At 58.6% G+C, this 47,756-nt stretch carries 50 protein-coding genes, 1 pseudogene and 1 riboswitch; of the genes and pseudogenes, 46 read left to right on the top strand and 5 right to left on the bottom strand.

The window, feature by feature from the left end:
- On the bottom strand, window positions 1–1,646 hold a 1,646-nt coding region (locus RWM61_RS10700; protein ID WP_314000477.1), incomplete at its 3' end, for a HAMP domain-containing protein.
- A 275-nt stretch (window positions 1,647–1,921) separates the two neighbouring features.
- Here RWM61_RS10700 and RWM61_RS10695 point away from each other — a divergent pair.
- The 19 genes from RWM61_RS10695 to RWM61_RS10605 all read left to right on the top strand — a co-directional run bounded on the left by RWM61_RS10695 (window position 1,922) and on the right by RWM61_RS10605 (window position 19,236).
- The gene (locus RWM61_RS10695; RefSeq protein ID WP_314000474.1) at window positions 1,922–2,914 is read left to right on the top strand and encodes an aldose 1-epimerase; all 993 of its coding nucleotides are present in this window, start codon (window positions 1,922–1,924) and stop codon (window positions 2,912–2,914) included.
- Window positions 2,915–3,108: 194 nt separating this feature from the next.
- A complete protein-coding gene (locus RWM61_RS10690; protein ID WP_314000472.1) occupies window positions 3,109–3,666 on the top strand; it encodes a GNAT family protein in 558 nt (185 codons plus the stop codon).
- A gap of 207 nt (window positions 3,667–3,873) precedes the next feature.
- Window positions 3,874–4,293: a stalk domain-containing protein gene (locus RWM61_RS10685; protein ID WP_314000471.1), complete on the top strand. Its 420-nt coding sequence runs from the start codon at window positions 3,874–3,876 to the stop codon at window positions 4,291–4,293.
- Window positions 4,294–4,295: 2 nt separating this feature from the next.
- Window positions 4,296–5,222, top strand: a complete 927-nt coding sequence (locus tag RWM61_RS10680) for a PstS family phosphate ABC transporter substrate-binding protein (RefSeq protein ID WP_314000469.1) — start codon at window positions 4,296–4,298, stop codon at window positions 5,220–5,222.
- A 241-nt stretch (window positions 5,223–5,463) separates the two neighbouring features.
- A complete protein-coding gene (locus RWM61_RS10675; RefSeq protein ID WP_399538386.1) occupies window positions 5,464–6,468 on the top strand; it encodes a PstS family phosphate ABC transporter substrate-binding protein in 1,005 nt (334 codons plus the stop codon).
- Between the two features lie 263 nt (window positions 6,469–6,731).
- Window positions 6,732–7,697 carry a PstS family phosphate ABC transporter substrate-binding protein gene (locus RWM61_RS10670; RefSeq protein WP_314000467.1) on the top strand — a complete coding sequence of 322 codons (966 nt, stop codon included), beginning with the start codon at window positions 6,732–6,734 and terminating at the stop codon, window positions 7,695–7,697.
- 198 nt (window positions 7,698–7,895) lie between these two features.
- Entirely contained in the window at window positions 7,896–8,747 is an 852-nt protein-coding gene (pstC, locus tag RWM61_RS10665; RefSeq protein ID WP_314000486.1) for a phosphate ABC transporter permease subunit PstC, read from the top strand.
- Between the two features lie 2 nt (window positions 8,748–8,749).
- Window positions 8,750–9,625 carry a phosphate ABC transporter permease PstA gene (gene pstA, locus RWM61_RS10660; protein WP_314000465.1) on the top strand — a complete coding sequence of 292 codons (876 nt, stop codon included), beginning with the start codon at window positions 8,750–8,752 and terminating at the stop codon, window positions 9,623–9,625.
- 22 nt (window positions 9,626–9,647) lie between these two features.
- Window positions 9,648–10,403, top strand: a complete 756-nt coding sequence (pstB, locus tag RWM61_RS10655) for a phosphate ABC transporter ATP-binding protein PstB (protein WP_314000463.1) — start codon at window positions 9,648–9,650, stop codon at window positions 10,401–10,403.
- Window positions 10,404–10,439: 36 nt separating this feature from the next.
- Entirely contained in the window at window positions 10,440–11,099 is a 660-nt protein-coding gene (gene phoU / locus RWM61_RS10650; protein ID WP_314000461.1) for a phosphate signaling complex protein PhoU, read from the top strand.
- Window positions 11,100–11,283: 184 nt separating this feature from the next.
- A complete protein-coding gene (locus RWM61_RS10645) occupies window positions 11,284–11,616 on the top strand; it encodes a metalloregulator ArsR/SmtB family transcription factor (protein ID WP_314000459.1) in 333 nt (110 codons plus the stop codon).
- Entirely contained in the window at window positions 11,613–13,025 is a 1,413-nt protein-coding gene (locus RWM61_RS10640) for an arsenic transporter (protein WP_314000457.1), read from the top strand. Before RWM61_RS10645 ends, RWM61_RS10640 begins: the two co-directional genes overlap by 4 nt.
- Before the next feature lie 57 nt (window positions 13,026–13,082).
- The gene (arsC, locus tag RWM61_RS10635) at window positions 13,083–13,508 is read left to right on the top strand and encodes an arsenate reductase (thioredoxin) (protein WP_314000455.1); all 426 of its coding nucleotides are present in this window, start codon (window positions 13,083–13,085) and stop codon (window positions 13,506–13,508) included.
- A 357-nt stretch (window positions 13,509–13,865) separates the two neighbouring features.
- On the top strand, window positions 13,866–15,029 hold the full coding sequence (locus RWM61_RS10630) for a methyl-accepting chemotaxis protein (protein WP_314000453.1): 1,164 nt from the start codon (window positions 13,866–13,868) through the stop codon (window positions 15,027–15,029).
- A gap of 73 nt (window positions 15,030–15,102) precedes the next feature.
- Window positions 15,103–15,216, top strand: a riboswitch (TPP riboswitch).
- 120 nt (window positions 15,217–15,336) lie between these two features.
- On the top strand, window positions 15,337–16,452 hold the full coding sequence (locus RWM61_RS10625; protein WP_314000450.1) for an ABC transporter substrate-binding protein: 1,116 nt from the start codon (window positions 15,337–15,339) through the stop codon (window positions 16,450–16,452).
- Window positions 16,453–16,490: 38 nt separating this feature from the next.
- Window positions 16,491–16,793 (top strand): MTH1187 family thiamine-binding protein, encoded by a 303-nt coding sequence (locus tag RWM61_RS10620; protein WP_314000448.1) that lies wholly within the window; start codon window positions 16,491–16,493, stop codon window positions 16,791–16,793.
- Window positions 16,783–17,559: an ABC transporter permease gene (locus tag RWM61_RS10615; RefSeq protein WP_314000446.1), complete on the top strand. Its 777-nt coding sequence runs from the start codon at window positions 16,783–16,785 to the stop codon at window positions 17,557–17,559. The genes RWM61_RS10620 and RWM61_RS10615 overlap by 11 nt, the downstream gene beginning before the upstream one ends.
- Window positions 17,559–18,320 (top strand): ABC transporter ATP-binding protein, encoded by a 762-nt coding sequence (locus tag RWM61_RS10610; RefSeq protein ID WP_314000444.1) that lies wholly within the window; start codon window positions 17,559–17,561, stop codon window positions 18,318–18,320. Before RWM61_RS10615 ends, RWM61_RS10610 begins: the two co-directional genes overlap by 1 nt.
- A gap of 73 nt (window positions 18,321–18,393) precedes the next feature.
- Complete coding sequence (locus tag RWM61_RS10605; protein WP_314000442.1) at window positions 18,394–19,236, top strand: TatD family hydrolase; 843 nt, start codon at window positions 18,394–18,396, stop codon at window positions 19,234–19,236.
- Here the strand turns inward: RWM61_RS10605 and RWM61_RS10600 are convergent.
- Window positions 19,226–19,447, bottom strand: coding sequence for a DUF2905 domain-containing protein (locus tag RWM61_RS10600; RefSeq protein WP_314000440.1), 222 nt, complete (start codon window positions 19,445–19,447; stop codon window positions 19,226–19,228). The two genes, RWM61_RS10605 and RWM61_RS10600, sit on opposite strands and share 11 nt — an antisense overlap.
- A 170-nt stretch (window positions 19,448–19,617) precedes the next feature.
- Between RWM61_RS10600 and RWM61_RS10595 the strand changes: the two genes are divergently transcribed.
- A complete protein-coding gene (locus tag RWM61_RS10595) occupies window positions 19,618–19,860 on the top strand; it encodes a hypothetical protein (RefSeq protein ID WP_314000438.1) in 243 nt (80 codons plus the stop codon).
- Between the two features lie 93 nt (window positions 19,861–19,953).
- On the opposite strand, the gene RWM61_RS10590 is transcribed toward RWM61_RS10595, so the two are convergent.
- Window positions 19,954–20,745: an APH(3') family aminoglycoside O-phosphotransferase gene (locus tag RWM61_RS10590; RefSeq protein ID WP_314000436.1), complete on the bottom strand. Its 792-nt coding sequence runs from the start codon at window positions 20,743–20,745 to the stop codon at window positions 19,954–19,956.
- A 566-nt stretch (window positions 20,746–21,311) separates the two neighbouring features.
- On the opposite strand from RWM61_RS10590, the gene rsmD reads away from it, so the two are divergent.
- Complete coding sequence (gene rsmD, locus RWM61_RS10585; protein ID WP_314000433.1) at window positions 21,312–21,902, top strand: 16S rRNA (guanine(966)-N(2))-methyltransferase RsmD; 591 nt, start codon at window positions 21,312–21,314, stop codon at window positions 21,900–21,902.
- On the top strand, window positions 21,892–22,398 hold the full coding sequence (gene coaD, locus RWM61_RS10580) for a pantetheine-phosphate adenylyltransferase (protein ID WP_314000431.1): 507 nt from the start codon (window positions 21,892–21,894) through the stop codon (window positions 22,396–22,398). Before rsmD ends, coaD begins: the two co-directional genes overlap by 11 nt.
- A 308-nt stretch (window positions 22,399–22,706) precedes the next feature.
- On the opposite strand, the gene RWM61_RS10575 is transcribed toward coaD, so the two are convergent.
- Complete coding sequence (locus tag RWM61_RS10575; RefSeq protein ID WP_314000429.1) at window positions 22,707–23,915, bottom strand: nucleoside recognition domain-containing protein; 1,209 nt, start codon at window positions 23,913–23,915, stop codon at window positions 22,707–22,709.
- A 116-nt stretch (window positions 23,916–24,031) separates the two neighbouring features.
- Between RWM61_RS10575 and RWM61_RS10570 the strand changes: the two genes are divergently transcribed.
- A complete protein-coding gene (locus RWM61_RS10570) occupies window positions 24,032–25,078 on the top strand; it encodes a S16 family serine protease (protein WP_314000427.1) in 1,047 nt (348 codons plus the stop codon).
- A gap of 9 nt (window positions 25,079–25,087) precedes the next feature.
- Here the strand turns inward: RWM61_RS10570 and RWM61_RS10565 are convergent, their stop codons facing one another.
- The gene (locus RWM61_RS10565) at window positions 25,088–26,329 is read right to left on the bottom strand and encodes a nucleotidyltransferase (RefSeq protein ID WP_314000425.1); all 1,242 of its coding nucleotides are present in this window, start codon (window positions 26,327–26,329) and stop codon (window positions 25,088–25,090) included.
- Window positions 26,330–26,445: 116 nt separating this feature from the next.
- Between RWM61_RS10565 and RWM61_RS10560 the strand changes: the two genes are divergently transcribed.
- The 23 genes and pseudogenes from RWM61_RS10560 to RWM61_RS10450 all read left to right on the top strand — a co-directional run.
- On the top strand, window positions 26,446–26,958 hold the full coding sequence (locus RWM61_RS10560; protein WP_314000422.1) for a DUF177 domain-containing protein: 513 nt from the start codon (window positions 26,446–26,448) through the stop codon (window positions 26,956–26,958).
- 62 nt (window positions 26,959–27,020) lie between these two features.
- Window positions 27,021–27,194, top strand: coding sequence for a 50S ribosomal protein L32 (gene rpmF, locus RWM61_RS10555; protein WP_036583869.1), 174 nt, complete (start codon window positions 27,021–27,023; stop codon window positions 27,192–27,194).
- 340 nt (window positions 27,195–27,534) lie between these two features.
- On the top strand, window positions 27,535–28,125 hold the full coding sequence (gene fapR, locus RWM61_RS10550; RefSeq protein WP_314000485.1) for a transcription factor FapR: 591 nt from the start codon (window positions 27,535–27,537) through the stop codon (window positions 28,123–28,125).
- A complete protein-coding gene (gene plsX, locus RWM61_RS10545) occupies window positions 28,109–29,113 on the top strand; it encodes a phosphate acyltransferase PlsX (RefSeq protein ID WP_314000418.1) in 1,005 nt (334 codons plus the stop codon). Before fapR ends, plsX begins: the two co-directional genes overlap by 17 nt.
- Window positions 29,106–30,092 (top strand): beta-ketoacyl-ACP synthase III, encoded by a 987-nt coding sequence (locus RWM61_RS10540; RefSeq protein ID WP_314000416.1) that lies wholly within the window; start codon window positions 29,106–29,108, stop codon window positions 30,090–30,092. Before plsX ends, RWM61_RS10540 begins: the two co-directional genes overlap by 8 nt.
- A gap of 23 nt (window positions 30,093–30,115) precedes the next feature.
- Complete coding sequence (gene fabD, locus RWM61_RS10535; protein ID WP_314000414.1) at window positions 30,116–31,051, top strand: ACP S-malonyltransferase; 936 nt, start codon at window positions 30,116–30,118, stop codon at window positions 31,049–31,051.
- A gap of 61 nt (window positions 31,052–31,112) precedes the next feature.
- Window positions 31,113–31,865: a 3-oxoacyl-[acyl-carrier-protein] reductase gene (gene fabG / locus RWM61_RS10530; protein ID WP_314000413.1), complete on the top strand. Its 753-nt coding sequence runs from the start codon at window positions 31,113–31,115 to the stop codon at window positions 31,863–31,865.
- A gap of 98 nt (window positions 31,866–31,963) precedes the next feature.
- Window positions 31,964–32,197: an acyl carrier protein gene (gene acpP, locus RWM61_RS10525; RefSeq protein ID WP_036583884.1), complete on the top strand. Its 234-nt coding sequence runs from the start codon at window positions 31,964–31,966 to the stop codon at window positions 32,195–32,197.
- 192 nt (window positions 32,198–32,389) lie between these two features.
- Window positions 32,390–33,628 (top strand): beta-ketoacyl-ACP synthase II, encoded by a 1,239-nt coding sequence (fabF, locus tag RWM61_RS10520; RefSeq protein WP_314000407.1) that lies wholly within the window; start codon window positions 32,390–32,392, stop codon window positions 33,626–33,628.
- The gene (gene rnc, locus RWM61_RS10515) at window positions 33,618–34,328 is read left to right on the top strand and encodes a ribonuclease III (protein ID WP_314000405.1); all 711 of its coding nucleotides are present in this window, start codon (window positions 33,618–33,620) and stop codon (window positions 34,326–34,328) included. Before fabF ends, rnc begins: the two co-directional genes overlap by 11 nt.
- Window positions 34,329–34,851: 523 nt before the next feature.
- On the top strand, window positions 34,852–38,433 hold the full coding sequence (smc, locus tag RWM61_RS10510) for a chromosome segregation protein SMC (protein WP_314000403.1): 3,582 nt from the start codon (window positions 34,852–34,854) through the stop codon (window positions 38,431–38,433).
- Between the two features lie 356 nt (window positions 38,434–38,789).
- Complete coding sequence (ftsY, locus tag RWM61_RS10505) at window positions 38,790–39,788, top strand: signal recognition particle-docking protein FtsY (protein WP_314000401.1); 999 nt, start codon at window positions 38,790–38,792, stop codon at window positions 39,786–39,788.
- Window positions 39,789–40,038: 250 nt separating this feature from the next.
- Window positions 40,039–40,404: a YlxM family DNA-binding protein gene (gene ylxM / locus RWM61_RS10500; protein WP_314000483.1), complete on the top strand. Its 366-nt coding sequence runs from the start codon at window positions 40,039–40,041 to the stop codon at window positions 40,402–40,404.
- 61 nt (window positions 40,405–40,465) lie between these two features.
- On the top strand, window positions 40,466–41,851 hold the full coding sequence (gene ffh / locus RWM61_RS10495; RefSeq protein ID WP_314000399.1) for a signal recognition particle protein: 1,386 nt from the start codon (window positions 40,466–40,468) through the stop codon (window positions 41,849–41,851).
- Window positions 41,852–41,920: 69 nt separating this feature from the next.
- Window positions 41,921–42,193, top strand: coding sequence for a 30S ribosomal protein S16 (gene rpsP / locus RWM61_RS10490; protein WP_314000397.1), 273 nt, complete (start codon window positions 41,921–41,923; stop codon window positions 42,191–42,193).
- Window positions 42,194–42,218: 25 nt separating this feature from the next.
- On the top strand, window positions 42,219–42,449 hold the full coding sequence (locus RWM61_RS10485) for a KH domain-containing protein (protein ID WP_314000395.1): 231 nt from the start codon (window positions 42,219–42,221) through the stop codon (window positions 42,447–42,449).
- 150 nt (window positions 42,450–42,599) lie between these two features.
- Window positions 42,600–43,118, top strand: a complete 519-nt coding sequence (gene rimM / locus RWM61_RS10480) for a ribosome maturation factor RimM (protein ID WP_314000393.1) — start codon at window positions 42,600–42,602, stop codon at window positions 43,116–43,118.
- A 3-nt stretch (window positions 43,119–43,121) separates the two neighbouring features.
- On the top strand, window positions 43,122–43,865 hold the full coding sequence (gene trmD, locus RWM61_RS10475; protein ID WP_314000391.1) for a tRNA (guanosine(37)-N1)-methyltransferase TrmD: 744 nt from the start codon (window positions 43,122–43,124) through the stop codon (window positions 43,863–43,865).
- 289 nt (window positions 43,866–44,154) lie between these two features.
- Window positions 44,155–44,496 (top strand): 50S ribosomal protein L19, encoded by a 342-nt coding sequence (gene rplS / locus RWM61_RS10470; protein WP_314000389.1) that lies wholly within the window; start codon window positions 44,155–44,157, stop codon window positions 44,494–44,496.
- A 114-nt stretch (window positions 44,497–44,610) separates the two neighbouring features.
- Window positions 44,611–45,336 carry a signal peptidase I gene (lepB, locus tag RWM61_RS10465; RefSeq protein ID WP_399538368.1) on the top strand — a complete coding sequence of 242 codons (726 nt, stop codon included), beginning with the start codon at window positions 44,611–44,613 and terminating at the stop codon, window positions 45,334–45,336.
- Between the two features lie 46 nt (window positions 45,337–45,382).
- Window positions 45,383–46,258 (top strand): ribosome biogenesis GTPase YlqF, encoded by an 876-nt coding sequence (gene ylqF, locus RWM61_RS10460; RefSeq protein WP_314000387.1) that lies wholly within the window; start codon window positions 45,383–45,385, stop codon window positions 46,256–46,258.
- 67 nt (window positions 46,259–46,325) lie between these two features.
- The gene (locus RWM61_RS10455) at window positions 46,326–47,054 is read left to right on the top strand and encodes a ribonuclease HII (RefSeq protein ID WP_314000479.1); all 729 of its coding nucleotides are present in this window, start codon (window positions 46,326–46,328) and stop codon (window positions 47,052–47,054) included.
- Window positions 47,055–47,247: 193 nt separating this feature from the next.
- A pseudogene (locus tag RWM61_RS10450) lies at window positions 47,248–47,756 on the top strand (DNA ligase); the annotation flags it as partial.

Raw genomic sequence — 47,756 nt, 5'->3', positions numbered from 1 at the left:
ACTTGCGCCTGCCCGCCCAGTATGCCCGCCGTGCCGACCTCGAGCGCGACCCTGGTGACCTCGGAGGCGAATGTGGACAGCTGCTCCACCATCGCGTTGATCGTGTTTTTGAGCTCGAGAATTTCACCCTTCGCGTTGACGGTAATCTGCTTCGACAGGTCGCCCTTCGCAACGGCAGTCGTCACCTCGGCGATGTTCCGCACCTGGTCGGTGAGCGTCCCCGCCATGAAGTTAACGCTGTCGGTCAAATCCTTCCAAGTACCCGAAACGTCCTGAACGTCGGCCTGGCCGCCGAGCTTGCCTTCCGTCGATACCTCGCGTGCGACGCGGGTAACCTCGGAAGCGAAGTTGCTGAGCTGGTCGACCATCGTATTAATCGTGCTCGACAGCTGCAGGATTTCGCCCTTGGCGTCGACGGTGATTTTTTTGGACAGATCGCCTTTGGCGACCGCCGTCGTCACCTCGGCGATGTTGCGCACCTGGTTCGTCAGGTTGGAGGCCATGTAGTTAACGGACTCGGTCAAATCGCGCCATGTGCCGGCGACGCCGGTTACTTCCGCCTGGCCGCCGAGCTTGCCTTCCGTGCCGACCTCCAGCGCCACCCTGGTAACCTCGGAGGCGAAGGTGGAGAGCTGGTCGACCATCGTATTGATCGTATTTTTCAGTTCGAGAATTTCTCCCTGGAATTCCGCCGTAATTTTCTTGGAGAGGTCGCCGTTCGCCACGGCGGTCGTCACGACGGCGATGTTCCGGACCTGGTTCGTCAGGTTGGACGCCATCGAGTTGACGCTTTCCGTCAAGTCGCGCCACGTGCCGGACACGCCTTTGACGTCGGCCTGGCCGCCGAGCTTGCCCTCCGTGCCGACCTCCCGCGCGACGCGCGTAACCTCGGACGAGAAGGTGGAGAGCTGGTCGACCATCGTGTTGATCGTATTTTTGAGCTCGAGAATTTCGCCCTTCGCGTTAACGGTAATTTGCTTGGACAGGTCGCCCTTGGCGACGGCCGTCGTCACCGCGGCGATGTTGCGCACCTGATCGGTCAGGTTGCTCGCCATGTTGTTCACGCTGTCGGTCAGGTCCTTCCACGTGCCGGACACCCCCTTGACGTCGGCCTGGCCGCCGAGGATGCCCTCGGTGCCGACCTCGCGCGCGACGCGCGTGACCTCGGAAGCGAACGTGCTGAGCTGATTCACCATCATGTTGATATTGTTCGCCGAGCGCTGGAATTCGCCCGTCAGGGCGCGGCCTTCGAATTCAAGCTCCACCTTCTGGGACAGGTCGCCTTGCGCGACCGCGTTGATAACGCGGACCATCTCGCTCGTCGGTTGAATGAGGTCGACGACAAGCCCGTTCAGCGACTCGATCGTCGTTTCCCACGCGCCGCCCATATTTTTGTGGACGAATCTGCGGGAAAGCATGCCTTCCTTGCCCACGACGCGGGCAACGGTTTGCACCTCGTTCACGAACGCTTCCTGGATGTCCATGATCTCGTTGAATGTGTCCGCAACCTTCCCCGCGACGCCGGTATAATCATAAGACATCCGGTGCGAGAAGTTTCCTTTCTTAAGCGCCATCAACGCGTTGAGCAATTCGCCCGTATCGAGTTGATCCTTGCCCGCTTCCTGCTTGCGATCCTGCTCCGACATGGCAACTATCCTCTCTCACGTAATTAGTAAGATCCACTCTGCTGTAGAAAAAGATCGAATCGCGGTCGTAGTCGGACCGGCGACGCCGTTTAAATAGAATCCAATGGGTTATATACCCGATTGATCGATTTTTGAAACAGGGAAGTGTCGAATCTATACGAAATTAACGAAATGAATCGGGACGGCGCACGGATAGGCGCATGAGCGACGGGAATGTGGTATTCTAGTCGTAGTTATTCAAGCTTAGATGATCAAGAAAGGGGAACGATGGCGCAATGGCTTTCTATGAAGCGTTCGAAGGCATTTATCAAGGGGAAAAAGCGGTCTGGCTGAAGGCGGGCCGCTTCGAGGCGGCGCTGCTTCCGGAAATCGGCGGCAACCTGATTGCGTTCAGGGATAACGAGACGGGAAGCCGTTTTCTGCATGAGCCGGAGCCGGACGAGATGGAAGCGTTCAAGGCGAATCCCGGCATTTACGGCATCCCCGTTCTTTTTCCGCCCAACCGGTATGAAGACGGCAAATTCGCATGGAACGGGAAGACGTATCAGTTCCCCGTGAACGAAGCGAGCACCGGCAATCATTTGCACGGCTATGCCCACTTGTCGGAGTGGGAGCTGATCCACTTCGGTTCGAACGAACGGGAGAGCTATGCCGAGGTTTCGCTCAAGGTGACGGAAACGCATAGGATGTATGAGTTTTTGCCTTTTGCCTTTACCATTGCGCTGCGGTACGGACTTAGCGAGCTGGGCTTGTCCCAGCAGGTCTTGATTCGCAACGAGGGCAGCGAGACGATGCCTTGCCTGCTTGCGTTCCATACCGCGGTTAACGCGCCTTTCGCGCCGGAAGGGAATGCGAAGGATTACCGGCTGAAGCTGACGCTCGGCAACCGTTGGGAGCTTGACGAGCGGATGCTGCCGACCGGCCAATTCCAGAAGCTGACGCCGGAAGAGGAGCAGATGCGCGGCGAAGGCGTTTATCCGTTTTTCGCGGAGATGGACAACCATTATACGGCGGCGCCGCAGAACGGACGCAACCGGATGGAGCTGACGGACACGAAGCTCGGTTTGACGCTCGTCTACGACGTCGGCACCTCCTACAAGCAGTGGATGATCTGGAACAACTTCGCGACTGAAGGCTTCTTCTGTCCGGAGCCGCAAATCAACCTCGTCAATGCGCCGAACGTGGCGCTGCCCGCTGAGGAAATCGGTTTGTTCGGCCTGGAGCCGGGCGCGATATGGGAAGAGAGGGCCCGGCTGTACTTGAAATAACCGCTCTGCGTCAGCGCGCGGCGACGAAAAGCGAAACCCCCGGGAAGCGGGGGTTTTTGCCGTGGCGGGAATGGATTGCGGGCGGCCGGGAAACGGTAGTATAATCATCGGAAAAACACGACGCACCGCAATCGGCGATTCGCAACGGATGAGTGAAGGACGGGTCCTGCGGTGGAAAAAGGGGATGGCTGCGCATGGCGCGTTTGTACGGAAAGCGGATCATGCTCCGCGAATACCGCAGGGACGATTTTGCCGCGATGCGGCGATGGGTGAACGACCCTGAAGTCACGAACCTGCTGTCGGATGTTTTCTTATATGCCCATTCGGAGCCGGCCACTACGGCGTTTCTTGAGGGAGCGATGGCCGGCGGATCCGACCATAAAGGCTTCGTCATCGCCGATCTGCAGTCGGAAAGCTATATCGGCCAGATCGATCTTTTTCGCCTGGATTGGAAAAACCGTTCGGCCGAGCTCGGACTCGTGATCGGAGTGAAGGAACTGTTCGGGCAAGGCTATGGAACGGAGGCGATCCGTTTGATGCGGAGCTTCGTTTTTTACCGGATGAACCTGCGCCGGCTTTATTTGCAGGTGTACGATTATAATACGCGGGCCTATCGATGCTATCTGAAATGCGGCTTCAGGGAGGAGGGACGGCTCCGGGAGGCGCATTACTATAACGGCCGCTACCACGATATTATTCTGATGAGCGTGCTGAGGAACGACGTCATGCAGGGCGAGGGGATCGGCTTTTAGGAATTTCCGATGATTCAAATGATTCGCAAGCAGCAAAAAAACAGTTCGTCGACTTCTTGTTTTATACCGATTTACAAAATCTTAACTGCTATTTTACAGCAAGGAAACAATGGAATGCGCATAATTTAACAAATTTATCCTAAGATCGAATGGAGTCAATCAGTACCTATGTTTGGAACACCACAAAATCATGAAAGTAGGATGTAGATGAAGAGAAAACTGTCAATCCTTCTTGGCACTGCTGTTATGCTCACTTCCGTAAGCATGTCTGCAGCTGCGGCGGAATCCGATTCACCTGCAGTAACCGCTCAACAGCAAAGCGCTGCGGGGAACCTGGTTCAGGCCAGAAAAGTTTTGAATGATCTGGGGGCCGCAATCGAATGGGATCATGAAACAAAATCCGCAATTATCGAACTGGAAGATCTGAGTATTATCATCGATGCAGTGGAAAAATCCGCGTTGTATAATGGCAAGCAATTTTTCTTCGAGGAAGGCATGCTTACTTTTGCGGATGGACGGCTCTATGTTTCCGCGGCATTTATCGAGACCGTTTTCGGGGGCATGTTAGTGGAAGTGTCCGGCACTTATTCAATCGTAAAAGAAAAAAATGAAACTAGGAGTGCATGACAATGTTTAAAAAATGGATCAGCAAACCGGTCTTGATTATGGCCGCTATCGGTCTGTTGTTTACAACGACAGCCCAGGCGGCGCCTGCAAAATTGACGGGGTCGATCGATGTCGACGGGTCCAGTACGGTATTTCCGTTAACGGAAGCGGTAGCTGAAGAATTCGGCAAGATACATAAAGGTGTTCGTGTTCCGGTGGGCGTTTCGGGTACCGGCGGCGGCTTCAAACGTTTTTGCGAGGGAGAAACGGCAATCAGCAATGCATCCCGTCCGATTAAAGATTCCGAGAAAAAAGCGTGCAAGGAAAAAGGAATACAATACCTTGAATTAACGGTGGCTTATGACGGTTTGTCCGTTATTGTAAGTAAGGAAAACAAATTTGTCGACAAGTTGACGGTTGAAGAATTAAATGCGATTTTCAAACCGGAAAGTACAGTTAAGACCTGGAAGGATGTAAGAACAAACTGGCCGGACGAGACGATTAAGATTTTCTCCCCCGGATCGGACTCCGGTACATTCGACTATTTCACGGAAGCGATCAACGGCAAGGCGCAATCCAGCCGGAACGACAAGCAAATGTCTTTCAGCGAAGACGACAACACTCTCGTATCGGGTATAGCCAACGACAGATATGCGATCGGTTATTTCGGATATTCGTATTACGAAGAAAATAAATCCAAGCTGAAGGTCGTGGCGATCGATGCAGGTAAAGGCGCAATCGCTCCATCCCCTAAAACGATTGCAAATGGTACGTATGCTCCGTTATCGAGGCCGCTTTTCATTTATGTTAATAAAAAAGCATTGACTCGTCCCGAAGTAAAGGAGTTTACGCAATTCTACTTGCAGAACGCGGGCAAATTGTCCAAAGAAATAGGTTTCGTGGCTTTGTCCGACAATTGGTACAAAACCCAACTGAAACGCATCAAATAACGAACGCGTATCGTGAAAGAGTCCGAGATTCTCTTGTAGAATTTTGGACTCTTTTCGTTTTGGTTGCTTGGTGGAGAGGGATGGCACAATCGCGAGTTGTATTCAATCTTTCGACAAAACCTGTACCGGACTCGAATTTTAACATGAAATTTACAAAATACGCGTATTGGATTTACAAACACTAGGTAAGATGTTTTTTGTAAGGTTTGACACAAAAAACAGAACTTAAGGAGTGGTCTGGTTGTTTAACCGTAACAAACGTATGGGGCTCTTGATGCTGTTCATGGTGATGGTGCTGATTGTGGCTGCTTGCGGCAAAGCGGCGAACGGCAACGGCGGGGCAGCGGGCGGCGAAGGACAAGCGGCCGAAAACAAAACAAACGCAGGCGGCCAAGCGGACAACGTGGCGTTGTCCGGCACGATCGCAATCGACGGTTCGAGTACGGTTTTCCCGCTGACGGAAGCGGCGGCTGAAGAGTTCGGCAGAGAAAACGGCGATGTCCGTGTAACGGTGGGCGTCTCCGGTACCGGCGGCGGCTTCAAGCAGTTCTGCAACGGCGAAATTGCCATCGCGGACGCTTCCCGTCCGATCAAAGACGAAGAAGCTGCCGCATGCAAGGATAAAGGCATTGAATACACGGAATTGAGCGTGGCTTATGACGGATTGTCGGTTGTCGTAAGCAAGGAGAATGATTTCATCGACAAGCTGACGGTAGAAGAACTGAACAAAATGTTTGCAACGGGCAGCACGGTGAAAACCTGGGCGGACGTGCGCTCCGGCTGGCCGGCCGAGGAAATCAAAATGTTCTCGCCGGGCGCGGACTCCGGCACGTACGATTACTTCAACGAAGCGATTCTGGATAAAAAAGGCATCCGCAACGACGCGCAAATCAGCTTCAGCGAAGACGACAACACGCTCGTACAAGGCGTGAGCGGCAACAAGAACGGCATCGGGTACTTTGGCTTCGCTTATTACGAGGAAAACCAGGACAAGCTGAAAGTCGTTCCGATCGACGGCGGCAAGGGCCCGATCGAACCGACCATGGAAACGATCAAAGACGGCTCGTACGCCCCGCTTTCCCGTCCGCTGTTCATCTACGTGAACAAGAAAGAAATGGAACGACCGGAAGTGAAAACCTTCGTACAGTATTATATTGAGAATATCGGCAACATGGCGGGCGAAGTCGGTTATATCCCGCTGCCGGACGAGAAGTACCAGGAAGAAGCGGCAAAGCTCGAAGCATAAGCCGCGTTTGACAGAAAACAAAAAAAAGCGATGTCTCTCGAATTGGAGGCATCGCTTTTTTCTGCCGTTCTGCTTCATAGCGTGACCAACGCTATGAATAAAACTCCCTTTTTGTGCAAAAAATGAAGTGAATTCATCGTAATGGCCCGCCATTTTACACAGCGTTAACAAAACGTGTGTTTAAAGTTTACAAAAATTTTGTATGATCATTTTTATGGTGTATCCCAAACATATCAGAAGGGCAATAAAAAGGAGTGGTCTGGTTGTACAACCGTAACAAACGTAAGGGGCTCTTGATGCTGTTCATGGTGATGGCGCTGATTGTGGCTGCTTGCGGCAAAGCGGCGAACGGCGACGGCGGGGCAGCGGGCGGGCAGAACGAAGCCGCGGCTTTGTCCGGCACGATCGCAATCGACGGTTCGAGTACGGTTTTCCCGCTGACGGAAGCGGCGGCTGAAGAGTTCGGCAGAGAAAACGGCGATGTCCGTGTAACGGTGGGCGTCTCCGGTACCGGCGGCGGCTTCAAGCAGTTCTGCAACGGCGAAATTGCCATCGCGGACGCTTCCCGTCCGATCAAAGACGAAGAAGCTGCCGCATGCAAGGATAAAGGCATTGAATACACGGAATTGAGCGTGGCTTATGACGGATTGTCGGTTGTCGTAAGCAAGGAGAATGATTTCATCGACAAGCTGACGGTAGAAGAACTGAACAAAATGTTTGCAACGGGCAGCACGGTGAAAACCTGGGCGGACGTGCGCTCCGGCTGGCCGGCCGAGGAAATCAAAATGTTCTCGCCGGGCGCGGACTCCGGCACGTACGATTACTTCAACGAAGCGATTCTGGATAAAAAAGGCATCCGCAACGACGCGCAAATCAGCTTCAGCGAAGACGACAACACGCTCGTACAAGGCGTGAGCGGCAACAAGAACGGCATCGGGTACTTTGGCTTCGCTTATTACGAGGAAAACCAGGACAAGCTGAAAGTCGTTCCGATCGACGGCGGCAAGGGCCCGATCGAACCGACCATGGAAACGATCAAAGACGGCTCGTACGCCCCGCTTTCCCGTCCGCTGTTCATCTACGTGAACAAGAAAGAAATGGAACGACCGGAAGTGAAAACCTTCGTACAGTATTATATTGAGAATATCGGCAACATGGCGGGCGAAGTCGGTTATATCCCGCTGCCGGACGAGAAGTACCAGGAAGAAGCGGCAAAGCTTCAGGGGTAACTTCTGGCAATAAGGGGAGGAATGTGGTGTCCGAAGAGGCATCACATTTTTCTGCGTCAGCATATCGAACAATCGGGAAGACAAGGAGATGTCCCAGACATGCAGGATAACGGTTTGCAAGGCGCCGATCGCGCACAGAATCTCCAATCGCATACGTACAGTTTCAAGAACAGCAGAGGTTCTTTTCTTAACCGGATTATGCCGATCGTTCTGTTTCTGTGCGCGGCCGTTTCGATTGTGACTACAATAGGAATTGTTTATACGCTCTTTACTGAAACATACAACTTTTTTAAAGAAGTGCCGTTTGCGGATTTTATTGCGGGAACGAAGTGGTCTCCGCTGATTGAGCCGAAATCGTTCGGCATCCTGCCGCTGCTCAGCGGCACGTTCCTGATCACGGTCATCGCCTGCATAGTCGCCATCCCGGTCGGTCTGGCAAGCGCGATCTACTTGAGCGAGTATGCCACCGCCCGCGTCCGTAAGATTGTCAAACCGGTTCTCGAGGTGCTGGCCGGCGTGCCGACCATTGTTTACGGCTATTTTGCCTTGACATTCATTACGCCCGTCATTCAGTTTTTTATCCCGGAAATCGGTGTGTTCAATGCGCTGAGCGCAGGCATTGCCGTAGGGATCATGACGATTCCGATGGTATCGTCGCTTAGCGAGGATGCGATGAGCTCGGTCCCGCGGAGCCTCCGGGACGGCGCGTACGCGCTCGGAGCCACCCGCCTGGAGGTCGCTCTGCGCATTGTGGTTCCTGCAGCCTTGTCCGGGATTGTGGCATCGGCGGTGCTGGCCTTCTCCCGCGCGATCGGAGAAACGATGATCGTGACCGTCGCCGCGGGAGCGACTCCGAAATTGACTGCAAATCCGCTGGAGAGCATTCAGACGATGACCGCTTACATCGTACAGGTCAGCTTGGGAGATACGCCGCAAGGCACCCTTGAATACGGCACGATTTTTGCCGTCGGTATGACGTTGTTCGTCATTACCTTTCTGCTTAATATTCTCGCCCAATATGTGGCAAGACGATTCCGGGAGGAGTATTAACGATGAGCATGCTACAGGATGCCGATCGGGGGCAGATCGCCGGCCGCCGAAGGACGGACTTTATTCTCCATATTGTATTTGTTCTAAGCACCTCCATCGGAGTGCTTGCGCTGATGGCTCTGCTCGTGACCATTCTGGTGGACGGCGCCGCGAAGCTGCAGCCGGATCTGTTCACGAACTATCCGTCCCGCAGGGCCAGCCAAGCCGGGATGAAATCCGCGATAGTCGGAACGATCTATATGCTCGTTCTCATGGCTCCGATTTCTTTCATTCTCGGCGTAGGCGCAGCCATTTATCTCGAGGAATACGCGCGCAAGAACCGTTTTACCCGCTTGATCCAATTGAACATCAGCACGCTTGCCGGCGTTCCTTCCATTGTGTATGGGATTCTGGGTTTGACGCTGTTCGTCCGCCTGCTGAACTTGGAGCGCAGTTTGATGGCCGGAACCTTGACGATGACCCTGCTCGTTTTGCCGATCATTATCGTCTCGGCTCAGGAAGCGATACGGGCGGTGCCTAAATCGCGGCGCGACGCTTCCTTCGCACTGGGCGCCAACAAATGGCAGACCGTGTCCCGTTCCGTGCTTCCATCGGCGTTTCCGGGAATCCTGACCGGCGTCATCCTGGCCATATCGAGGGCGATCGGAGAAACGGCCCCGCTCGTGATGATCGGCGCGCTTACCTTTGTCGCTTTTCTTCCGAATTCCGTGATGGACTCTTTTACGGTTATGCCGATCCAAATCTTCAACTGGCTGTCCCGTCCGCAGCAAGAGTTTCATGCACTCGCGGCCGCCGGCATTATCGTGCTGCTGTCGTTGCTGCTGCTGATGAACTTCTCGGCGATCCTGCTGCGAAACAAATATCAGAAATACAAATGATACCAGAAACCGGAGGATCACTATGCGATCATTAATCGATATCCAGAAGCTGAATTTGTTTTACGGTGATTTCCACGCTTTGAAAAACGTAACCCTGGAAATTCCCGAGAAGGCGATCACCGCTTTCATCGGCCCTTCGGGATGCGGTAAATCGACGCTGCTGCGGACGCTTAACCGAATGAACGATATGATACCCGGGACAAGAATCGAGGGCAGTATCAGAATCGCCGGTACGGAACTGTATTCCGACGCGGTGGATGTCGAAACATTGCGGAAAAAAGTCGGTATGGTATTCCAGCAGCCGAATCCGTTTCCGAAATCGATCTACGACAATATCGCGTACGGGCCGCGTCTGCACGGCATCACAAAAAAGAAAGAGCTTGATGAGATCGTGGAAAACAGTTTGCGTGCGGCCGCACTGTGGGACGAGGTAAAAGATCACCTGAAACGCTCGGCATTGAGTATTTCCGGCGGGCAGCAGCAGCGTTTGTGCATCGCGCGCGCTCTGGCCGTTAACCCTGACATTCTGCTTATGGATGAAGCAACCTCTGCGCTGGACCCGATTTCAACCTTGAAAATCGAAGAACTTGCGCAAGAGCTGAAGGATCGTTATACGATCGTTATGGTCACGCATAATATGCATCAAGCGGCTCGCGTATCCCATCAAACCGTCTTTTTCCTGAATGGAGAGGTCATTGAGTATGCGGGTACGGAAAAGCTGTTCTCCAATCCGAGCGATCAACGAACCGAGGACTACATCAGCGGGCGCTTCGGATAACACACAGCGGCATCATTTATAGGAGGGAACCCGATTATGACAAGACGGATTGAATTCGACCAAGGATTAGAGGAATTGAATAAATTGATCGTGGAGATGGGCGGAAGAGTGGAAAATGCGCTTTCTGAAGCGATGAAGGCATTGGCGGCGGTCGATATAGAGCAAGCCAAACTGATCATCAGGGCAGATTCCGAAATCAACCAGATGGAAGAAAAAATTACGGACATCGGGTCGAGACTGATTGCCACGCAACAGCCGGTCGCCAAGGATTTGCGCCGGATACTGGTCGCTTTCAAGATATCGAACGATTTGGAGCGCATGGCTGACTTGGCAGTGGATATCGCAAAGGCGGTAGTGCGCTTCGAGGGACAGCGTCTCATCAAACCGCTTGTCGACCTCCCGCGGATGGCGGAGACCGTTCAGACGATGATTTACGAGTCGACACAGGCGTTTATTCGCGAGAGTGTGGATTTGGCTTACAAAATGGCGAAGGATGACGATGCGGTAGATGCGCTTTACAGCCAAATCTTAATGGATTTGTTCGCCTTGATGATCGAGGATCCGAAGAACGCCAATCAGGTGATGAATTTAAGCTTCGTCGGCCGCTACATCGAACGCATCGGCGACCATGCGACAAATATCGGAGAGAGCGTGGTTTATCTTGTGACCGGCAAACGTCCGGATTTGAACGCGTAACCTCATTGCTTGCCTAGGTACGATAAATTCCCCGACGCTGCTGAATGGGTGATTAGCAACCACCTGTGCTCGGGGTTTTTTCGCCCATAATATCAGCATTTGATTATATAATTTAATCATTATATAATGATGAAGTGGTTGGATCGTTTCTTGTGATGGAGATGAGACCAAGAGGGGGTAACAAATGGAGGATCGTATGGATGAGATGGCTGAAGTGTTTAAACTGTTGGGGGATAAAACAAGGCTGTCCATTATTGCGTTGTTGAACGAGAGGGAGCTTTGCGTATGCGATATTGTCGATCTTACCGGCATGTCCCAACCGAACGCCAGTCAACATCTGCGAAAATTAAAGACAGCGGGGCTGGTAAATGAAACCCGTAAACGACAATGGGTTTATTATTCCCTCAGCTTACCTGTCAAACCGTATCTCCGGGGCATTTTAGACCATTTGCCGTCCATGAAAGACAAGATTGAAGCCTTAAAAGGAAACGACTGTGAGGTGCAGGAGCAAGCATGATTTCAACCGCGCTTGTCATTTTTCTCGTGACCCTCGCCTTTGTGATCTGGCAGCCTAAAGGCTTGAATATCGGTTGGTCTGCCGCAGTTGGGGCGGTTCTCGCTTTAGTATTCGGCGTCGTGTCTTTCACCGATGTCATCACGGTGACGGGTATTGTCTGGAATGCCACCTTGGCATTCGTGGCCATCATTCTGATTTCGCTAGTCCTGGATGAAATCGGTTTTTTCGAATGGGCCGCGTTGCATATGGCGCGGCTTGCAAACGGCAACGGCATATTAATGTTTGTTTACATCATTCTGCTCGGCGCGGCGGTGGCCGCTTTGTTCGCCAACGACGGGGCGGCCCTCATCATCACGCCGATCGTTCTGGCGATGGTGCGCGCCTTAAAGTTTGATGAAAAAATGGTTTTGCCGTTTATTATGGCAAGCGGCTTTATCGCGGATACGGCATCTTTGCCGCTTGTTGTGAGCAATTTGGTGAACATCGTATCGGCAGACTATTTTGGAATCGGTTTTGCCGAATATGCCAGCCGAATGATTGTGCCTGATTTTTTCTCCATCGGGACCAGTTTGCTGGTGCTCCACCTTTACTTCCGCAAGAGCATTCCCAAAGGCTATCATTTCGCCCAACTCAAAAAGCCGCACGAAGCAATCAAAGATATGAGGTTGTTTAAGTGGTCCTGGGTCATTCTGGCCGTATTGCTGGCGGCTTATTTCCTGAGCGGGCCGGCCGCTGTTCCGGTGTCCGTCATCGCCGGCGCGGCAGCCGCAGCGTTCCTCCTGGCAGCGCGTAAAAGCCCCGTAATCCATACGGCAAAATTGGTCAAAGATGCGCCTTGGGCAGTCGTCATTTTCTCCATCGGCATGTATGTCGTCGTTTATGGTTTAAGAAATGTCGGACTTACGGACGTGCTTGGGTCCTTTATTCAATCCGTCGCGGACAAAGGGCTTTTCATCGCAACCATCGGCATGGGCTTTATCGCTGCCTTCCTGTCTTCCATCATGAACAATATGCCGACCGTGATGATCGATGCGCTGGCCGTCAATGGAACGCAGACGCAAGGCGTCATACGCGAGGCGCTCATTTACGCGAATGTGGTCGGTTCCGACTTGGGGCCGAAAATAACGCCAATCGGATCCCTGGCCACTCTTTTGTGGCTGCATGTGCTTTCCCGCAAAGGCGTGAAGATCGGCTGGGGTTATTATTTTAAAATCGGAATCATCTTGACGGTGCCTACTTTGTTCATGACTCTTACGGGGCTTTACTTATGGCTTCGATTTATTCATTCATCCAATGTGAACATCTGGATTTCTATCGGCACGATCGGCTTGGCCATTGCGGGCGCCGCTTTGGTTGTGAACCTGATTCGGGCGAACAAGCAGGCGAAAAGAGGGCACCAGCGTGTTTAACCGCATTGCATAATGTTTTGCCAAAATAATCATGATAACTAAGGGAGTGCGTCAACGATGGAGAAAAAACCGCTTGTTTATTTTTTGTGCACAGGCAACTCCTGCAGGAGCCAAATTGCCGACGGGTTCTTAAAAGCCTTGGGCGGCGATAAATACGAGGTGAAAAGCGCCGGACTTGAAGCGCACGGATTAAATCCGCGCGCCGTGCAGGTCATGAAAGAAGCAGGGGTGGATATCGGTTCCAACACGTCAGATGTTATCGATCCCGATACTTTGAACCGTGCAGATTACGTTATTACGCTTTGCGGCCATGCGGACGAACACTGCCCGGTGATTGTGAACCGGAATGTAACCAAGTGGCACTGGGGCTTCGACGATCCCGCAAAAGCGACGGGTACGGAAGAACAAATTATGGCCCAGTTCCGCGAGGTGCGCGATTCGATCAAAAGCAGGATTGTGCGGTTTGTCCAGGAAGGCAAGTAATTTTTGCATCATGTTTTTCCCAGGACATGATAACGAACATACATCCACCTGAAAGGCTGGTATCGAATTGGATCTTGAGAAGGAACATAACGAAGACGGGTCGCCTTCGGACAAAACAATAGTCGAGCAGGTGAATATTGAGATGGATCGTAAATTCTACGGAGAAAATGAGGTGCGGCAACCTGAAGAAACGACGGCGCCGTTCATTAACCGCAATCAGAGTTGAATCGCGGACTTGCGGTGTGACCGATTTTTGTCGAAATTTAACATACGCTTTACACACCCAGGCATCTCATTTGATCATGGTCAATTAAGATTTGGTAAAAGACAGAGATTAGAGGAGATGGAAGGGGTAGCATGTTAGTGGCAAAACGGATGGAACAAACGTCAATTCCGGTGATTATACCGGAAGTCGAAGAGCGGCCCGGCTATCGTTCGCCGGTGATTTCGGATGCCGTCCGTCCGGCTATATCCGTTCATCCGACCGATTCCTGCGAGCATACGGCCAAATTATTCGAGCTCCATGCGGACGCCGAATGTTTTGTCGTTTGCAACGAGGAACAGGCACCCGTCGGGCTCATTATGCGGGACCGTTTTTTCAGAAACCTGAGCAGGCGGTTCGGCACCGCCCTGTATTATGAAAAGCCGGTTGACCGGCTGATGGATCCGAAGCCGTTCATCGTCGACAAATCGGTGCCGCCCCACGAGCTCTTGGATCGGGCGCTCGGACGGGAGGGAGCATCGTTCTACGATTGTGTCGTCGTTACCGACGGAAGCAAGCTTGCCGGAATTCTGTCGGTTGCCGATCTGCTCGATATTTCCCGGTTGCTCCAGAAACAGGCTATAGAATCTCAAGTCAATACAATCCTGGGAGCCGAGCGTATGATGCTGGAGATTAACGAGGCTGTCACGGCCGTTCGCCGATCGAGCGCCCAAGGAGACGCATTGTCCGAGAAGATGGTCGACCTGACGTTAAAAGGGAAAAATGAGCTGAACGGCGTCGGTGAGGCGTTCTCCGGTTTCGCTGAGCGCACGATCAAGCAAGAGATCCAGATGACAGATCTGCAGAAGCGGGCGAACGGCGTCAACCAAGTGTCCGCCCTGATCCGTGAATTGGCCGATCAATGCAACCTGCTTGCCGTCAATGCGACGATCGAAGCGGCGAGAGCCGGCGAGCATGGAAGGGGCTTTGCCGTCGTGGCTGATGAAATAAGGAAGCTTGCGACACAAACGAAGCGATCGGCGGACGAGATTACGGACACCGTCAAGGCGATACTTGAATCCGTGTCGAAAACAGCCGAGCTTGTCTGTGCCGGCAAAGAGTACGCGGCCTGCAGCGAAGCTTCGGTGTCCCGCGCGGAGGCGGTATTCGAGCAATTATTCCATGCGGCAGCCGACAACAGAACCAGCGCCAGGACAATCGATGCCTTGGCCGCGAAGGCCTATGAACGATCGGAGAAAGTCACGGGAGACATACTCCGATTAAGAAGAGATCTGCAAACTGCAAACCGCCAGTCTTAAAGATTAGTATACATACATGTCGCAACGGTGGAATTTTGCCGCGGTTTTGCTATAATAGGCATAACGACAATCGAATAAGCACCGGGGGAGCTGGGCAGGCCGGCTGAGAGGGTATCCCGCTATACGATACCGACCCTTATACCTGATCTGGATAATGCCAGCGTAGGAACACGGTAAGCCGCGCTTTGACGCGCGTTTCGCTTGCGGAGCGCGAAGGGGTGGCGGTTGTCACGCGAATAGACGCCTTGGGATCGGGGGCGTTTTTTTGTTGTCGAAATATGGGTGGGGGAAGAGAGAGGGACAAGACATGAGGAACAAGGTTCGCAAAGGCTGGAAATGGAGCGTCGCCTTGCTGGCGATTATGCTGGCGCTGGCGGGCTGCGGAAGCGGCGGCAATAACGGCGGGGGAAATAACGGCGCGGCCGGGGAGAACGCCGGCAACGCCGGAGGCGGCAATGCCGCCGCGAACGTTGGGGGAACGAACGGCGAAGCGGGCACGGACGGTGCTGCAGACGGGACGGAAGAGCTCGCGAAGGTGAAGGTGATGCTCGACTGGACGCCGAATACGAACCATACGGGGCTCTACGTCGCGCGCGACAAAGGCTTCTGGCGCGAACGCGGACTGGACGTGGAGATCGTGCAGCCGGGCGAAGGGACGGTCGAGCAGCTGATCGCTTCGGGCGAAGCCGAGTTCGGCGTCAGCTACCAGGAGCAGCTGACGATGGCGCGCACCCAGCAGGTGCCGATCGTGTCGCTGGCGGCCGTGATTCAGCACAACACGTCGGGCTTCGCTTCGCCGGTCGATAAGAACATCAAGACGCCGAAAGATTTCGAGGGCAAGAAGTACGGCGGCTGGGGCTCGCCGGTCGAAGAGGCCGTCATCGGGTCGATCATGCAGGCGGAAGGCGCCGACGTAAGCAAGGTGGAAATCGTCAGCACGGGCGTCACGGACTTTTTCACCTCGGTGAAGCGGGACATCGATTTTGCCTGGATCTATTACGCGTGGACGGGCGTCGAGGCGGAGCTGCGGGGCGAGCCGATCAATATGGTTTATTTGACCGACTACAGCGACAAGCTGGATTACTACACGCCGGTGCTCGCCACGAGCGAGAAAATGATCGCGGACAAGCCGGACATCGTGCGCGCTTTCGTCGAGGGCGCGGCGGAAGGCTATAATTTCGCGATCGACAATCCCGGCGAGGCGGCCGATGTGCTGATTGCGGCAGAGCCCGATTTGAACAAGGAGCTCGTGAAGGCGAGCCAGAAATGGCTGGCCCCTAAGTACCGTGACGACGCGGCCCGCTGGGGCGAGCAGAAGCTTGAGGTATGGTCGAATTACGCGGAGTGGATGACCGAGCGCAAGCTGCTCGAGGGCGAGTTCGACCCGCAGAAGGCGTTCACGAACGACTTTCTGCCGCAATAACGGCGGATGAAGCTTGAACGAGAGGAAGATGGGGAACGATGGCCGACGCGCTGCTGAGCATTCAAATTTTGCCGCACACGCCGAACGGGGAAAGCGTCATTCCGTATGTCGACCGGGCAATCGAGATCGTCAAGGCGACGGGGCTGCCTTACCGGGTCGCGCCGCTCGAGACGACGATGGAGGGCGATATGGACCGGCTGCTTGCGGTGGTGAAGGATATGAACGAGGCGATGGCGGAGATGGGCTGTCCGTCCGTCATTTCGCAGATCAAAATCTACTACAATCCGAAGGACGGCGCCTCGATGGGCCGTCTGCTGGAGAAATATCCCGATGGGCAATAGCCTGCGCAAAGGATGGCCGCCTCTGGCGGTCATTGCCGTTTTCCTGGCCTTGTGGCAGGGCGCCGTCGCCCTTTGGGACATCCCCGCTTACCGGCTCCCCGGTCCGGTTGAAGTGGTCCGGGAGGCGCTGCGGGACGATGTCCGCGCGAGGCTCTGGTCCCATACGCTCGCTACGGGCGCGCGCACGCTGATCGGCCTCGCGCTCGGCGCGCTGGCGGGCGTGCTGCTGTCGGTGCTGCTGCATCTGGTGCCAGGCGCGCGGCGGGCTTTGTCGCCGATTCTTATTCTGTCGCAGAACATACCGGTCATCGTGCTCGGGCCGCTGCTCGTCATTTGGCTCGGCTTCGGGGAACTGCCGAAAATCGTCCTCATCCTGCTTGTCTGTTTTTTTCCGGTTACGCTTTCGATGGTGACGGGACTGCGGCAGGGCGATCCGAAGCTGCATAATTATTTGGCCATGATCGGAGCGGGCAGATGGACCCTCTTTATGAAGCTGGAACTGCCGAACTCGGTGCCGTTTTTGTTCTCGGGTCTCCGGATCGCGGCCGCCTACAGCGTGACGTCCGCGATCGTCGCCGAATGGCTGGGCGCCAAGGACGGGCTCGGTTATTACATCAAGCTCGCGGCGAATGGGTTCGAGACGGCGCGCGTTTTTGCCGGAACGGCGATCGTCGTGCTGTTCAGCCTGCTGCTGTTCGTCGGTGTCGTGCTCGCGGAGCGTCCGTTCGCGCGCTGGCAGCCGAAGCGGGAAGGAGGCGGGACCTGATGAAGCACGCGCTGGAAGTGAACGCGGTGTCGAAACGGTTCGGCGGTGTTGAGGTGCTGGACGGGGTGTCGCTTGCGGTCGGCGAAGGCGAGTTCGTGTCGCTGGTCGGACCGTCGGGCAGCGGCAAAAGCACGCTGTTCCAGATCATCGGCGGCCTGGAGCGGCCGGATTCGGGCGAGATCCGGATGGACGGCCGCAAGGTGACGGGCGAGCGCGGCCTGATCGCTTACATGCCGCAGCAGGCGTCGCTGCTGCCGTGGCGGACCGTGGCCGGCAACGTCGAGCTCGCGCTTGAAATCGCAGGCGTGCGCGGCGGCGAAGCGCGCCGCTTGACGCGCGAATGGCTGATGCGGGTCGGGCTGGAGGGTTACGCGGACGCTTATCCGCATATGCTGTCGGGCGGCATGCAGCAGCGGGTGTCTTTCGTGCGGGCGCTGCTCAGTCCGCGCCGTCTCATGTGCCTCGACGAGCCGTTCGGCGCACTCGACGCCCTGACGCGGATGCATATGCAGCAATGGCTGCTGTCGATATGGGAGGCGAACCGGCGGTCGGTGCTGCTCGTCACCCATAGCATCGAGGAGGCGCTGCTGCTGTCGGACCGGATTATCGTGCTGTCCGATAAGCCGGCCTCGGTGCTTGAGGAGGTCGGCGTGCCGTTCCCGCGTCCGCGGGACGGGCGGTTGTGGAGCTCGCCGGCTTTCAATGCGTTGAAGGAACACATTTACGGGCTGCTGAAGCCGGCGGCGCAAGGCGGTTTCTGAGACCGGCGATGTACCGGGAACGAACCGTTCCGAAGCGACCGAAGACCGCGGCCGCATAAAGGGGGAGTTGCGAATGACGGAGCTGAAGTCGGAGCATGGCGGGATGAAGTGGATCGACAGCCACATTCACCTGGATTTGTACGAGGAGCAGGAGCGGGAGCCGCTGCTTCGGGAAGCTTTTGCGGCGGGCACCGAAGCGGTCGTCGCCGTATCGATGAATCTGGCCTCGTGCCGGGTCAATCGGGGGGTGTGGAGAGCTGATCCGGACCGGGTTTTGCCGGCCTACGGCTTCCACCCCGAGCAGCGGCTGCCGTCCGCGGAGGAAGAGGAGGAACTGTTCGCCTGGATTCGCGAGCGGCACCGCGAGGGCGAGCCGTTCGCGATCGGCGAGGTCGGCCTGCCGTATTATACGCGCACCGAAGCCGAGGCGGCGGGCGAACCATTCGATGAGGCGCCGTATGTGCGCCTGCTGGAGCGGTTCACGGCGCTGGCCGCCGAGCTGGATCGGCCCATCGTGCTGCATGCCGTCTATGACGATGCGGCCAAGGCGTGCGCGCTGCTGGAGAAACACGGCGTGAAGCGGGCGCATTTTCATTGGTTCAAAGGTCCGGAAGAGACGATCCGGAGGATGGCGGCGAACGGCTATTTCGTGTCGGTGACGCCGGACGTTGCGTACGAAGAGGAGATAATGGCGCTTGTCCGCAGCTATCCGGCGGAACTGATCATGACCGAGACGGACGGGCCATGGCCGTTCGGGGGATCTTATGCGGGCAGGCGGACAAGCCCGGTTATGGCGGGCGACGTCGCGGTGCGGATCGCGGCGCTGCGGGGAACGCCCGCAGCCGGGGAAGCGGCCAGGCTGCTCGGGAACGCGAAAGCTTTTTATGGGATCGGAGCCGGGCGCGCTACTTCATGAATAAGCGGATAACGTACAAAATCAGCGACAGCGCGACACTGACCACGATGGACGTGACGATCGGAAAATAGAAGCGGACGTTTTCTTTTTCAACCGCGATATCGCCCGGAAGCCTGCCGAGCGGTATATACTTGCCGACCGCCATCCAGACGAGGCCGACGATGAACAGCACGGCGCCGGCAGCCATCAGCAGCTTCGGAATCGAGTTCATGCGATCACCCTTTTCAATGTTTTTCCTGTATATTACCCTGGAACAAGGAAGTAACGAAAGTGTAACACATACTTAATAATCGCCTCCACCAATCGACAGTATCCGTATAAACGCGGATGTATAATGGATTTGCACATAAACGTTATGTGAAAATGATGGAGGGATTCGCTATGGGAGAGCAAGAGCAAGTATTGAGCGGTCTGGAACTGTCCGAGGCGGCTGAGCAAACGGCAGCGGACGCGGAGCTGGACGAAGCCGTCGAGGAGACGGAAGAAGAGCTCGAAGCCGTCGAAGAGACGGAGGAAGCGGTATCCGGGGACGTCGCGGAAGACGCGGCGGCTGAGGAAAGCATCGCGGAAGCGGACGCCGAAGCGGCAGAAGCGGCAGAAGTGGCAGAAGAAGAAGACGTTTAATACCTCTCCCGATAATCCAGTCACCTTCGAGGCTGTCCCCAAAGCGGATCAATCTGCTTAGGGGACAGCCTTTTCAGCATGGCTCCACCCGGATCAGAAAAGCTCGTCGAGCAGGATGTAGTAATCGATTTTGGCTTGATCGGGTTCCGTTATGCCGTATCGCTCCAGGAAGATCTCCGACCGTGCCTCCAGCCCGTTATACTTGAGGCTGCGGAGCGCGATTCCTACATCCTGGTAGCGGTCCGCCAAGCCGGCGCGGCCCCAGTCCACAAAGCCGCCGATTCCCGAGCGGCCGATCAGTACGTTAGGCACGCAGTAATCGCCATGTGTAAACACGATATCCTCCTCCGGCGGACGCGTCCGAAGCAGTTCTTCCAACAGCTGCGAAGGCTGCTTCCCCCGATTCGCCGCATCGAAATGGGCGGCGTTGACCAGTCCCCGACGAACCCGCTCCGCCGCTTCCTCAAGAACGACATCCAGCTTTCGGTAGAAAGGGCAGCCCCCGGCGCCGACGGAATGGATTTGCTTCAAGCCGTCCGCGTACAGGGTCACAAAACGTTCGGGCTCGGCAAGAACCGGGGCGGACGCGCCGTGCTCTCCCGGCACCGCGGTCGTCAACAGAAAGCGGCTGCCGCCCGATTGTCCGAAAAACAGAATTTCGGGCACCGGCAGCTTCCCGGCCAGCCAGCCGAGCACCCTGTAATCGGAATCGAGCGACTCGTCAGGGGCGATTTTGACAAACGCGGTCTGTTTTTGGCCGGCGGCCGCGATTCGGTACACCTGGCACCCGGATAAACCGACGGTCTCCTGCGTCCAGTCGGCTTCACAGGCCCATTCGGGAAAACCATCGGGCAACGCTGCGGCGACACGCTGCGGCAGTCTCATCAACGTGAATCTCCTTTGCGGTTTCATGCGAAAACGGTTGTCCCCATTATACCTGAAACCCGTTCGGAATTCGCGTCGTCAAAAGGGCAGAGGTGAAGGAGGATGAGGGAGAAAACAAAAAAATAGCAGGCTGGTTTATCTGGGAGCGGCGATGTTGGTGGCGGTCGCTTTGACGGGCTGTTCGGGTCAAAAAGCGCTTCCGGCGGAACGGGAACCGAGGCTGTTCCTGGTCCCGAAACGAGCCTGCCGTCCGAGAACATGGAGCTCGTTCAGCCGGAGGTTGAATTTGCGTCTTATTTTATAAGGCTTTTCACAAAAAATTCGGGGCCCCCTTTCGGGGGCCCCTTTCATGGGAGAGGAGAAACCGGACGAAGAGCTTATGGGGAAACGTAAGCCTTCTCCGCGGTTGTCTACGGCATCTCGCGATGCCGATAACTTAAGGATTGCCGAAACCGGGCCGAATATACCTCGGAACCAAATCTTTTTTGCCAACAGGGGAAAATATGGTACGATAGCGTCAGACAGAAACCTGCACGAAACGCATGGCACAGGGGGGCGTCACGAACGTGAGAGTCATTGCGGGCGAGGCGAAGGGCCGGCCGCTTAAAGCGGTTCCGGGCATGAATACGCGCCCGACAACGGATAAAGTAAAAGAAGCGATGTTCAGCATGATCGGGCCGTTCTTCGACGGAGGACAGGCGCTCGACCTGTTCGCGGGCACCGGCGGACTCGGCATCGAAGCTTTAAGCCGCGGCATCGACAAGGCGGTGTTCGTCGACAGCGACCGTCAGAGCATCGGCGTCGTCAGGTCCAATGTGGAAGCGGCGCGCATGATGGACAGGGCGGAGGTTTATTGCAACACGGCCGAAAGGGCGCTGAGGACGCTGGAGAAGCGGGGCATCGCTTTCCGGCTGGCTTTTCTCGACCCGCCGTACCGGATGAAGAACGCGGATGAACTAATGAAGGACATGGCCTCGCGCGGGCTGCTCGAAACGGGCGCGGTCGTGGTGGTGGAGCATGAATCGGGCCACAGGTACGCGGAAAAGTTCGGCGGCTTCGAGCTGCGCAAGCTTGCTTTGTACGGCGAAACGGCGGTTGCGATTTACGACTACAGGCCGGCAGACGGCCAAGGAGGATCCAGCGCGCATGAAGCTTAATGAGAAGCCCGTGTCGGTGGCGGTATACCCCGGCAGCTTCGACCCGGTCACATTCGGCCATCTGGACATCATTCACCGCGCCGCCAAGCAATTCGACCGGCTGATCGTGGCGGTGCTGAACAATACGAGCAAGATGCCGATGTTCACCGTGGATGAGCGTAAGGATCTGCTGCGCCAGGTGACGAAGGACATGCCCAACGTGGAGATCGACAGCTTCCGCGACTTGCTCGTCCGATATATGAAATCGCGCCAGGCGAATGTGATCATCCGCGGTATCCGTTCGATCTCCGACTTCGATTACGAGCTTCAGCTCGCGTCGACGAACCGTCAGCTGGACAGCGAGATCGAGACGATTTTTATGATGACGAACCCGAAATATTCCTATCTGAGCTCGAGCATCGTGAAGGAGATCGCCAAGTTTCAAGGGAACGTGCAGGATTTGGTTCCGCCCGAGGTGGAGTGGGCGCTCCGCGAGAAATATACGCGGGAGATCTAGATGAAGGAGCCGGTTGGGGCGAGGGTGGCGTCGGCAGCGCGTCCGGAGCGAGTTGCCGGGAGCCCGTTGCGGCGCAGCTTGGGGTTGTCAGACCGCATCCGGGGTTTGTCGGAGACGACAACCGGCCAAGCCGTTACCGGCTTGGCCGGTTTTGCTTATAAAAATTTTATATCCTTACGGGGTCCCCGAAAAGTAATATCGAAAGTTACATTGTTGCAAATCGAAGATGAACGACCACGATTAGAGGTAACTTTCGATGCGAGCGGACTTAACAGTCCGGTCGTCGGAATACGCTGCAGAGCTTCGCTTCACTTTTTGGGGTTATTTTGCGACAGCGCGATCGACAGCAGCGCGGCGGCAGCCAAAAAAGCGAGCAGCAGCGCGAAGGTTACGGGAGCGACCGCCCATAAGAAGCGCAGCCCTTCGGCTTGAATCGCTCCGCCGTCCGCCGTCCGGAAAACAGGCTCTGCCGGGAAGTAAGCGCCGGACAGCGCGGGGACGATCCGCTCGAGCAAGGACACGATCGGCTTTGCGAGCGGTAAAGCAACGGCAAAAGCCAGGGCCGCATGCAGCAGTCTTGCGGTGACAAACGGCCCAAGCTTCAGGCCGGCGCCCGAAGCCGCGCTTTGCGCCCCGAGCAGGGCGCTCCAACCGCTCCAGCCGAGCAATGCGGCCAACGCGGCCGCCGTCAGGGGCAGGCCGTACAACTGGAGGACGCGGCCGGCGGCGAATGCGCCGAGATGGGCTTCATAAATTCCGGCATAGGACAGCGGACGCAGCATCTCCGGCAGTCCCAGCTCAAGCAGCCGGATGAGCACGGAACCGGCGATCATGAAGCCGCCCACGGCCATAAGCCGCTGAACGCCGGTCGCCACCGCATCGCCCAACGCTTTGCCGAGACCGCGTCCGTCCCGCTTCCGCGCTTCTTCCATTGCGGCCCGTACCCGCGAGGGGAGTGAACGATGCCGGGCGGATCCGCCGCCGGTGCCTTCCGGCCTTTTCGACGTTGCGCTTTGGGGCGTGAAGCGCGCCATAAGGAAGCCAAGGAGCAGGCCCGACAGCCATACGGAGGCCGCAACGGCCGCTCCGAGCGCGGGCCTGTTCATGAAGCCGGCGCCGATCACGATCAGCATCAGCACCGGACTCGGCATATGCGAGAGCGCCATCAGGCGCTGGGCGTCGGGGGGACTCAGGCGTCCGTCCCGCTTCAAACGCGCCGCCGCTTCCGCTCCGGACGGGAAGCCGGCGGTCCACCCCAGGGCGACCGCCCAGCCCGCATCGCCGGGAAGGCGGAACGCTTTTCGCATAAGCGGATCCAGCAAGACGCCCAGAGCGTGTATCGCGCCGAGCGCAAACAGAAGCTCCGACAATACATAGAAAGGGAGCAGCCCGGGAAACACGATTTCCCACCAAACGGTCAGTCCCTGCAACGCGGCCTGAAACGAATCGCCGGGATGGAGCACCAGCGCGGCGGCCAGCGATAACAGCAGCATTCCTAGCAAGATCGAACGAAGCATGGCAAGCAACCTCCCGACTGGACGGATACCCGCAACTTCAGGAATGGAAGAGACGGCTATTCCAATGTACGCGGAAGGGACGGGCATTAGACCTCGGACGAAGGGGGAGCCGCATAATGGAGGCACGGCACAAGGGCGCGGCGGGCTCCGCGGTACGTTGGGCGCTGGCTGCAGCGGTCGTCATGATCACATTGCTGTACGTCCCGGCGCCTTATGTGGTGCTTCAGCCGGGGCTCGTCGAATCGGCGGCACCGCACGTCCGATCATCCGCCGAGCCGGACAATGCGGGCGCCGCAGGAGAATGGATGATTACGACGGTGTACATGAACCGGCGCATCAATTTCTGGACGGCGGCTCAATCGATGTGGCGTTCGGACCGTGAGGCCTACAGCAAGAGCAAATTTCTGCGCGGCGGCTCGATCCGGGAATATTCAGCGCGCATGGTCGTGTTAATGGAAGATTCGCAGAGCCAGGCGATCGAAGCGGCTTATAAACAGCTCGGCATCGGCTACGAGCTTCTGCCGGACTCGCTCGTCGTGGCGGGGACCGCGGGGAAGCGATCCGGTTTCGAGCCGGGCGATCGGATTACCGGTGTAAACGGCGAACCGGCCGCGAGCGGCGAGGCGCTGCTTGAACTGCTGAGGCAAGGCTATGGGTCGGGAGCGGCCGAACTTGCAGTCGATGTGGAGCGGAACGGCGCGGCCGCCGAGATTGCCGTCCGCGCACCGGAGAAAGCGGCGAATGCGGCCTCGGGCACTGCGGCTCAGCTGCTGCCCACGCTGCTCGGCGGCGTGGAGTTGATCGAACGGCGGAAGATCCGCACTTTCGATCCGGCGCATGCCGTATCGATCGAGGCGGGGGATGTCGGCGGACCGTCCGCCGGTCTCGTTTTCGCGCTGCAGATCGTCGACCGCCTGACGCCGGGCGATATGGCGCAAGGGCGCCGGATTGCGGCGACGGGGACGATTGCACCATCCGGCAAGGTCGGGGAGATCGGCGGCGTGGGGCTTAAAGTAATTGCCGCCCATCGGGCCAAAGCCGATTTGTTAATCGTTCCGGAGGGGAATGTTAAAGAGGCGGAAGCGAAAGCGGAAGACATCGGAGCCGGCTTCGACATTATCGGAGTGTCGACGCTGGACGAGGCCATCAGGGCCGTACGGTAACCCTAAGCCTCATATTCTGACCGGCGGCTCGTAGAAATCGGAAGCGATGTCGCGCGGGGCGGGAGCATCGTAACCGAGCGCGTACACGGCGGACGCCGCCGCGTCGAGCTCAAGCTGGCGGAAGCGGGCCGGCGGCCGGGCTGAGCCGAGCAGCACCGGCAGCTTCGCGCAATCGCGCATCCTTTTGAGCAGCGCCTGCCCTTTGTCGTTGAAGCCGAGCACGCGGATATAGCGCAGTCCGTCCTCCAGCAGCGCGGGTAGCGCCTCCTCCTTGCGGAGCCCGAGCAGGATGGACAGCAAGGCCCGCTGCAGCCTTGTCCGGGTGTAGCGTTTGGTTTTCACGGCGTCGACAAGCTGCTCGAAATCAAGTGAAGGGAGCAGCGGCAGGCATTGCTTGATGCGGTGCTCCAGCCCTTCGCCGACGTCGCGGCAGGAGGCGAGCTCGGCCGCATCGGCCCGGACGAGCATGTGAAACAGCTTGCCGGCAAAAGCGTGCCAGCCGAGCGGCGCGCGCCCGGCCCGCCATTCGCGCTCAAGTATCGCCAGCGTGGAGGCGGGCACGTAGGGCGCAATGGCTTCCGGATGCCGCTGTTCGTTGAGCAGCTTGCGCAGCGCCGTGGCGCTGGCGATGGCGCCGTCCGTGACGGCCCGCTCGTTGTAGCCGGCCTTTTCGCGGCGGATCGTGAACGGCTCGATCGGGCTGCCGAGCCTCTCAAGAGCGATCAAATAATGCAGGCCGAGCGTGTTGTTCGGCTGCTCCAGCGGGAAGGCTGCGGCTTCGGCGTCGCCGGCCGCTTCAAAGCAGCCCCGCAGCGCAGCGCTGTAGGCGGCGGGGTAGCTTTGGCCGCGCCGCAGCCGCTCGGCAAGCCGTTCCTTCAAGACCGCCGGCTCATGCGCGGCGACGGCCGCAATCCGGCGAAGCGCGGCGATCTCGCCGCTCTCGCTGCCGAAGCAAAGCGCGTCGACGACGCCGGTCGCATCAAGCATGGAGACGGCGCCGTAGGCGAACCATTCGGCCGCGTGGGTCGCGTAGGACACCGGAAGCTCGATCACAAGATCGCAGCCGCCGCGCAGCGCCATTTCGGTCCGTGCCCGTTTCCCGGCCAGGGCCGGCTCGCCGCGCTGCAGGAAGTTGCCGCTCATGACGGCGACGACGGCGTCCGCCCGCGTAACGGCGACGGACCGCCGAAGATGGTACAGGTGGCCATTGTGAAACGGGTTATATTCGACGATCAGTCCGACGGTGCGCATCCGATCCCTCCGCAAATGGGGTGCAAGTTGTTAAACCGACTATATCACGCCGGGAAACAGTTGACAAAAGGCTTGCGGAATCGATATAATTACTTTTGTTTGTTTGGAGTGATTCTATGAATATTCATATGCAGGAACTGATCGCCAAAGGCAAAACGCGGTCGTTCCATACGTCGCTCGACGTTGCGCCCTTGCTTAAACATCGGCCGGACGTGCTTCGCTCAACCCCGCTTGCGGCGGCGCTTGAAGCGCGCGGCGAAGAAGGCGGGGTGCTTGTGGAAGGGCAGCTTTCCGTTGAATTGGAGCTCGCCTGCTCGAGATGCCTGACGCCCGCGACCGAGAAGCTCGAGATTCCGTTCCGTGAGTTTTTCCGGTCCGCCTCCGACGATAAGGAACAGGATGAGGAAGAAGACGAGGTTATCGTCGTCGAAGGCGATTCCTTTGATTTGCTGCCTTACGTGGAGCAAGCGTTTCTGCTTTATCTGCCTTTCGCCCCGCTTTGCGATGAGGACTGCAACGGTCTTTGCCCGCAATGCGGCGCCAACCTGAACGAAGGGGAGTGCGGCTGCTCCCGCGAACGGTTGGATCCGCGCATGGCGGCGCTGAAGGATTTTTTTAAACAATCGTAACGAACCGACCATCCTGAACGTCACCGTTCGGATCGCGCAAGTCTTTGAAGGAGGTGGGAAACATGGCAGTACCACAAAGGAGAACGTCCAAGACGCGCCGCGACAAGCGCCGTACGCACTTTAAGCTGTCTGTACCGGGCATGGTCAAATGCGAGCAGTGCGGGGAGCTGAAGCTTGCTCACCGTGTATGCAAGGTTTGCGGATACTACAAGACGAAAGAGATCATCAAGCAATAACATAACCGCCTCGGCGTCTGTCCGCCGTTCCTTCCGCCGCCTTCGCCGCGGCATCGGTTCCGGATGGGCGTCCGGCGATTAGTACTTCATCTACAGTGAGGTGCTATTTTTTTTGCTCTGCACGCTTCCGCCCGTCATGCTGCCGCGCTTCCGCGCTGCAGGCGCCGATCGTACATACCTGCGGGGAGGAATTGCGGCCGTTTACCGTTGATTCCGCCGGCGATTTTATTTATACTGAATTAGGACCTGGTTTTAATAGTAGATGCGGAATTGGCGGCAGTCGTTCCGCCGTGGCTATCGCTTACCAATAATACAGAAGGCGGTGCGCCTCATGGAACGTCTGCCTAAGCGACAGCGGCATCAGCAACTGTCCCGATTAATAGAGGAAAATCCGTTTATTACGGACCGTGAGCTGACCCGGCAGTTGAAGGTCAGCATCCAGACGATCCGTCTCGACCGGCTGGAGCTCGGCATTCCCGAGCTGCGGGAGAGGCTGAAGCTGATGGCCGAACGCTCTTACGATTCCGTGCGCTCGCTGCCGCTGCACGAAGTGATCGGGGATATCGTCGACCTGCAGCTCGACAGGAGCGGCATCTCGATATTCGAGATCCGCGAGGAGCATATTTTTTCCCGGACGGGCATCGCGCGCGGCCATCATGTGTTCGCGCAGGCCAATTCGCTTGCCGTGGCGGTGATCAACGACGAAATCGCGCTTACGGCGAGCGCCGACATCCGCTTCGTGCGGCAGGTAAAGCTCGGGGAAAAATGCATCGCCAAAGCATTCTTGCGCTCCGCCGGCAAAAGCAAGGCCAAGGTGGAAGTGTTTACTTATGTGGGCGAGGAGATGGTTTTTCAAGGCCATTTCATCATCTACCGATCTGCGGGACAACATGGAATCGAGGAGGCTGACGAGCGTGCGGATCGCGATTGATGCGATGGGAGGGGATCACGCCCCTGCGGAAATCGTCAAAGGCGCATTGGAGGCTGCGGCGGAATGGCCCGATACGACAATCGTGCTTGTCGGCGATACCGGCGTGGTGAAAAAGTTTGCGCAGGGCGTCCCCGCAAATCTGCAGCTGCGGCATGCGTCGGAGACGATCGCGGCGGATGAAGAGCCCGTGAAGGCGGTGCGCCGCAAAAAGGACGCTTCGATGGTCGTTGCCGGCCGCATGGTGCGTGAAGGAGAGGCGGATGCGATGATTTCCGCCGGCAATACGGGCGCTTTGATGACGACCGGGCTGCTCATCGTCGGACGAATGGAAGGCATCGAACGGCCCGCCCTGGCGTTCGTTCTGCCTACGACGGACAACGTCGGCGTATTGGCGCTGGACCTGGGCGCGAATATGGACGCGAAGCCGGAGCATTTGCTGCAATATGCGAAGATGGGCAGCATTTACCGCGCAAGCGTGCACGGCATTGCCAAGCCGCGGGTCGGCCTGCTGAACGTCGGCACCGAGGAAGCGAAAGGCAACGAACTGACGAAGGCGGCGTTCGAGCTGCTGGCCGATGCGCCGGTTCATTTTGCCGGCAACGTTGAAGCCCGCGATGTTCTGCAGCGCAGCTGCGACGTGCTGGTGTGCGACGGCTTCTCCGGCAATATTTTATTGAAGGCGATGGAGGGCACCGCGAGCGCGATTTTCGGCGTCCTGAAGGAAGAGTTTACGCGCAATTGGCGGACCAAGCTCGCGGCGGCGATTATGATGCCCGGACTGCGCGGCATGCGCAAGACAATGGACTATAAGGAGCACGGCGGCGCTCCGCTGCTCGGCATTAACGGGCTTGTCATCAAAAGCCACGGATCGTCCGATGCGCGGGCCGTCAAAAATGCGGTTCGGCAGGCGCGTTCTGCCGTCCGGGCCGATCTCATTCGTGTGATTTCGGCCGAAATCAGCGGGAAGCGGGTGGGCCTGAATGACTGAACAGGCAGTCGGAATTATCGGCTCGGGCAAATATGTGCCGGAGCGAGTGCTAACGAATCAGCAGCTGGAGCGGATGGTTGAGACGAACGATGAGTGGATCGTTACCCGCACCGGCATCCGCGAGCGCAGAATCGCCGCCAAGGATGAAGCGACTTCGGATCTGGCGTATCAGGCGTCCAAGCGGGCGCTGGACGCGGCCGGCTTGACGGCCGAGGACATCGATCTGATCATCGTCGCGACGGTGACGCCGGATATGTTTTTTCCGTCGACGGCCTGCCTGCTGCAGGATAAGCTGGGCGCCCGAAAGGCGGCGGCCTTCGATCTGTCCGCGGCGTGCTCGGGCTTCATTTACGGATTGGCGACGGCAACGAGTATGATTAAAACCGGCATGTACCGCCATGTGCTCGTCGTCGGCGCGGAATGCCTGTCGCGCATTACCGATTACACCGACCGCAATACATGCATCCTGTTCGGCGACGGAGCGGGCGCGGTCGTGCTGGGCCCTGTGGCCGAGGGACGCGGCTTCAAATCGTTCGAGCTCGGGGCGGACGGCTCCGGCGGCGAGCTGCTGAAGGTGTGCGGCGGCGGCTCGCGCATGCCGTCGACGGCGGAGACGGTCGACAGCAAAGCCCATTACATCTACATGGCCGGCAGCGAAGTGTTCAAATTCGCCGTGCGCATCATGGGCGGCGCAGCCGAGGACGCGCTTCGCAAGGCGGGATTGGAGAAGGGCGACATCGATCTGCTCGTCCCGCATCAGGCGAACATCCGCATCATCCAGTCGGCGCTGAACCGCCTCGATCTGCCCGAGGATAAATGCATGATCAATCTCGACAAGTACGGCAACGTTTCGGCGGCGTCGATTCCGATCGCGCTGGCCGAGGCGGTGGAGCAGGGGAAAGTGAAGGAAGGGGATTGCCTCGTGCTCGTCGGCTTCGGCGGCGGGTTGACATGGGGCGCTTCCGTTCTGATTTGGTAAAACACGGTCGGGAGGTAAGCGGCATGGGTAAAATCGCGTTTGTTTTTCCCGGTCAAGGGGCGCAGTCGGTCGGCATGGGCAAGGACGCTTACGAGAGGTCGGAGCGGGCAAGAGCGGTGTTTGACAAAGCGGATGCCGCGCTCGGCTTCAAGCTCAGCGACGTGATCCTGAACGGGCCGGAGGAAGCGCTGAAGCAAACCGCCAACACGCAGCCCGCTTTGCTGACGGTCAGCGCGGCGCTGCTGGAGCTGGTCGGAGGCAGGCTGCAGCCGGATTTCGTCGCCGGACACAGTCTCGGCGAATACAGCGCGCTCGTCGCCGCGGGCGTCATGGCGTTCGAGGACGCGGTTCGCACGGTGCGCGCGCGCGGCGAATTCATGGAGGCCGCGGTGCCGGGCGGACAAGGCGCGATGGCGGCGGTGCTCGGCGCGGACCGCGACAGGCTCGCCGGGCTGTGCGCGGCCGTGACGGCCGATACGGGTACCGTCGAGCTGGCCAATGTCAACTGTCCGGGCCAAATCGTCGTCTCGGGCAGCGCCTCCGGCGTGGCGGCGATCGTGGAGCGCGGCAAGGAGGCCGGCGCCAAGCGGGTCATTCCGCTCGAGGTCAGCGGGCCGTTCCACTCGTCTCTCATGAAGCCTGCCGCGCAGCGGCTGGAGTCGGTGCTGGCGGATGTGGCGATGAACGACGCGGCCGTGCCGGTGGTGGCGAACGTGACCGCCCGGCCGGTGACGACCGCGGCGGACATTCGCGGCCTGCTGTCCGAGCAGGTGGTGTCTCCCGTGCTTTGGGAGGATACGGTCGTCTGGCTGATCGGGCAGGGCGTGGACCGGTTCGTCGAGATCGGCTCGGGCACCGTGCTGGCCGGATTGATCAAAAAAACCGACAAGTCCGTGCGCGTGCATTCGGTCAACTCGCTGGAGGCGCTTGAAGCGCTGTTCGCGGAAGAAACGAATTAGGGCGGAGCGGCGGCCGGGAGGCACCGCGGACGCAACCTTTTATAAGGAGGTGTGAAAACAGATGTTTGCAAGCCTGGAAGGAAAAAAAGCGCTCGTAACGGGCGCCTCGCGCGGAATCGGGCGGGCGATCGCGATTGCGCTGGCCGAGGCGGGAGCGGATGTGGCCGTAAACTATGCTGGCAGCGAAGCCGCCGCTGCCGAGACGGCCGCCGCGGTGGAGGCGCTCGGCCGCAAGGCGCTGCTGGTCAAAGGCGACGTGGGCAAGGCCGACGCCTTCGAGGCGATGGTGAAGAGCGTGCTCGAAGCTTTCGGCGCGATCGACATTTTGGTGAATAACGCAGGCATAACTCGGGACAATTTAATCATGCGCATGAAGGAAGAGGAATTCGACCAGGTGATCGAGACGAACCTGAAGGGCGTCTTCAACGGCATCAAGGCGGTCACCCGTCCGATGATGAAGCAGCGGTCCGGCCGGATCATCAACATCTCGTCCGTCGTCGGCTCGCTGGGCAATCCGGGCCAGGCGAATTACGTGGCCGCGAAGGCCGGCGTCCAAGGGCTTACGAAAGCTTCCGCGCGCGAGCTGGCGTCTCGGGGCATCACGGTCAACTGCATCGCCCCCGGCTTCATCGAGACGGATATGACGGACAAATTGCCCGCCGAAATGCGGGAGCAGCTGTCCGGACAAATTCCGCTCGCGCGCTTGGGCCGGCCCGGCGATATTGCGTCGGCGGTCCGTTTTCTGGCGTCGGACGCCGCCGCCTATATGACCGGCCAGACGATCCACGTCGACGGCGGCATGTACATGGGATAAGCCGAAAAACCGCGTTGCATCAACGTTTTTGGCGTCGAAACGCGGCTATGGCATTTTGTCCATAATTCTCGTATAATACCAAAGAGGAGGTGAACCGGATGTCCGACGTATTGGAGCGGGTAAAACGCATCGTCGTTGACCGCCTTGGCGTTGAAGAAGCCGAAGTGACGCTCGAAGCGAACTTTAAGGATGACCTCGGCGCGGATTCTCTCGATGTCGTGGAATTGGTCATGGAACTGGAAGACGAGTTTGATATGGAGATCTCCGATGAAGATGCGGAGAAAATCACCACGGTGGGAGAAGTAGTCAATTACATACAATCTCATACGTAAAACGTTATGAAAGTCCCGTTGAACAGACGGGACTTCTCTCCATATCCGGCGTTCGATCGGTTACACGGGATGACGTTGCTTGTTTGAAGTGCAATTGAGGCATTTGTCTTGCATATATATTCCGACGGCGACTGCGGCTTCCATGAAGCCGCAGCCCGTCGTCCATTTTGCCGTCTGCAGGGGTGATAGGTTATGAAGGAAAGAGTCGTCGTCACCGGAATGGGTGTCATGACCTCGCTCGGTTCCGACTTGGAAACGTTCTGGGGCAATATTTTGGCGGGCAAATCCGGCATATCCCATATCGAAGCGTTCGATGTGTCGGAATACCCGACGCGCATCGCCGCGGAAATCAAAAATTTCAACCCGGAAGATTATGCGGATCGGAAAGAAGCGCGCCGGATGGACCGTTTCGTCCAGTTCGCCGTCGCGGCCAGCACGCTGGCGGTCAAAGACGCCGGATTGAACATCGGTGAGAATGCCGACCCCGAGCGGGTAGGCGTTTATGTCGGCTCCGGGATCGGAGGACTCGGCACATGGGAGGACCAGCACAATGTGCTGCTGGAGAAAGGGCCGAAGCGGGTGAGCCCGTTCTTCATTCCGATGATGATCGCGAATATGGCCTCCGGCCAAATCTCGATCATCACCGGAGCGAAAGGACCGAACAGCACGGCGGTTACCGCGTGCGCGACAGGCACTCACTCGATCGGCGATTCGTTCAAAATGATTCAGCGCGGCGATGCGGACGTCATGATCTGCGGCGGCGCGGAGGCGACGATCCGTCCGACCGGCCTGGCCGGCTTCTGCTCGATGCGCGCGATGTCCACCCGCAACGACGAGCCGGAGAAAGCGAGCCGCCCGTTCGATATCGACCGCGACGGCTTCGTGATGGGAGAAGGCTCCGGCATTCTCATTCTGGAATCGCTCGAGCACGCATTGAAGCGCGGCGCGAAAATCTATGCCGAGATAATCGGTTACGGCATGAGCGGCGACGCGTACCATATGTCCGATCCCGATCCGGACGGCGCCGCGCGCTGCATGGCGCGCGCGATCAAGGACGCCGGCGTGGCGCCGGAGGAAGTGGATTACATTAACGCGCACGGCACTTCGACCCCGGTAGGGGACCGTTCGGAGACGATCGCGATCAAGAAAACGTTCGGGGACCACGCCTACAAGCTGGCCGTCAGCTCGACGAAGTCGATGACCGGCCACCTGCTCGGCGCCGCCGGCGGCGTGGAAGCGGTCGTGCTCGGCCTGACGCTGAAGAACGGCATCATCCCGCCGACCGCCAACCTGGACAACCAGGATCCGGAGCTGGACCTCGACTACGTGCCGAATAAGCCCCGCGAGGCCGACGTCCGTACGGCGTTATCGAACTCGTTCGGGTTCGGAGGCCACAACGCTTCGATCATCATGAAGAAATATGAAGCATGAGTCCTTTGACGAGCTGCAGCGGCGGCTCGGCGTCCGCTTCAAGCGGGCCAAGCTGCTGCGGCAGGCTTTTACGCATACGTCTTATGTGAACGAGCATAAGGGCGGCAGCACGCAGGACAACGAACGGCTCGAGTTTCTGGGCGACGCCGTTCTGCAATTGCTCGTATCGGAATATTTGTATCTTTCGCACCCGCAGCGCCCGGAGGGCGAGTTGACCCGCATGCGCGCCAGCATCGTATGCGAACCGTCCTTTGCCCGCTTTGCGGAGGTGCTGGAGCTGGGCAAGCATGTGCTGCTCGGACGGGGCGAGGAGCAGCTTGGGGGCCGGCAGCGGCCCGCCTTGCTTGCCGACCTGTTCGAGTCGTTCATCGGCGCGATGTATCTGGACGGCGGCCTCGATCTGGTCCGCGCGTTTCTGGAGAACCGCGTCTTTCCGCTGATCGACGGCGAGGAGCATCTGCCGGTCAAGGATTTCAAGTCGAAGCTGCAGGAACGCGCGCAGCACCGCGCTTTCGGCCCGATCGAATACGAGATCGAGGAGGAACGCGGCCCGGCCCACGACCGCGAATTCGTCATCAAGGTGATCATCGGAGGAGAGGCGTGGGGCACCGGCTTGGGACGCACCAAGAAGGAAGCCGAGCAGCGGGCCGCGGCGGAAGCGTGGCGCAGGCTGTCGGCCGAAGACAAAAGCGAGAAATGACTTTGGGTCCAGCTTTGAAATGAAAGCCTTGCGTCTTTGGATGACGCAGGGTTTTCTTTGTTTTCTCAGGTTTGCCAGCCGGCTCTTACGCGCTCGAATTCCGGCGTTGTACGCTATGCAACCCCGCAAATACCCGTTTCGCCGGTTGCGTCATAATTATCCGGTCCGCTGCATTCATCACACCGCGCCGGTTCTCCTTGTTCTATATCTATATGCAGTCAGGCGGATTACATTTATACAGGAAATACCCGCCGGCGTTACTTTTTCCCTGCGGGTGCCTCGTTGCTCTGACGCGCCACGGCACCTTCGCCGGATCATACAGGTTGCAGAGTGGCGGGAGGCAGACGGTGGACGGTAAACGAAAACTTTTCGTTGGATGGTTTCCACTCCACCGATTGCACGGTTGTCCCGTAAGAATGTCGAACAGTCCCGTGGCCTCAACGACGCCATGGCCCGGACATTTTCCGCTAATGTCGAAATCTTTGCCGTATGATACAATATCGCTAGAGGTGAATGCATACACATGTTCTTGAAACGAATCGAACTTGCCGGCTTCAAATCGTTCGCCGACCGTACGGAAATGGAATTCGTCAGGGGCATCACCGCAGTCGTCGGCCCGAACGGAAGCGGAAAAAGCAACATCAGCGACAGCATCCGCTGGGTGCTCGGCGAGCAGAGCGCCAAAAGCCTGCGCGGAGGCAATATGCAGGACATTATTTTCGCGGGAAGCGACGCCCGGAAAGCCGTCAATTACGGCGAAGTGTCGCTGACGCTGGATAATGCGAGCGGAACGCTGCCGCTCGAGCACGACGAGGTAACCGTGACCCGGCGGGTTCATCGCAGCGGGGAAAGCGAATATTTGATCAACAAGCAGGCCTGCCGCCTGAAGGACATTACCGAGCTGTTCATGGACACCGGCATCGGCAAAGAGGCTTATTCGATTATCGGGCAAGGACGGATCGAGGAAATATTAAGCAACCGCTCCGAGGATCGGCGCGGTATTTTCGAGGAAGCGTCGGGCATCGTCAAATACAAGTCGCGAAAGCGGGAAGCGCAGAAAAAGCTGGATGACACCGAGCAGAACTTGCTGCGCATCCACGACCTCGTCTCCGAGCTGGAGGATCAGGTCGAGCCGCTGCGCGAGCAGTCGGAGAAGGCGATTCATTACAAGGCGCTCCGTGAGCGGCTCAAAACGAAAGAAATATCGATGTACGTCCACCAGATCGAGCAGGTTCACACCAATTGGAAGGAAGCGAGCGGCAAGCTGGAGCAGCTCCAGAAGGAGCAGCTTGAGCTGTCCGCCGTCGTCAGCAAGCATGATGCCCATCTGGAAAAGGACAGGCTCGAAATGCGCGCGCTGGAGGAAGCGCTTGACCGGCTGCATGAGGACATGCTCTGCTACAGCGAGGAGTATGAGAAATGCGAAGGCCAGGGCGAGGTTCTCAAGGAGCGGAAACGGAACCTGGAGCAGAACCGACGCCAGTCGGAGGAGACGATCGCGGCGCAGTCCGAACGGATCGGGGCGCTTGCCAAGGAAGAGGCCGAGTTCCGGGCGAAGGCGGCCGGGCTCGAGCAAGAGCTTCAGGCGCTGCGCGCGAAGCTTGCGGAGGAGGAAGCGGTGCTCGTCGGCGTCGCCGGGGGAACCGCGGCCGACATTGAGGAACGCCTCAAGGGCGAGCTGCTCGACGTACTGAGCGCGATGGCCTCCCTGCGCAACGAAATCCGTTACGCGGATCAGCAGCAGGAGTCCGTGCAGCGCCGCCTGGAGCGGCTCGGCGAAGAGGAAGCGAAATGGTCGGAGCAGCTGGAAGAGCTGGCGGCCCGCCGGTCGGAGGCGCAGGCGCGGCTGGACGAGACGACCGCGGCGCTAGCGGCGGTTCGGGAGAAGTACGCGTCCGACAGCGAACGCCAGCGGAAAATCCAGGGCATTCTGGAGGAAGCGCAGTCGACCGTCCGCAAGTGGGAGCAGAAGATCGACGCCCTGACGTCGCGGCGCGATACGATGAAAGAGATGCAGAACGACGGGGACGGCTTCATGCAGGGCGTTCGCGAGGTGCTGAAGGCGTCGAGAAGAGCCGCCGGAGCCGGCGGTTTGTCCGGCGTGCACGGCGCCGTCGCCGAGCTGATCCGCGTGCCCGAGCATTTGGAGATTGCGGTGGAAACCGCGCTCGGCGGCGCGCTGCAGCATATCGTCATGGAAGACGAGCGGTCGGCGCGCCAGGGCATTGCGTTTCTGAAGCAGCGGCAGTTGGGGCGCGCAACCTTCCTGCCGCTGGACGTCATCAAGGGCCGCAGCGTGCCGGAGAGCGAGAAGCGGCACATTGCGGGCACGGAGGGCTATGTCGGCGTCGCCGCGGAGCTCGTGGACAGCGAGCCGCAGTATGCGTCGATCGTCGCCAATCTGCTCGGCAACGTGCTGCTGGCCGAAACGCTGGAGCAGGCGAACCGGATCGCTGCGAAGTGCCAATACCGGTTCCGCGTCGTTACGCTTGACGGCGACGTCGTCAACGCCGGCGGCTCGATGACGGGCGGCAGCCTGCAGAAGAAAGGCGCCAACCTGCTCGGCCGCCAGCGGCAGATCGAAGAGCTGGACGAAGAGATCAAGGGCACGGGCTCGCAGCTCGGCAAGCTGAAGGACAGGGCGGACGATCTGCGCAAGGAGCTGTCCATCTGTTCCCAGAACATCGAGGAGTACCGGGGGCAGGTGGAGAAGCTGCGGATGGAGGAGCAGCAGTTCCGCTCCGACCTGCAGGTGGCCGAGCAGGACGAGCGCCGGCTGCGCGAGCAGCATCAGCTGTCGACCGACGACCGGAGCAGCCAGATCAGCGAGCGCGAGGGGCTGGCCGCCGCGAAGGCCGCGGCGGAAGAACGGCTTGCGGCGATGACTGCGGAGGAAGCGCGGCTGCAGCAGGCGATCCGCGATGCGGAACACCGCCGGAAGGCGAGCGAATCCGCCAAGGAGGAACTGCAGACGCAGCTTACCGACCTGAAAATCGCCGTCGCCAAGACCGACCAGGAGAAGCAGTCGTTCGAGGATCAGGCGGCGCGCGTCCGGGCGGACATCAACCGGGCCAAGCAGGAGCTTGCGTCGCTGCGCGAACTCGCTTCGGAGCAGGAGGAAGAGGGGCGGCGGCTTGAAGCGGAGATCATCAGGCAGACGGAGGAGCTCAATCATTTCCGGCTGAAAAAGCAGGAGTGCTCCGAGCAAACCGATTTCAAGCGCGCGGCGCGGGCCGGGAAGGTGCGTCAGCTCGAGCTGGAAGAGAGCGAGACGAAGGAGCAGCGGGCGCAGCTTCGGCAGGTCGAGGACCGGATCCGGCAGACCGAGATCGCGGCGAACCGGCTCGATGTCGAGCTGGACAATCTGCTGCGCAAGCTGAGCGAGGAATACGAGCTCAGCTTCGAGCTGGCCAAGGAGCGTTATCCGGTGCCCGACGATATTGCCGGAACGCAGAATGAGGTCCGCGATCTGAAGCGGCAGATTGCGATTCTCGGCGAGGTGAACCTGGGCGCGATCGAGGAATACGAGCGGGTGAAGGAGCGCTACGAGTTCCTGAATGCGCAGAAGAACGACCTCATCGAGGCGAAGACGACGCTGTACCAGGTCATCCGCGAGATGGACGATGAGATGGGCAAGCGATTCAAGTCGACGTTCGATCAGATCCGCGGCCATTTCGGCCATGTGTTCTCGAAGCTGTTCGGCGGCGGACGGGCCGATCTGCTCATGCTCGATCCGGACAGGGTGCTGGAGACGGGCATCGATATCGTCGCCCAGCCTCCCGGCAAAAAGCTGCAAAACCTGCAGCTGCTGTCCGGCGGCGAGCGGGCGCTGACGGCGATGGCGCTGCTGTTCGCCATCCTGCAGGTGAAGCCGGTGCCGTTCTGCGTGCTCGACGAGGTGGAAGCGGCGCTCGACGAGGCGAACGTCGCCCGTTTTGCGCAATATTTGCGGGAGTTCTCGGAGGAAACGCAGTTTATCGTCGTCACGCACCGCAAAGGCACGATGGAGGAAGCGGATGTGCTGTACGGCGTGACGATGGAGGAAGGCGGCGTGTCGAAGCTGGTGTCGGTACGGCTGGAGGACGAGGAAGCGGTATCCGCGTAAGCGTAAGGGCGCTGTCCGCATCGGGCCCGCCGTACTGCCGTATAGCAATGTTTAAGTCCGCTAAAAGCGCAGAAACGTTCGTATCGGCGGCAATGCGCCTGCTTGCGAAGCGGCTTCCCCCGATCCCGCAGGCCGTTCATCATCGATTGGCCCCGACAGAGGTTTTCTTACCGTATGAGAAAGTATAAGTTTTGCGCGCAGCAGCAAACTCATACTTTCTCGATCGGCGATAAAAACTTCCGCTAAACGCGGTCGCTCCTCTTCGAGTGACTTCGATAGAAGTTTTTCTCATAGCGGGCGCAGTTGGCCGCGAATGGAACAAAGAAACAGGATACAGGAAGGTGGAGAGCCCTGCCGTGAGCTTTTTTAAGAAATTGAAGGAAAGCATTTCGTCCAAAACCGAGGCGGTGACCAACAAGTTCAAGGACGGGCTGACCAAAACCCGGACGGCCCTCGTCGAGAAGGTGGAGGAGCTCATTACCCGCCGCAAAAAAATCGACGAGGCGTTCTACGAGGAGCTTGAGGAGATTCTGATCGGCGCGGACGTCGGCGTGAACACTGTCATGGAGCTGATCGACGAGCTGCGCGCCGAAGTGAAGAAGCGCAAAATCGAGGACGCGGCCGAGCTGCAGCCGGTGCTGTCGGAGAAGCTGGTGGGCCTGCTGCGCGGCGACGAGAATCCTGGCCTCAACATGGCGGGGAGCGGCATGACCGTCATCCTGTTCGTGGGCGTCAACGGCGTCGGCAAGACGACGACGATCGGCAAGCTGGCGCACCGGTTCAAAAGTCAGGGCAAAAGTGTGCTGCTCGCCGCGGGCGACACGTTCCGCGCCGGCGCGATCGAGCAGCTCGAGGTATGGGGCCAGCGGGTCGGCGTCGACGTCATCAAGCAATCGGCCGGCTCCGATCCGGCAGCCGTGATGTACGATGCGGTCCAGGCGGCGAAGCAGCGCGGCGTCGACGTGCTGCTGTGCGATACGGCCGGCCGGCTTCAGAACAAGTCGAACCTGATGGAAGAGCTGAACAAGATTTTCCGCGTCATTCAACGCGAAGTGCCGAGCGCGCCCCATGAAGTGCTGCTTGTGCTGGACGCCACGACCGGACAAAACGCGCTCAGCCAGGCGAAGCTGTTTGGCGAGAAAAGCGGCGTCACCGGCCTCGTGCTCACGAAGCTCGACGGCACGGCCAAGGGCGGCATCGTGGTGGCGATCCGCAATGAGCTGAACCTGCCGGTCAAGTTCGTCGGCCTCGGCGAGAAGATGGACGATCTGGAGGCATTCGATTCCGAGCAATTCGTGCACGCGCTGTTCGCGGGCCTGATTGCGAAGGAAGAAGAACAGGCGAGCGAAGCGTAAAAGCTGCGCGCGTTCGGGGCAGGCATACGTGTGCCTGTGCCGGTTTCTGCCATAATGAACGCCTTCGGGCGGCGCTTCAGTCTTTTGCCCGGCCTGAATGAAAGGGATAATGAGCGTGAGATGGCTGGCGGGGCCAGTCTGTCTGACAAGGAAAATAGCTTGACACCGGATGGGCGGATCGGCTATGATAGAGAGCGTTGATAAGGTGTAAAGGTTTGTCCCTTGACGGAAGGAGGGGCCTGCGGTGGCGATGAGCGAGCCGGGAGCCCTGGCAAAGACGACCCGGATCAATTTATTGTTCGATTTCTACGAGCCGCTCTTGACCGACAAGCAGCGGACGTTCCTTAAATATTATTTTCACGACAACTATTCGCTCGGCGAGATCGCGGCGGAGTTCGAGATCAGCCGCCAAGCCGTTTACGAGCACATCAAGCGGGCGGAAGCCGTGCTTGAAAGCTACGAGACGAAGCTCGGGCTGGTCGCGAAGCATGAAGCGCTGTTGAGCTGGCTAGCCAGGCTGGACGAAGCCGTGGTCAGCCTCCCTGGGGAGCATGCGGCGTCGTCGGGGCTGGAGGCCGTCGCGCGCGGTTTGCGCCAAGCGGTGGAGCAGGAATAACGCATATTGACCGTTTAATTGTGATTGCTTAAGTGAAATAAACGCTTCGGAGGTGAAGGCAATGGCCGCGTTCGAAGGATTGACGAGCCGATTGCAGAATGTGTTCGGCAAGCTGAGAGGCAAAGGCAAAGTGTCCGAAGCCGACGTGAACGAAGCGATGCGCGAGGTTCGGCTGGCGTTGCTCGAAGCCGACGTCAACTTCAAGGTCGTCAAGGATTTCGTGGCGAAGGTAAAGGAACGCGCGCTCGGCCAGGAGGTCGAGAAAAGCTTCACGCCCGGCATGGTCATTATCGACATCGTCAATAAAGAATTGACGGAGCTGATGGGCGGCACCACGAGCAAGCTGGCGAAAGCGAACAAGCCGCCGACCGTCATTATGATGGCGGGCCTGCAAGGCGCCGGCAAAACGACGACGTCCGGCAAGCTGGCCCGGCTGCTTCAGAAGGGCAACCACAAGCCGCTGCTCGTCGCGGCGGACATCTACCGGCCGGCGGCGATCAAGCAGCTCCAGGTGCTCGGGGAGCAAATCCAGGCACCGGTGTTCTCGCTCGGCGACCAGACGAGCCCGGTGGAAATTGCGCGCCAGGCGCTGGCGCAGGCCAAAGCGAACGGCAACGATTACGTCATTATCGATACGGCCGGCCGGCTGCATATCGATGAAGCGCTGATGGAGGAGCTCAAGCAAATCCATGAGGTGACGAAGCCGGACGAGGTGCTGCTGGTCGTCGACGCGATGACCGGCCAGGACGCGGTCAACGTGGCGCAGAGCTTCCACGAGCAGCTGGAGCTTACGGGCGTTGTGCTGACGAAGCTCGACGGCGATACCCGCGGCGGCGCGGCGTTGTCGGTCAAGGCCGTTACGGGACGACCGATCAAGTTCGCGGCTATGGGCGAGAAGATCGATTCGCTGGAGCCGTTCCATCCGGACCGGATGGCCTCTCGGATACTCGGCATGGGCGACATGCTGTCGCTGATCGAGAAGGCCCAGGCCGGCATCGACGCCGACAAGGCCGCCGAGATGGAGCGCAAAATGCGAACCGCCGAGTTCACGTTCGAGGATTTCCTCGAGCAGATGGCGCAGGTTCGCAAGCTCGGCCCGCTCGACCAGATTTTCGATATGCTTCCCGGCATGAACGGGAAGATGAAAGGCCTCAAGGACATCAAGGTCGACGAGAAGCAGATCAACCGGGTCGAGGCGATCGTCAAGTCGATGACGACCGAGGAGAAGCGCAAGCCCGAGCTGCTCAACCATAATCGCCGCAAGCGGATCGCGGCCGGCAGCGGTACGTCGGTCGCCGAGGTGAACCGCCTCATCAAGCAATTCGACGACATGCGCAAGATGATGAAGCAATTCTCGTCGATGATGGGGCCGAAAGGGCCGAAGGGCGGCATGAAAGGGCTCAAGGGCCTGCTCGGCAAAGGCGGCATGAAATTCCCGTTCGGTTGATTGAGATTTGGTCACCGGAGATCCCGCGAAAGTTACCGGAAAAGTTTTTGAAGGAGGTGAATCATCAACATGGCAGTTCGTATTCGTCTGAAACGTATGGGTGCCCACAAAGCTCCTTTCTATCGTGTCGTCGTATCCGATTCCCGTTCGCCGCGCGACGGCCGTTTTATCGAGGAAATCGGCACGTACAACCCGGTTGCTCAACCGGCTCAAGTCAATATCGATGAAGAAAAAGCGTTGAAATGGCTGCAAACCGGGGCGCAAGCTTCCGATACCGTTCGCAGCCTGCTTAGCAAAGCCGGCGTTCTCACCAAGTTCCATGAGCTGAAGCAACAGAAATAATTGCCAAGCTGCGGAGGGCCTTGATATGAAAGAATTAATTCTTGTCATCGCTAGGGCTTTAGTGGATCATCCGGAAGACGTCCGCGTCGACATACGGGAAGAGGCGCGAGGAACGGTCTATTCGCTTTCCGTTCACCCCGAGGATATCGGCAAGGTGATCGGGAAGCAGGGCCGCATCGCCAAAGCGCTTCGCACCGTCGTTTCGGCCGCGGGTCTGAAGGACAGACGCCGCATTATCGTGGATATCGTTTCGTGAACGCGTGGGACGGGGAAGGGTTGGGATGAATGTCCTGACCCTTTTTCGTGTATTTCGGGGTCCCCGCAAAGTATTTGGAATAAGCTTCGGAGCGTCACGTCACTTTGCGGGGATACTTAGTGTACATTGAAGCTGTAAGGAGGGTTGGCCGTGTCCGACAAATGGTTTACGGTGGGCAAGCTTGTCAATACGCACGGCATTCGCGGCGATGTGAAAATGCTGCCGCTGACCGATTTCCCCGACGTGCGGTTTGCGTCGGGCAGCAAGTTAACGCTGCACGACCCGCAGTCTTCCGCAACGGCCACGGTTGAGGTCGTAAGCGCCCGCGAGCAAAAAGGCATGTATGTCGTCAAGCTGAAGGGCTATGACAACATCAACGAGGTCGAGCGCTTCAAAGGCTGGGACGTGAAGGTAAAGGAAACCGAGCTCGCCCCGCTCGAGGAAGGCGAATATTATTATCATGAAATCGTCGGCTGCCGCGTCATGACGGAGGAAGGCGAGGAGCTCGGCGCGATTTCCGAGGTGCTCGCCCCCGGCGCCAACCATGTATGGGTGGTCGACCGGCCCAAAGGCAAGCAGGTGCTGCTGCCCGTCATCGACGATGTCGTGCTCGGCGTGAACGTGAAGGACAAGCTTGTCACCGTCCGGTTGATGGAAGGGCTGATCTGACCGATGCATATCGATGTGCTGACGCTGTTCCCGGAAATGTTCGACGGCGTGTTCGGCGCGAGCATTCTGGGCAAAGCGCGGGAAAAAGGAATCGTCGACCTGCGGGCCGTGAATTTCCGTGATTATGCGAACAACAAGCATAACACGGTGGACGACTACCCGTACGGCGGCGGCGGCGGGATGGTGCTGAAGCCGGAGCCGATGTTCGCCGCGGTGGAGGATTTGACGCCGCCCTCGGGCGGGCGGCCGCGGATCGTGCTGATGTGTCCGCAGGGCGAGCCGTTTACGCAGCCGAAGGCCCAGGAGCTCTCGCGCGAGCGGCACCTTATATTCGTTTGCGGCCATTACGAGGGTTATGACGAGCGGATTCGCGAGCATCTCGTCACGGAAGAGCTGTCGATCGGCGATTATGTGCTGACCGGCGGAGAGCTTCCGGCCATGGTCGTCATCGACGCGGTCGTCAGACTGCTGCCGGGCGTGCTCGGCAACGAGCAGTCCGCCGTGACCGACTCGTTCAGCACGGGACTGCTGGAATATCCGCATTACACGCGGCCGGCTTCGTTCCGGGGGTGGGACGTGCCCGAGGTGCTGACGTCCGGCCATCACGGCCGGGTCGAGGCATGGCGCAGGGAGCAATCGCTCCTCCGGACGTTGCGGCGGCGGCCGGACTTGCTGGAGAAGGCCGATCTTACGCCGAAGGAGCGGGCATGGCTGGACTCTCTGCGCGGGGCGGAGCACGAGGATTAAACGGGAAGCATCCGCGAACAGGAAAGAGCTTTGTCCGGATGGGACAACGCTCTTTCATCATGTTCGCGCGATGGCCCGCGGCGTTCATCCAACCGGCGTGGACGCGGAAGGGTCCATGTAGCCGGCTGCTATATTCAGCCCTGAAAAACCGGTTGTCTTTTGCGGCCGGATATGATAAAATTTCTGGTGTTGTCTGTATAGTCGGGCGGTCCGCTATCGACCATGACCCGGTTTCGGAGGGAAGCCGGCGAGTCCTATATGAACGCCTGTGGTGGAAGGAGTGAACAATATGAATCTGGTACAAACGATTGCGAGAGAGCAGCTTCGCCAAGATATCCCGAACTTTCGTCCCGGCGACACGCTGAAGGTGTACGTTAAGGTCATCGAGGGTTCGCGCGAGCGGATCCAGCTGTTCGAGGGCGTCGTGATCAAGCGTCGCGGCGGCGGAATCAGCGAGACGTTTACGGTGCGCAAGATTTCCTACGGAGTCGGCGTCGAAAGAACGTTCCCGGTGCATTCCCCGAAGCTCGACAAAATCGAAGTGGCCCGCCGCGGTAAAGTTCGCCGCGCGAAACTGTACTACCTGCGCAACCTGCGCGGTAAAGCAGCGAGAATTAAAGAGATCCGTTAAGAGAAACGACCAAGGGGGCTTGCGCAAACAAGTCCCTTTTCGTTTTTTTGTTTTAGTTCTATATAATAGGATACGGAAAATGCATAATAGAGGCGGCGGGAGGAAAGTGCGGCAATGGATCAATCGCAATCGAATCAGTCCGACCGGCAGCCGGGGAGCCGGGAAGCCGAAATGAGCGGCGAGCGCGGACAGGCCGGAGAAACAACAGCAAGCGACATGCGGCGCAGCGACGGGGGCGGCGCGGGAAACCGGTTCTACAAGGAAATCGTCGAGTGGATCAAGGCGCTCGCGATCGCGGGGCTTCTCGTATTTGTCATCCGTTGGTTTCTGTTTGCGCCCTTTATCGTGGACGGTCCGTCCATGCAGCCGAATCTCGAAACCGGCGAGCGCCTGATCGTGAACAAAATCATTTACGATATTCGCGCGCCGCAGCGGGGGGAAGTGGTCGTCTTTTACGTGCCGGAGGAGAAAAGGGATTACATTAAGCGGGTGATCGGCGTGCCCGGCGATAAAATCAGGCTGGAAGGCGACGATCTCTACATAAACGACGTGCGGGTGGAGGAACCTTACATTAAGGAAGCGATCTCCGAAGCCAACAAGCAGGGAATGCTGTACAACCAGAACGGCGAAAATTTCCCGAACGGATACGTGGCGGAGGATACCGTGCCTGAAGGCATGATTCTGGCGTTCGGCGACAACCGCAGCAACAGCAAGGACAGCCGGATGATCGGGTTTGTGCCGGATGACCGGATCGTTGGGCGGGCGGACGTTATTTTCTGGCCGATGGACAAAATCAGCCTGGTTAAGCATCCGGAGACGGTGCCGGCGGACGCGGAATAACGAATGCTTCCGTCCGCCTCCGATTGGAGAAAATTGAGGTGCAGGCATGACGATACAATGGTTCCCGGGTCACATGACCCGGGCCCGCAGGCAAATCGAAGAAAAATTAAAGCTGATCGACATCGCCATCGAGCTGCTGGACGCCCGCGTTCCGCAGGCCAGCCGCAATCCGATGGTCGATGACATTTTGCGGGGCAAACCGCGGCTTATTGTGCTGAACAAAGCCGATCTGGCCGATCCGAGGGCGAATGAGCGGTGGATGGCGCATTTTGCGGCGCAGGGCCATGCGTGCGTGGCGGCGGATTCGTCGACCGGTGCGCGCGTTTCCGAAATTCCGGCGAAGGCCAAGGCGCTTGTCGCGGAGAAATGGGAGCGGATGGCCGCCAAAGGCATGAACCCCCGCGCCGTGCGCGCCTTGATCGTAGGCATTCCCAACGTCGGCAAATCGACCTTGATCAACCGGCTGGCGGGCCGCAACATCGCGGCGACCGGCGACCGTCCGGGCGTGACGAAGGGTCAGCAATGGATCAAGGTGGGGACCGAGATGGAGCTGCTCGATACGCCGGGCATTTTATGGCCGAAATTCGAGGATCAGCTCGTCGGCTACAAGCTTGCGATGACTGGGGCGATCAGGGAACAAATATTGAACATCGAGGACATTGCATTTTTTGCGGTAAAAGCGTTGGCGGGACGGTACTGGGATGCGACGAAGGAGCGGTTCGGGCTGGAAACGCCGCCGCCGGCCGACATCGACGATCCGGACGAAATCGTGCGCGTCATGGAGGAGATCGGCCGCAAGCGCGGCTGCCTGGTGAGCGGCGGACGGGTCGATCTGGAGAAGACGTCAGGCATCATTCTGCGGGAGCTTCGCGCCGGCAAGCTGGGGCGGATTACGCTGGAGGAGCCGGAAGCGGACCGCTAGAGCCGGAGCCGGGCGGTCGCCTCGGGCTTTGGGCCTCGGCCTGTGAGGGCGGTAAGGCTTGACGCAGATGCTGCGGGCTGCGGGGCAAGATGCCTGGTGCAGGCAGGTGTGCGGGGAGGTAAGACGGATGGGGAGAAAGCGTAAGGCGGGGGGCTCCACTGAGCCTCGGATCGTCGACCTGCTGGCGTTTGAGCGGTCTTTGTGGTTGCAAGGATACGGCGCGATCGCGGGCGTGGACGAGGTCGGACGCGGCTGCCTTTTCGGCGATGTGGTCGCGGCGGCGGTCGTGCTTCCTCCCGGCCTTGTGCTGGAGGGTGTAGACGACTCGAAGAAGCTGACCGAGAAAAAGCGCGAGCAATGCTATGAGATGATTATGGCTGAGGCGGTCGCCTGGTCCGTGGCCCGTGTCGATTCGGCGGAGATCGACCGGATCAACATCAGGCAGGCTTCGCGGCTTGCGATGCGGCTGGCCGTCGCGGGCTTGTCGCCTTTGCCCGATTATTTGCTCGTCGATGCGGAGAAGATCGAGCTTGACATTCCGCAGCTTGCTGTCATTCACGGCGATGCCCGAAGCCAATCGATCGCCGCGGCGTCGATCGTTGCGAAGGTCACCCGCGACCGGCTGTGCGCCGAGGAGTGGGATCCGCTGTACCCGGAGTACGGGATCGCCATACATAAAGGCTACGCAACCAGGCTGCACAGGGACAAGCTGCTCGCATTCGGGCCGAGTCCGATGCACAGGCGCTCTTTTCTGGGTAAGATCACCGCCGAGGCCGAGCAGCAGCTTCTGTTTTGAGTTGACGTGGTTCGGTTTGGCATGGTTTACGGCTGCTCTCCGTCTCAGTTGAGACGGAGTTTTTTAGTGTTTTATCACTTAACGGGATGATTGGGCTGCGGCCTGCCGCTTTAGAATCGGAGGAGCGCGGCCGATATAAAAGGAAGCGGCTTGGAACGGGGTAGACAGACGGAACGAAGGGAGGATGCTTGGGGTGAACATCAGCCAATTGATGCGGGGGCTGCTCGGCGAGGTGCAGCAGGACAGCGCCAAGGCGCTGGAATTGAAGATCGGGCAGATCGTGCGGGGCGTTATTCTGCAGGTGCTGGAGGAGCAGGACGCGCTGGTGCAAATCAACGGGCTTACGGTGCGCGCGAAGCTTGAGACGGCGATGCAGCCCGGCCAAACGACGATGCTTCAGGTGCAGCCGGAGTCCGGGCGCGGTCTGGTCGTGCTGAAGCCGGTCGACCTGCCGGGCGCGGCGCTGCCGGAGGAGACGGTCAAGGATTTGGCCCGCATGCTCGGCCTGCCCGACAAGAAGTGGGCGCATGAGCTGGTGCGCGATTTGAAGCGGGACGGCTTCCCGCTCACGCGCGAAGCGGGAGCGGCGCTGCGGCAGGCGGCCGCCGCCGCGATGCCGGCAGGCGCGGCCGATGAGCAGTGGATGCAGGCGGCCGCGACGGCGTTCAAGCGCGGCCTGCCGATGACGGGCGGGACGGTGGG

This window comes from uncultured Paenibacillus sp. (assembly GCF_963515335.1).
Classification (GTDB): domain Bacteria; phylum Bacillota; class Bacilli; order Paenibacillales; family Paenibacillaceae; genus Paenibacillus_I.
This window is presented reverse-complemented; position numbering and strand designations above follow the sequence as displayed.

What these genes read in the sequence shown, in the direction of transcription:
- RWM61_RS10695 (WP_314000474.1), top strand. Translation starts at nt 1,922, where the DNA reads ATGGCTTTCTATGAAGCGTTCGAAGGCATTTATCAAGGGGAAAAAGCG.
- RWM61_RS10690 (WP_314000472.1), top strand. Translation starts at nt 3,109, where the DNA reads ATGGCGCGTTTGTACGGAAAGCGGATCATGCTCCGCGAATACCGCAGG.
- RWM61_RS10685 (WP_314000471.1), top strand. Translation starts at nt 3,874, where the DNA reads ATGAAGAGAAAACTGTCAATCCTTCTTGGCACTGCTGTTATGCTCACT.
- RWM61_RS10680 (WP_314000469.1), top strand. Translation starts at nt 4,296, where the DNA reads ATGTTTAAAAAATGGATCAGCAAACCGGTCTTGATTATGGCCGCTATC.
- pstC (WP_314000486.1), top strand. Translation starts at nt 7,896, where the DNA reads ATGCCGATCGTTCTGTTTCTGTGCGCGGCCGTTTCGATTGTGACTACA.
- pstA (WP_314000465.1), top strand. Translation starts at nt 8,750, where the DNA reads ATGAGCATGCTACAGGATGCCGATCGGGGGCAGATCGCCGGCCGCCGA.
- pstB (WP_314000463.1), top strand. Translation starts at nt 9,648, where the DNA reads ATGCGATCATTAATCGATATCCAGAAGCTGAATTTGTTTTACGGTGAT.
- phoU (WP_314000461.1), top strand. Translation starts at nt 10,440, where the DNA reads ATGACAAGACGGATTGAATTCGACCAAGGATTAGAGGAATTGAATAAA.
- RWM61_RS10645 (WP_314000459.1), top strand. Translation starts at nt 11,284, where the DNA reads ATGGAGGATCGTATGGATGAGATGGCTGAAGTGTTTAAACTGTTGGGG.
- RWM61_RS10640 (WP_314000457.1), top strand. Translation starts at nt 11,613, where the DNA reads ATGATTTCAACCGCGCTTGTCATTTTTCTCGTGACCCTCGCCTTTGTG.
- arsC (WP_314000455.1), top strand. Translation starts at nt 13,083, where the DNA reads ATGGAGAAAAAACCGCTTGTTTATTTTTTGTGCACAGGCAACTCCTGC.
- RWM61_RS10630 (WP_314000453.1), top strand. Translation starts at nt 13,866, where the DNA reads ATGTTAGTGGCAAAACGGATGGAACAAACGTCAATTCCGGTGATTATA.
- RWM61_RS10625 (WP_314000450.1), top strand. Translation starts at nt 15,337, where the DNA reads ATGAGGAACAAGGTTCGCAAAGGCTGGAAATGGAGCGTCGCCTTGCTG.
- RWM61_RS10620 (WP_314000448.1), top strand. Translation starts at nt 16,491, where the DNA reads ATGGCCGACGCGCTGCTGAGCATTCAAATTTTGCCGCACACGCCGAAC.
- RWM61_RS10615 (WP_314000446.1), top strand. Translation starts at nt 16,783, where the DNA reads ATGGGCAATAGCCTGCGCAAAGGATGGCCGCCTCTGGCGGTCATTGCC.
- RWM61_RS10610 (WP_314000444.1), top strand. Translation starts at nt 17,559, where the DNA reads ATGAAGCACGCGCTGGAAGTGAACGCGGTGTCGAAACGGTTCGGCGGT.
- RWM61_RS10605 (WP_314000442.1), top strand. Translation starts at nt 18,394, where the DNA reads ATGACGGAGCTGAAGTCGGAGCATGGCGGGATGAAGTGGATCGACAGC.
- RWM61_RS10600 (WP_314000440.1), bottom strand. Translation starts at nt 19,447, where the DNA reads ATGAACTCGATTCCGAAGCTGCTGATGGCTGCCGGCGCCGTGCTGTTC.
- RWM61_RS10595 (WP_314000438.1), top strand. Translation starts at nt 19,618, where the DNA reads ATGGGAGAGCAAGAGCAAGTATTGAGCGGTCTGGAACTGTCCGAGGCG.
- RWM61_RS10590 (WP_314000436.1), bottom strand. Translation starts at nt 20,745, where the DNA reads ATGAGACTGCCGCAGCGTGTCGCCGCAGCGTTGCCCGATGGTTTTCCC.
- coaD (WP_314000431.1), top strand. Translation starts at nt 21,892, where the DNA reads ATGAAGCTTAATGAGAAGCCCGTGTCGGTGGCGGTATACCCCGGCAGC.
- RWM61_RS10575 (WP_314000429.1), bottom strand. Translation starts at nt 23,915, where the DNA reads ATGCTTCGTTCGATCTTGCTAGGAATGCTGCTGTTATCGCTGGCCGCC.
- RWM61_RS10570 (WP_314000427.1), top strand. Translation starts at nt 24,032, where the DNA reads ATGGAGGCACGGCACAAGGGCGCGGCGGGCTCCGCGGTACGTTGGGCG.
- RWM61_RS10565 (WP_314000425.1), bottom strand. Translation starts at nt 26,329, where the DNA reads ATGCGCACCGTCGGACTGATCGTCGAATATAACCCGTTTCACAATGGC.
- RWM61_RS10560 (WP_314000422.1), top strand. Translation starts at nt 26,446, where the DNA reads ATGAATATTCATATGCAGGAACTGATCGCCAAAGGCAAAACGCGGTCG.
- rpmF (WP_036583869.1), top strand. Translation starts at nt 27,021, where the DNA reads ATGGCAGTACCACAAAGGAGAACGTCCAAGACGCGCCGCGACAAGCGC.
- RWM61_RS10540 (WP_314000416.1), top strand. Translation starts at nt 29,106, where the DNA reads ATGACTGAACAGGCAGTCGGAATTATCGGCTCGGGCAAATATGTGCCG.
- fabD (WP_314000414.1), top strand. Translation starts at nt 30,116, where the DNA reads ATGGGTAAAATCGCGTTTGTTTTTCCCGGTCAAGGGGCGCAGTCGGTC.
- fabG (WP_314000413.1), top strand. Translation starts at nt 31,113, where the DNA reads ATGTTTGCAAGCCTGGAAGGAAAAAAAGCGCTCGTAACGGGCGCCTCG.
- acpP (WP_036583884.1), top strand. Translation starts at nt 31,964, where the DNA reads ATGTCCGACGTATTGGAGCGGGTAAAACGCATCGTCGTTGACCGCCTT.
- fabF (WP_314000407.1), top strand. Translation starts at nt 32,390, where the DNA reads ATGAAGGAAAGAGTCGTCGTCACCGGAATGGGTGTCATGACCTCGCTC.
- rnc (WP_314000405.1), top strand. Translation starts at nt 33,618, where the DNA reads ATGAAGCATGAGTCCTTTGACGAGCTGCAGCGGCGGCTCGGCGTCCGC.
- smc (WP_314000403.1), top strand. Translation starts at nt 34,852, where the DNA reads ATGTTCTTGAAACGAATCGAACTTGCCGGCTTCAAATCGTTCGCCGAC.
- ylxM (WP_314000483.1), top strand. Translation starts at nt 40,039, where the DNA reads ATGAGCGAGCCGGGAGCCCTGGCAAAGACGACCCGGATCAATTTATTG.
- ffh (WP_314000399.1), top strand. Translation starts at nt 40,466, where the DNA reads ATGGCCGCGTTCGAAGGATTGACGAGCCGATTGCAGAATGTGTTCGGC.
- rpsP (WP_314000397.1), top strand. Translation starts at nt 41,921, where the DNA reads ATGGCAGTTCGTATTCGTCTGAAACGTATGGGTGCCCACAAAGCTCCT.
- RWM61_RS10485 (WP_314000395.1), top strand. Translation starts at nt 42,219, where the DNA reads ATGAAAGAATTAATTCTTGTCATCGCTAGGGCTTTAGTGGATCATCCG.
- trmD (WP_314000391.1), top strand. Translation starts at nt 43,122, where the DNA reads ATGCATATCGATGTGCTGACGCTGTTCCCGGAAATGTTCGACGGCGTG.
- rplS (WP_314000389.1), top strand. Translation starts at nt 44,155, where the DNA reads ATGAATCTGGTACAAACGATTGCGAGAGAGCAGCTTCGCCAAGATATC.
- lepB (WP_399538368.1), top strand. Translation starts at nt 44,611, where the DNA reads ATGGATCAATCGCAATCGAATCAGTCCGACCGGCAGCCGGGGAGCCGG.
- ylqF (WP_314000387.1), top strand. Translation starts at nt 45,383, where the DNA reads ATGACGATACAATGGTTCCCGGGTCACATGACCCGGGCCCGCAGGCAA.
- RWM61_RS10455 (WP_314000479.1), top strand. Translation starts at nt 46,326, where the DNA reads ATGCTGCGGGCTGCGGGGCAAGATGCCTGGTGCAGGCAGGTGTGCGGG.